Source organism: Corallincola platygyrae (assembly GCF_039544265.1).
Classification (GTDB): domain Bacteria; phylum Pseudomonadota; class Gammaproteobacteria; order Enterobacterales; family Neiellaceae; genus Corallincola; species Corallincola platygyrae.
On record NZ_BAABLI010000005.1, the window covers coordinates 172,119 to 229,789 of the forward strand.

Genomic DNA, 57,671 nt, shown 5'->3' on the forward strand with positions numbered 1-57,671 from the left:
TATTGGCCTTAGCTCCGGCTACTCAGGCGGCACCAAAAATCTACGGCAAACTCAATCTGGCTTTACAGCAAAGTGATGATGGCACCACAGCCCGTGGCAGTTATTCAGAGGTTGCGAGTTATGCCTCCCGCTTTGGCATTAAGGGCGACAGCGACCTGGGTGAAGGTTGGGGCGTGTTTTACAAGCTTGAGTTCCAGGTCAATATTGATGACGACGAAGCGGATGCGCTGGATAGTCGGGATCAGTATCTGGGAGTTAGCAGCCCTGCGGGTGATTTTATGATTGGCCGCCGCAATACCGTATTCAAAGAGGCGAATAACAGCGCCGACCTTTTTGGCGACGTTGAAGGCGATATCAAGTTCTTGTTTGCGGGTGATAACCGACTGGGTGACAACGTGACCTGGAAATCACCCAAGTGGGATCAATGGCAGCTAGGCGCCACGATCATTACCGGTGACAACAGTAAACAAAAGGATCTCGAAGACGGTGACGAAGGTTACAACCTGGCACTGTTTTATGGCGATAAGTCGCTGAAGAAACAACCTGTTTGGGGCTCGGTTGCCTATGAGAGTGGCGTCACTGGTTATGACAACATGGTGGCTGTCGGCCGTGTAGCTTGGGGTGACTGGAAATTTGGTGCCATGTGGCAGAATACAGAGTCAACAACGTCTGGTGATGATGAATCCGGGTATATGGCCAATGTTGCCTACCTGATGGGGCCTTGGACCTTGAAAGCGCAGTACATGGCAAGCGATTTGTACAAGCTGGGCTACACCAAACGTAAAGATGACGATGGCAACAAGTTAGGCTTCCAAAACAGTACCAGTCTGGGCGTCGACTATACTTTTAATAAGACGACATCGGCATATTTATGGCTGACTTTGGCTGAAAAGCCAGAAGCTGAATATCGCGATATCGACGTTCAGAATGATGATGCCAGTTACTTAGCTTTGGGTATGATTCATAAATTCTGATCTACCTCGAAGTTGGTAGATAATAAAACCGATACAGTGCCGATGAATCGAATTGCAAGAGTGAGGACATCATGGACCCACTGGCCCGAGCCATCGGCACCGTTATCAACAAATATCCACAACGGGGCTTTACCGTTGCGGATCTGAAGCAGGTGTCTGGATTGCCTGCTGCGGCGCTGGTCGGGATTCTGGATAATCTGGTCAAAGATCACCTCGTTCGTCGTGAAGTTACTGAAACCGGCACCACCTATTGGGCAATCGCTTCTGATCCCAACCATACACCTCTGAAAAAAGACAGTACCGAGCCTCCAGAAGAGAAAGGCAGTACCTTGGCCGCTGGCGCAACCGCGGGGCTGGTCACTGCTGCACTGGCCGCTCTGATAGCCGAATTAGGCAGTTAAATTGATAAATTGGGCTCCATAGCCAATTTTAATGACCATAATTTAACAATTGTCATAAAAGTGAAATCTGGTAATCCGATAATTCCGCACCATAGCTGCACCCTCATTTGTTGAAGATGGTGCGAGATGGATTGGACGCCGCGATAAAGGACTTTACGTGAGCGAACTAGGAGAGGAGAGGTAACTCAATGGCAAGGCGAATTCTGGTCGTAGAAGATGAAGCGCCCATTCGTGAGATGCTGTCTTTTGTATTGGATCAGCATGGTTATCAAGTGGTAGAGGCGGAAGATTTCGATACGGCACTGTCTAAAGTTGTCGAGCCTTTTCCTGACCTGATTTTATTGGATTGGATGTTGCCTGGTGGCAGCGGAATTCAACTGGCGAAGCAAATTAAGCGTGAAGATATCACCCGTCAGATCCCTATCATCATGTTAACCGCACGCGGTGAAGAGGAAGATAAGGTTCGTGGCCTGGAAGTGGGTGCCGATGACTATGTCACCAAGCCATTTTCACCCAAAGAGTTGATGGCGCGTATTAAGGCGGTTATCCGCCGGGTTAACCCAACCAGTCTGGATGACATCATTGAAGTGCAGGGCCTGCGTCTTGATCCTGTCAGTCACCGAGTGACAGTTGACGAAGATAGCCTGGATATGGGGCCCACCGAATTCAAACTGCTGCACTTCTTTATGACTCACCCTGAGCGTGTCTACAGCCGTGAGCAGCTGCTGGACAATGTCTGGGGCACAAACATCTATGTGGAAGATCGCACCGTAGATGTGCATATTCGTCGACTAAGAAAGGCGATTGAAACGACAGGACATGATAAGCTAATACAAACTGTCCGTGGGGCTGGCTACCGCTTCTCCACCCGTATTTAGTATTATCATCTGAATGGATAATCGCTATAAAGCGTCCAAGCTTATCAGCACCTTAGCCTTCTTTTACGGAAGTGTGGTGCTGTTAGGTTTGTTGACAGACCTACTGGTAGAACTACTTCTCCTCGCCTCCCTTGGCCTGTTGGCCTGGCACTATGTAAACCTAAACCGTCTTCGTCATTATCTTTGGCACAGCCGACGTTTTGCTCCACCGCAAGGCGTAGGTAGCTGGCGACCGGTATTTGATGGCATCTTCAAGCTTCAGATGCGTAATCAGCAGCGCCGAGGACAGCTTGGTGAACTAGTGCGGCGATTCAGAGAAGGCGCCGAGGCCCTGCCTGATGCAGTGATGCTGATCGGGCAGCACCACGTGATCCTCTGGTCAAATACTCAGGCCCAAGAGCTACTTGGCTTGCGTTGGCCGGAAGACCGAGGTCAACGGATTGATAACTTGGTGCGCTCACCAGAATTTGGCAGTTTTATTCGTCAACGTGGCGAGCCAAGCGAACCTCTGATCCTGGAATCCCCCATTGATGTCGAACGCAAACTGGAAGTTCGCTTGATGCCCTACGGCGATCATCAACGTCTTCTGGTGATCAGGGATATAACGGTGTTGGTGCGTTTGGAAAATATGCGTCGTGACTTCGTTGCTAACGTGACCCATGAGCTAAGAACGCCGCTTACTGTAGTTAAAGGTTACCTGGAGATGATTACGGATCCAGACCAGATAGATCCTGCCATGTGGCAGCAGGTGCATAAGATGCTGGTATCACAGACAGACCGCATGGATAGTCTGGTGTCTCAGTTGACCGAGTTATCTAACCTGGAGTCTGGACGTGTCAGTCAGGGGAGCCTGCGCATCGATGTCGCTAACATGTTGGCGCTGATTGAACAGGAAGTGGCCGCCATCCACAAAGACAAGCAACTAAAGGTTACGTTCAAGCTGACCGAAAACCTGGATATGTTTGGCGAACCCAGACAGATGCGCAGCGCGTTCTCCAACCTGATCTTCAATGCGGTGAAGTACACGCCTGCGGGCGGTGAGATCATCGTGGGTTGGAAACCAACAGAGCAGGGCGCTGAGTTCTACGTCAAAGATGATGGTGATGGTATAGAGCCCGAACACTTACTCCGCCTGACCGAGCGTTTCTATCGTATTGATAAGGCTCGCTCCCGAGATACGGGCGGTTCAGGGTTGGGATTATCCATTGTTAAACATGCCCTTAGTAACCATCAGAGCCAACTGGAAATCAAATCTAAAGTGGGCAAAGGAAGCCGTTTCAGTTTTGAAATTCCCGCACATTTGCTTGATACACGCCGTGTTCAGGAGTCCGTGGGCTGATTGTTTTTTCAGCCCTCGTCACACTATTCTGCAATCTACCCCTCATATATTAGCTTGTAATAAAAGCGTCACATTCAGTTCATAGAGTTGTCATTAAAGCGCCAGATACTTGAGCGCGATTAATGCTTGGGAAGACCCCTAAAACGGAGTAAACAATGAAACTGAAACATCTGGTTGGCGCTATCGGCCTGACGGTAGCCACCGCATTTTCTGCCAACGTGGCTGCACTTGACGCCGAACTGCCTAAGTACGAGAAGACCTCTGGTATCTCTGGCAACCTGTCAACTGTCGGTTCAGACACTCTGGCCAACATGATGACCTTCTGGGCTGAAGAGTTTAAGCGCGCTTACCCTAACGTAAACATTCAGATCCAGGCTGCAGGTTCTTCTACTGCTCCACCAGCACTGACTGAAGGTACTTCACAGTTCGGTCCTATGAGCCGTCAGATGAAGGACAAAGAGGTTGCTGCTTTCGAAAAGCGTCACGGTTACAAGCCTACTGCTGTTCGTGTTGCGATCGATGCTCTGGCTGTTTTTGTACACAAAGACAACCCAATCAAAGGCCTGACTATCCAGCAGGTTGACGCTATCTTCTCTAGCACTCGTAAGTGTGGCTCAGTTTCTGATGTAGGTTCTTGGGGCGACATCGGTCTGTCTGGCGACTGGGGTAAGAAAGATATCCAACTGTACGGTCGTAACTCAGTATCTGGTACTTACGGTTACTTCAAGAAGAAAGCTCTGTGTAAGGGTGACTTCCGTAACTCTGTAAACGAACAGCCTGGTTCTGCTTCTGTTGTTCAGTCTGTATCTGCTTCTCTGAACGCTATCGGCTACTCAGGTATCGGTTACATGACTTCTGGTGTTCGCGCTGTACCTCTGTCAAAAGACGGCGTTAACTTCATCCCAGCTGACATTGAGCACGCTGCTAACGGCAAGTACCCTCTGTCTCGCTACCTGTACGTTTACGTGAACAAGCACCCTAACCAGCCTCTGGCACCAATGGAGCGTGAGTTCCTGAAGATGGTTCTGTCTCAGACTGGTCAGAAGATCGTAGAAAAAGACGGTTACATCCCACTGCCTAACAAGGTTGTGATGGCTGACCTGAAAAAGCTGGGTATCGAGCTGTAATTACCCACTGCTAAGTGATTCAGTTGAAAGCCCCGGCACATGCCGGGGCTTTTGCTTTATGTTCAGCTAAAATTAAAATCATCAGGGTCTGTTGACCTTTCGTGTTTGGATTTTGTTGTAGCTTAGCGATCTAAGTAAGTAGCGAATGACGCAGGTCAGAACGTGTTTCAACGAACCCCATTTACCTCAAATGAAGGGGCAGCATTTGTTGGCGATTTATGCTTCGTTATCGGCTATTCATTGAGGGCCACTCAACTTCACAGCCTCTGCCTCGTCTAAATCACCAACAAATTGCCGCAAAAACAAACAGCAAAGGTCAAAAGACCCTAATAATTGCAACCATTTAACAGTTCTGTGGTCAGTAAGGCACACTATAAAAATAGACCGCCTCTAAAGGCGTTTTCCGCATCGTTTTTTAGTTTACCCCTCAACTATTTTCCGATTCAGCGTATTTTTAGAGGAGGAAGCATGACAGATAAAGTAACCAGAGAAGCCCGTATTGCCAGAGATTTCAGCCTTGTTGAAGCAGGCTTAGATAGCGGCTCCCTGAGTAACGTGCGCTATCTGCTTAATTACAGTCTTCCTCCTGCTGATATTGCCGACCTTATTGAATCCAGTACGCCGCCTGAACGTCAGGTGATTTGGAAGCTGCTAAAGGAAAAGTACCGAGGCGAAGTGTTGTCTGAGCTGGCGGAAGATGTGGCTGCCGAGTTCTTGGAACGGATGGCGCCTCAGGAGCTTGCTGATGCCACTGCTGAACTGGACACCGATGATATTGCAGATATTCTGCAGCAACTTCCTGCCACCCTCACAGCGCAGGTATTGCACTCTATGGGCGCTCAGGACCGATTGCGGGTAGAGCGAGTGCTTGGTTACAGCGACGATATCGCTGGCGGTTTGATGAACACTGATACCGTGACCGTCCGTCCGCATATCACAGTAAAAACGGCGCTGCGCTATTTTCGTCAACTGCCCAAGCTACCTCAGATATTCGACACCCTGCTGGTGGTTAATACCGAGGATAAGCTTTTAGGTACCGTGCCAGTTAACGAACTGCTGACCTCAGATCCCGCAACCCAGATACGCAGCCTGATGAACGAGGAACCACTTAGCATTGCTGTCGATACCGACAGTAAAAAAGTGGCAAGTTTGTTCGAAAAACGCGACCTAGTGTCAGCCCCTGTCGTAGACAGTGATGGTTATCTTCTGGGGCGAATTACCGTAGATGATATCGTTGACCTGTACCGTGATGAAGCAGAAAACCACATCATGGAGCGGGCAGGTATGGACGCTGAGCAGGATACCTTTGCTCCCGTGCTCAAAACCCAGCGTCGTCGTGCCGTGTGGTTGTCGATTAACCTTGTAGCTGCTTTTATGGCGGCAGCTGTCATTGGCCTGTTTGAGGCGACCATTGAACAGTTCGTTGCACTTGCAGTACTGCAACCTATTGTGGCCAGTATGGGCGGGATCGCGGGAAACCAATCACTGACCATTATGATCCGGGCCCAGGTGCTGGGTCAGATCAACCGAGGTAATATCGGCTGGTTGTTTAGTCGCGAGGTAAGGGCGGGGCTTTTAAATGGCCTGCTGTTTTCTGTGCTCGTTGGCCTGGTCGCTTACCTATGGTTTGAGCACCTGCTACTCAGCGTAGTGATAGCGATGGCGCTGGTGGTAAACCTGTTTATTGCTTCGATTGCCGGTGTGCTCACGCCTATGTTCCTTCAGAAAATGAAGATAGACCCAGCACTCGCTGGTGGTGTATTGGTGACCACACTGACAGATGTCGGCGGTTTCTTTACCTTCCTTGGATTAGCAACTCTGATCCTGATTGGTTGAGTTTACTAACCTGCTAGGCTAGCTGAGGCGAACTGCTATGCGGCGCGCCTCAGTGGCTTAACTTCCGCTAACATTTCTGCCAATACACTCTTGAGTGACGAACAGCTGAGCATCCTCATCGCTTTGGCGATTGAGACAACTTTGCGTCGGCGCTGGTGCATTTCAGGCCACTTGGGCAGTAGGTAAGTCACTTCCATTGGATAAAAGGTGTGAAGTCTCAGTCTGCCATGGCAACGCCGTAAACAGGTGACGGTATAACGCTTGGGTCCAATGCTTCCCAGTAAGCCTGCTTCTTCGTACGCCTCGGTACGAGCCACGCCCTTGCGGGTCATGTGTAGCTCATCGTGTCCTTTGGGAAATAGCCACTGTCGCCCACTGCGGCTAGTGACAAGAACGACTTTGAGTTGATTGTTTTCGATAAGAAAGGGCACCGCACCAATTTGAACTTCTCGGTGGGCTGATGACTTTTTGTCTTTCAGTTGGGCTTGCAGTTTTAATGGCTTCATAGGCTCTGCTCGCTGTCGCTGACCGGCATCCCCAATTGCTTGGGTTTTATTGATGTTCGGTCAGCGCAGGCAGAATGGCAAGCCTTAATTAGCGTTTGCTTTGTTTTGTTCGATCTCTTTCAAATAATCGTAAATTGCGATTTGCGAGCGGATCTTACGTCTGTTACCGCGAGGTTTGTATTTATTGGACTGCTCTTTATCTATGATCCGAGCCTTGGTGGTGTCAGACCACTGTATCTCCATAATATCTATGATCTGCTGTTTCAGCTTGTCATCATAAATGGGAGTGCCTACCTCGACCCGTTTGTCGATATTACGTGTCATCCAGTCAGCAGACGATATCCAGACATCCTGCTCGCCTGAGTTATGGAACACGGCAACACGCGGATGCTCCAGGAATCGGTCAACAATAGAGAGCACTTCGATATTTGAGCTGATACCTGGAATGCCAGGCACAAGGGCACACATGCCACGAATAATCATTCGTACTTTTACGCCGGCGCAACTGGCTTCGTAAAGCTTGTCGATAATACCTTTGTCATCCAGGTTGTTTATCTTCAAAAATATCCGCGCTGGCAGGTTGCGCTGTGCATTTGATATTTCACGGTCAATCGCTCGGTAGATGCGTGTACGGCTATCGGTAGGTGAAACAATGAGGTGCTTGAAGTGGAAACGTTTGTAGCTGTGGACGATAAACTCGAACACATTTTCCACTTCCTGCGTTATCTCGCTGTTACGGGTAAACAGGCTGAAGTCAGTGTAGATTTTTGCTGTTTTTTCGTGGAAGTTACCCGTACCTATATGGGCGTAGCGTACTAATTCATCACCCTCTTTGCGTGTTACCAGGCAAAGCTTGGAGTGACATTTCAGGCTGGGAACGCCAAATTCGACTTTGATGCCCGCTTCGGTGAGTACTTTCGCCCATTCAATGTTAGCTTCTTCATCAAATCGCGCGCGCAGCTCTACAACTACAGTCACTTTCTTGCCGTTTTCGGCGGCGTCGATCAGCGACTTAATAATACGGCTGCGTTTGGCCAATCGGTAAATGCTCAGCTTGATATCTTTCACAGCGGGATCAAACGCGGCTTGGCGCAGAAACTCTGTGACATAGCGGAACTTGTGATAGGGGTAATAGAGCAGGATATCTTTCGCTGAGATGGCTTCAAATACCGTAATGTGAGAAGCGAAGTCATGGCTGTTTACCGCAGGTACTTTAGGGTGCTCCAAATAAGCTCGGCCAATATTTGGAAAGCCGATAAAGTCGCGGAAGTTGTGATAGCGACCGCCAGGTACAATAGAATCGAAATTGGTGATGCCCAGCTTGAACTTAATCAGTTCAATCATCGACTCTGGCATTTCGCGGTCATGTACAAAGCGAACAGGCTCAGCTGTGAGACGCTGCTTCAGGCCTTCTGACATCTGTTCAACCAGAGACTGGTCAATGTCATCAGATAGACCATATTCGGCATCCCGGGTCATCTTCATTGAGTAAGCGCTACAGCTTTCATACTCAAAGAAGGGGCTGAAAATATCATCCAGGCAGTGGCGGATAATGTTATCCAGCAAGATCATATTCTTGCGCTTTTTACCCTTTTCTCTGGGCAGTTCGATAAAGCGCGGCGCATCATCGGTAGGGATTTCGATGGCGGCATATTTAACCTGTTCTTTACTGCGCATCTCGCATATCAGATAGGTCAGGTCATCTTGAAGGATGCGCGCAAGATCGGTGTCACGTTCAATGATGGTTGGTGCTATGTAGCGTAGCAGCTTGTCGCGGAAATACTTTTTCAGCCATTCGCCTTGTTGTTCACTGAGCTGCTCTTCATTCACCAGGAAAATATTGTGGCGGGCTAATCCTTTCAGAACTTCGGTATAGATAAGATCGAAGTCTTCCTGCAGCTTCAATACTTTTGTTTGGATTTTACTGAGGAGATGTTGGGTATGGCTAACTTCTTTACCAGCAGCGCGGCGAATCAACAAACGACGTTTTACGTCGGCCACGCGGACCCTGAAAAATTCGTCGAGGTTATTGGAAAAAATACCCAGGAACCGGACTCTTTCGACAATGGGAACCGATTTATCTGCAGCCTCCTGAAGAACTCGTTCATTAAATGACAGCCAGCTGAGTTCCTTTTCGACATACAGATTGTCGACGCTCATAAATTCTCCTACTTGTCGGTGTTCTCGAGGCATGGATTCGCGGTCCTATCATCCAAAGGGTGTGTGACACTTTTATTACGGTACGACGAATTCCTCTTTTAATTGTTCACAGCTTGATTTAGCCCAATCAAGCTGATTCCACATCCACCATCAAGTCGTCAGCGATCGCCTCTAAACCCTCTGTGATCTGATATAGCTCAATCGTGTTTGGCAGGCTAACCAGAACATCGGCTTTAAAAAGTGGTTGTCCCCAGTTTGGCGCACTTTCATAGCGAGTTTCCAGTGTAAGCACATTGGCACCCAGCCCATTTAAAGTGCTGGAGACCTCCTGAACGATACCATGGCGATCGTTTGCGGTTACGGAAAGGGTGACACGTTGGGCTTGTTTCTCTGCGCTGATACCTTCCTGAACCGTGAGTTGCAGACCGGGCAGTGTTGCCAACTGATGTTTCAGTGCTTCTGCCTGGTCATCTGCAACGGAGATTTCGAGGATACCAGCAAATAATCCCGCCAGGTGCCGCATGCTACTTGCCTGCCAGTTACCCTGATGCGCCAACACGGTTTCGGAAATTGAATCGACAATGCCTGGGCGGTCTTCACCCAGCAGCGTTATAACCAACTGTTTCATGCTGTAATCCTTTGTACATATTAAGTATTCATTATTAAAGTCGTTAGGCTCGTTGTCCAGTGACTTCATATTCACTGAGTTGTTCTAACTCAATAAAAACCAAGCAGAATTTCGCAGTAACAATTTTGTAATATAAACGTCATATACTCTGCGCCATCAAACTATGGGTGAGGTTTTCCATGGCTGCCAACTCGGTGCCGATTTTTCGGAGCAGTCGAGGTCGACTGTTTAAAGACAATTTAGCGCGCTATGGCGTGACTGGCGGTGGTTTAATGGTGCTAGTCGCGTTATTGCTTATCTTCTTTTATCTGCTTTACGTGGTATTGCCGATTTTCAAATCGGTAGATATGGAAGAGCAGTTCAAGTACGCAGTTAATGCTGATTCGCCAGTGGTTGCTCTCGGTATCGAAGAGCAGACTGAAATCGGTTATCGCTTTGCTGAAAACGGCGATGTTCGTTTTTTCTCTGCCCAAGATGTTGGTGAGAACAAAGCCGGTGATGAGCTGTTTGTAGAGCGGTTGAGCTTACCTGCGCCGATAACTGCTGCGGCAAGTGTATCGACTGGTGAGGAGATGGTCGCCTATGCTGACGAAAGCGGCATGGGTGTGATTGTTAAGCCTCAGTTCCGTACCACATTCCCGAATGATGTTCGTGTACTGACTCCTGAGTTGGCATACCCACTGGGCAGTGAGCCACTGACGTTTGACCCTCAGGGACAAGCAATCAAACAGTTGGCAATGGCGTTGGATGAAGAGTCGGCCAGTGTGGTTTCACTCACTGAAGACAACCGCTTGGTATTAGCCGCGTTCAGTGCAGAAGAGGACTTCCTCTCGGGTGATATTGTCTGGACCCCCAGCCACACAACTATCGAGACGCACTTAGCGGGTATCGATCAGATGTTATTGACGCCGGACCAGAACCACCTGTTTGTCCGTGGCGGCAACAAGATTGAAGTGTGGAACCTGCGCGATCTCTACAACCCTGTTGTTAAGCAGGTGATAGACCTGACGCAGAAGCCTTCTGGTGTCTCAACCATTGGCCTGTTGACTGGTGCTTCATCTTTGATGATTGGTTACCAAAACGGCGATATCAGCCAGTGGTTTGAAGTCAGTGATGAAAATGGTCGTAAGTTCCAGCGCATTCGAGGTTTTAAGTCTGAAGGTGCGGTAACTCAGTTCGTTTCTGAGAAAGGCCGTAAAGGATTTATGACCACTACTGAAAATGGCCGTGTTGGTATTTACCACGCTACGGGTGATACCAAGCTGTTTGGAGAAAAATTTGTTGATAGTGCTGGAGATGCCTTGGCGCTGTCACCACGTCACAATGCGTCTCTGATGGAGCACGATGGCAACGTCTATTTCTATAAAGTAGAAAACGAATACCCGGAAGTGACTATCAGCGCACTGTGGACCAAGGTTTGGTACGAAGGCTACCCAGATCCTCAGTTCGTTTGGCAGTCCACATCAGGTAGTGACGAGTTCGAGCCTAAGCTGTCTTTGATGCCTCTGACCTTCGGTACGATTAAGGCTGCGTTCTACGCCATGTTGATTGCGGTGCCAATTGCTTTGGCGGGTGCGATTTACACAGCGTATTTCATGACGCCTAAGATGCGTACCTGGGTGAAGCCTACCGTTGAGATTATGGAAGCGCTGCCGACGGTAATTCTGGGCTTCTTGGCGGGTCTTTGGCTTGCGCCGCTGATTGAGGAAAATCTGCCGGGTGTACTCGCGGTTCTGTTCCTGGTTCCGTTCGGCATCTTGCTCTCGGCTTACCTGTTTAATCTATTGCCAAAAGATTTCGCTAACCGTCTGCCAGAGGGCTGGCAAGCGGCGATGTTGGTACCCGTGGTGCTGTTCTTTGGCTGGCTCTCATTTGCTTTGAGCCCGGCGCTGGAAGAACTGCTGTTTGATGGCAATGCTCGTGTTTACATTACCAATGAACTGGGTATCTCGTTTGACCAACGTAACTCTCTGGTTGTTGGTCTGGCGATGGGCTTTGCGGTTATTCCAACCATCTTCTCTATCGCTGAAGATGCGGTATTCAGTGTGCCTGGACACCTTTCCAATGGCTCACTGGCATTGGGTGCCACGCGCTGGCAGACCCTGACACGTGTTGTATTGCTGACCGCATCACCGGGTATCTTCTCTGCTGTGATGATGGGCCTCGGCCGTGCCGTAGGCGAAACCATGATTGTACTGATGGCGACGGGTAATACGCCGCTGATGGATTGGAGCATCTTCCAGGGCATGCGTACCTTGTCGGCCAACATTGCAGTTGAGATGCCGGAAGCCGAAGTGGGCAGTTCCCATTATCGCATCCTGTTCCTGTCAGCCTTTGTTCTGTTCGTGTTGACCTTCATCTTCAACACAGTTTCTGAGTTCGTGCGCCAACGTCTGCGCGAACGTTATAGCTCGATGTAAGGGGAATGACTCAGATGAAGAATTGGATTAAGTCAGGTTCCCCGTGGATCTGGATGACGGGTGGCGCGGTAAGTGCGTCACTGGTCGCAGTTATCGGATTGTTGCTGCTAATTGCTTGGCGCGGTCTGACCTATTTCTGGCCAGCAACCATCTATGAATTTGATGTGCGTCAGCCGAACGGTGAAATCGTACAGGTGATTGGTGAGATCCATGATAGCGAAGAGGTCCCAGCTGACCGTCTGCGTCAAGCGGGTGTCAACCTTGATGGCTACGAAGAGGAATTCGTAAAGCGTTATCTGGTTAAAACCGGTAACCGTGAATTCGTAGAGCTGGATTTCCGCTGGATCCTGGAAACCAGTATCGTAGACCGCCGTATTCCTGAAAATATTGCTGTATTTGAACGTTCAAAGAACGGTAACTTCTACGGCTACCCTCAGCAGGTACTGGAAAATGGTCAGCCAGTTGCCACCAAAGATGTGGTTGCTGAACTGGAACTGCGCATTGACCGCTCTGTTGAGCTCAACGATAAAGCGTTGGACTTGCAAAACGGTGCCATTGGTAAGATCAACTATGAACTGGAGCGCATGCGTCTGCAGGAGCGTGGTCTGGTACTCGAAGATAATCTGACTCAGGATGATATCGACCGCTTTACCATGCGTCGTGCGGAGTTGGCCGTGGAGTATCAGGGACACGAAACCAATCTGTTTTCGTATCGAGATCAGATGCGTCGCGATGCGGTTATCGTCAAGGATATGCGTGGCGAGCAGGTAAACATCAACATGCAGTATGTACTGGATGTAAGCTACCCGAACGCAATGAACTGGCCTCAAAAAGTTTGGCGCTGGGTTGTTCAAGTCGGCAAGTTCATCTCGGATGACCCCCGTGAAGCTAACACCGAAGGTGGTGTGTTCCCAGCGATTTTCGGTACCGTATTCATGGTAATGCTGATGGCTATCATCGTAACGCCATTTGGTGTGATTGCAGCCATCTACCTGCATGAGTATGCCGGCAAAAACTCTGTAACTAAGCTGATCCGTATCGCGGTAATTAACCTGGCGGGTGTTCCCTCGATTGTATACGGCGTATTTGGTCTTGGTTTCTTCGTTTACATGTTGGGTGGCTCCCTGGATAAACTGTTCTATCCTGAAGCACTGCCTTCACCGACCTTTGGTACGCCTGGAGTTATCTGGTCGGCACTGACATTGGCAATCCTGACTTTGCCGGTAGTGATTGTTTCCACGGAAGAGGGTTTATCTCGAATTCCGAAAGCGATCCGCGAAGGTAGCTTGGCGTTGGGTGCGACTAAAGCTGAAACCCTGTGGCGCATCATTATCCCAATGGCCAGCCCGGCAATTATGACTGGACTTATTCTGGCGGTAGCTCGTGCAGCGGGTGAGGTTGCGCCACTGATGTTGGTGGGTGTAGTGAAAATGGCGCCAAGTTTACCAGTCGATGGCAACTTCCCGTTTGTCCATCTGGACCGTAAATTTATGCACCTTGGCTTCCACATCTATGATGTTGGATTCCAGAGCCCTAACGTGGAAGCAGCGCGTCCGTTGGTGTACGCCACCTCCTTCCTGTTGGTAACCGTTATTGTGACATTGAACCTGACGGCGATTTCGATCCGAAATCACCTGCGGGAGAAGTTCCGGTCGCTTGAACACTAATCCGGACTGATTAAGAGAATTTTGAGGTAAGAAAATGATTGATGTAAAAACCACCTTGAAAGAGGGTTCAAGCGCGAAGCTGGACTTGGAGAACATGACGCCGGAGCAGAAGGCTCTGGAGATTCGTAATCTGGATCTTTATTACGGTGATAAGCAGGCGCTGCACAATGTCAGCATGAACATTCCTAAGAACCAGGTCACGGCTTTCATCGGCCCATCTGGTTGCGGTAAGTCAACGCTGTTACGCTGTCTGAACCGTATGAATGACCTGGTTGATATCTGTCGTATTGAAGGTGAGATCCTGTTACACGGCCAGAATATCTACGACCGTAACGTCGATGTTGCTGCACTGCGCAGTAACGTAGGCATGGTGTTCCAGCGTCCTAACCCGTTCCCAAAAACCATTTATGAGAACGTGGTATACGGCCTGCGCCTTAAAGGTGTTAATGACCGTCGCGAATTGGACGAAGCGGTTGAGCGCTCACTTCGTGGTGCTGCATTGTGGGATGAAGTAAAAGATCGTCTGCACGATAACGCATTTGGCCTTTCTGGTGGTCAGCAGCAGCGTCTGGTGATTGCCCGTGCTATTGCTATTTCGCCTGAGGTACTGCTGTTGGATGAACCAACCTCTGCATTGGACCCGATCTCAACACTCACCATTGAAGAGTTGATTAACGATCTGAAAGAGCAGTTCACCGTGGTAATCGTGACTCACAACATGCAACAGGCGGCGCGAGTTTCTGATCAGACCGCATTCATGTATATGGGTGAGTTGATTGAGTACGCCGATACCAACACCCTGTTTACCACGCCGGCGAAGAAGAAGACCGAAGACTACATCACAGGTCGTTACGGCTAAACTTAATTTGAAGGATTGCTTGGAGCTATCCCATGGAAACTATGAACACGACGAAACACATCTCTGGTCAGTTTGATACTGAACTTGAGAACATTCGCAACCAGGTACTCACCATGGGTGGTCTGGTTGAGAAGCAACTGCGTGACGCGCTGAAAGCCATTGAAGAGAACGACATCGATCTGGCTAAAGAAGTGCGTAAGAAGGATAAGCAGGTCAATCAGCTTGACCTGGATATTGATCAAAAATGTATCCAGATTATTGCTAAGCGTCAGCCAGCCGCTTCTGACCTGCGCCTGATGGTAGCCATTAATAAGAGCACTGCAGACCTTGAGCGTATTGGTGATACCGCCAAGAAGATCGCCAAGGTGGCGATGGAAGGCGAGTACGACAAGAAGCAGCTTCAGTTGATTGCCAGCCTTGATAGCATGGGTCGTCATGTAAGTGACATGCTTAATGAAGTACTCGATGCATTTGCTCGCATGGATGTTGATGCTGCATTGAAAGTGCACAAGGAAGACAAAAAGGTAGACCGTGAATACGAGGGTATCCTGCGTGAAATGGTCACATACATGATGGAAGATAGCCGCGCCATTCCTAAAGTATTGGAAGTGATGTGGGCGGTGCGTTCACTGGAGCGCATTGGTGACCGCTGTCAGAACATCGCTGAGTACATCGTTTACTGTGTTAAAGGTAAAGATATCCGCCACGCACCCAGTGCTGAGATTGATGACCTGCTGAAGTAATCTGCTTCGAAGCTTCTGATTGATAAGCCCTCCAACATGTGGAGGGCTTTTTGTTATCTGAGCCACAACTTAAGCGCGCAGGCCTTATTCTTCTTGCTATCTGCTCGTCTCTACGGTTCACTAATTGGCTGTTTCTACTCAAGATAAAAGGATTTTTGTGAGTACATTACTCGCGTTACCCGGGGACATATCCCATTACACTGAATTGCGCCATCACGAACTGAGGAAGAGTTTCATGATGATGGTGGATGGCAGTTTGACTGATAACGCCGCCAGTCACTCGGTGGGTACTTCTGCCCGCGTGTGCCGAGACGGGTATTGGGGCTTCGCCTCTGAAAGTAGTGGTGTTGAGGCTAACTCCCAAAAACTTCTTTCAAAAGCAAATCGTAATGCCCAGGCGATGTCGGCGTTCGGTAGCAAACAACCACTGAATTTACCCACATCTCATTACCGCGGTGAACATATTTTCCAAGGTAAAACACCTTTTACCAAGCAGGAGTGTATCGACTGGCTGCAAACTCTGGATGGTTTATGCCGTGACAAGTATCCCAAGCTATCGTCGATGCAGTTTTTTTTGAGCTCCGAGCAGCATAACAAGCACTTGCTGACCAGCACAGATAGTGATGTTTATTCGTCTGTTCTGCGCTCAGAGTGCATGTGTATATTTTCCATTGAAGGTAAGGATGGCCAGCCAGTTGAACTATACGACTGGATCTCTGGCAAAGGTGGTATCGCTGATCTGGATCTAAATTTATCAGTGATGGAGCAGCGTCTCGACGAGCTTTATCAACATCTGATGGCGAAGAGAGAGGCTGTTCCTGCAGTAGGCGGGAATCATACGCTGATATTTGCGCCAACGCTTACCGGCATGCTGGCCCATGAAGCGATGGGGCACCCCTGTGAAGCGGATATTGTTCAGGGTGGGGCTGCAACTTGCGAGCTATTGGGTGAACAGGTGGCGAGTGACCTGATCACCATGGTGGATTTCGCTCATCACTACGATGGGCTGGAAACTCAGATCCCTGTGTATGCTGACGATGAAGGTACACCCGCCAATGACGTTGTAATGATTGATAAAGGCGTGCTTAACGGCTTTATGCACAGCCGGGAGACCTCGGCAGAGATGGAGATGCCCCTAACAGGAAATGCGCGAGCCTATGATATCAACGACGAACCTTTAATTCGTATGCGTAACACCGCTATTTTACCCGGTACAGATAGCTACAACGACATGATTGAAGGCGTAGAACAAGGATACTTGCTGCTGAGCTCCAGCAACGGACAAGCCGATTCGACTACGGAGTTTATGTTTGGTGTTGATTTGGGATATGAGATTAAAAACGGCAAGTTAGGTCGTGCCATCAAAGACACCACGGTATCAGGCAAAGCCATGGACGTTTTGAGAAGTGTGGATGCGGTGGCTGATGATATGCAGTGGGAGTGCGGTGGCTACTGTGGAAAGAAACAGATGATGCTGGTGTCGGTAGGCGGCCCCTCATTGCGGGCGACAGCACATCTGGGGGGAGAGTAAGGCATGGACGCAGAAGTATTCGCAAATAAGCTGCTCGCCAAGTTGTTAGAGGCGGGGTTCGAGCAAGCGGCGGTCACTATAGGCACCGATTCGCTGGATGAACTTAACATTAATCAGAATCAGGCCAGCCTGTTTCGCAGCAGCGAAAAACGCAAGTTCACCTTGATCGGCATCTATCAGCAGCGATTGATTACTGAAACCTCCAGCGTGATTGAGCAGGACGCCATTGACGCATTGATAAAACAAATGTTTGTAGACGTGCAGACGGCACCACCAGATCCTGCAAACGCTATCTCTTCAAGGCAGCAACTAAAGGTTGAGAAAGGGCCACAGAAACCGAGTCTGGCTGTGCTGACAGATAAAACCCGTGAACTGATTCAACACCGAGCTCAGAAGGTACCCTGTTTCAATATCAAAGAGGGCTACGTACGCTTCAAGCACAGCGTGACAGAAATGCTGACATCGGAAGGCAGTCATCTTCATTCGAGTGTCGGTAGTTATGGCGTCGCTATATTTGGCTGTGCCAAACAAGGCGAAAAAAATAGTTCATCGACCTATAACTCTGGCGAGTGTGACGACCTGGCCGATAAACCTGCTCAGGAGCGCTTCGGGTTATCTGAGTTAATGCATGAGGCGCAAAACCAGATAATCACCCAGCCTATCGGTGACAAATTTGTTGGCGAGGTGATTTTGTCGCCAAGCGCGGCGGCTGACCTGCTCGATTGGTTTTTATTTCAGTTATCTGGTCATTGCTTAATGACCGGAGATTCCGTGTATAAAGACAGTGTCGGTGAATTAATCGCGTCGCCTCTGTTGACTATTTCCAGCTATTTGGAAGGGGCGGGCGTCGAACCAATCACCCATGATGGATTTCCCGCTGCCGATATCGAACTGGTATCTCAGGGACGTTTGAACTACCTGCTTCCCGATCTGTATAGCAGCAGAAAATTGGGCATTGAACATCTGCCGAGTGGAGACGCCTGGTGTATCGCTCCCGGAGAAACAGCCAGGAGTGAAATGGTTGGATCAGTGAAGCGCGGTGCCATTGTTAATCGTCTGTCGATGGGAGACCCTGCCAAGAATGGTGATTTTTCTGGTGTGATTAAAAACAGCTTTTACATCGAAGATGGCCAGCAAAAACATGCACTGTCTGAGACCATGATTTCAGGCAACGTAGGCAAGATGCTGAAAAACATTGTTGCTGTCAGTAAGGAGTTTCGTGATACAGGCAGTTTCTCTTCGCCCTGGCTGCAGATCTCCGGCCTTCATTTTTCATAGTCGTGGTTGCCGTTCCACACGCTGTTTAGGAGTAACGTGATGGCAAAGATTATCTATGGTGTATCAGGTGAGGGCTCTGGCCACTCTTCGCGTGCAAAACTAATTGCGAGTCATCTGGAGCGGCAGGGGCATGAGCTGAAACTGGTCTCCTACGATCGTGGTTATCGCAACCTTCACCAGCAGTTTGATGTGTTGGAGATCCTGGGACTGACCATTGCCAGTGTCGACAACAAGGTCTCCAAGCTGAAAACCTTGACCGAGAACCTGGCTAATTTGCCCGAGGGTACACGCGCTTTTAATAAGCTGCGGGAGCTGTTTAAGTCGTTCCAACCCGACTGCGTTATTACTGACTTCGAGCCTTGTACTGCGTACCTGGCCAGTCACTATGACCTGCCCTTGATTAGCTTGGATAACCAGCATCGCATGCGTTACATGGAGTACGACTGTCCGGCATCGCTTCGCAAAGATGCGCTGCTGACTGAAACCATTATCCGCGCCATGGTGCCCAAACCCTGGTATTCGCTGATCACCTCTTTTCATACTGGCCCATTAAAGAATGAGCATTGCCAGGTGTTTCCACCTCTTATTCGTCCTGCCGCTTATGGGCTCACACCTTCTGAGGGCGAACATATTCTGGTTTACGCCACGTCTGGTTTTGATTCGCTGTTGGACACCTTGGCTAAGTTCTCGCGAGAGCGCTTTTATGTCTATGGCTACAACAAGGATGAAGTGGTGGGCAACCTGCATTTCAGGCCGTTCAGTGAAGATGGCTTTTTGCAGGACCTGGCAAGTTGCAAAGCGGTGATGGCAACAGCAGGTTTTACTTTGATCAGCGAAGCGCTGCATCTTAAAAAACCGTATCTGGCGTTTCCTATGCAGGGACAGTTTGAGCAACACCTGAACTCGCATATGCTGGACAAGCAGGGGCTGGGCAAAGAGTGCCTTGAACCCAACATAGACTCAATTGCCGCCTTTTTGTATCAGTTACCTGATTACCAACAGACACTGGAAAAGTACGAAGGCTGTGATAATCAGGGCATGCGAGACAAACTGGATCAATTGCTTGCCGATGATATGGCGTTGCTGAAATCGTTTGCGCGCTAAGGGCAGGGCACAGAACGTGACAGTAAAAACTTCAAAGACGAAAAAGTTGCTCGGCGGATTAATGGCTTTTTTGGCCAGCTTGCCTGCGGTGGCTGAACCGCCCATGAAGAGGGCGACGGAAGTGGGCCCCGAGCTAGTGTCCGATATCAAAAGCGATGAACACGTCGTGTTTTTCAATACGTCGGGCTACTTCAATCAAGACAGCCAGCGCTGGCATCTGCCTATTCATGGTTGGATCTATGAACCTGAAACCAGTTGGTTTCGGGCGGGTGCGATCGCTGCCGCACTAAAGAAAAAGTACGGACTAACGACCAGTGAGTCGACACAAGACAACTTTGATGAGCGGGTAAACCTTCTTATCTCTGACAATGAACGTGGTAAGCGGATTGTTATCGCGCTGGCAGGCCACCATTACCTGCTTCCGGCATCACAGAAAAACGGTCATTTTAAGGCGGAAGTGGTGTTACCGCTGGCGGAGGATATTGCCAAAGGTCATGAGTTAATACGCTATCACGCAGTGACTAACGTTACAGACCCACGAAATTTTACTGGCGAAGTGATGCTGCTTTCTCCCAATGGGCGTTCAATCATCAGTGACATAGATGACACGGTGAAACTCAGTTTTGTGACCGATAAAAAGCGGCTAATGGACCAAACGCTGCTGCAGGATTTTGAGGCTGTCAAAGGCATGGCGGATGTCTATCAACAATGGCAAGCCGGTGGCGGTAGTGTGCACTTTGTATCCTCCAGCCCTTGGTATCTGTATTCACCGCTAACTGAATTTTTGCAGAGTAGCAATTTCCCCTGGGCAACCCTGTCGCTAAAAGCATTGCGGTTTCGGGATCGGACCCTGTTTAAGTTGTTTCAGCCTGGGACCGTCACCAAGCCAGCAGCAATTGAGGAAATCCTTCATGCCTACCCTGAACGCACCTTTGTCTTAGTCGGAGATAGCGGTGAGCAGGATCCTGAAGTCTACGCCGACATCTCAAGACGATACCCCGAACAGATTGAGAAGATCTATATTCGTTGGATCTCAGAGCCGCCGATTGATACTGCTCGATTTGATCGGGATTTCGCTGGGCTGGATAAAGCGAAGTGGCAGGTGTTCACCTCGCCCAATGAAATCAGCCTGTAGGGGTTATTTGAGATTCCTGGCTTCTTGAGCCCCTTAAGCCTCTTAAGCCCCTTAAGCCCCTTAAGCCCCTTAAGCCCCTTAGGCCTCCCAAACCTCTGACTTTCACTTTCTTACATTTACTGAACACTTTCTACACAGAGTTAATAGCCCCTTTGTGATGTTCTATCTAAGACCCGGAGCGGTTTGATTTTGCTGTGTTCAGCTTGCGGTGATGACTCGTGTGCTGTCGCTAGCTGAATGCGCTCCCTTGATAGTGCAAAGGATGCTCAGATGATAAAAACAAAGAATCTTCCTCGATTTTCCAGTCAATTGGCCAAGGCCTTCCTACTTTGTGGCTCGCTGCTTTCAGTGAGTAGTTCCGTCATCGCTGACACAAATAATTCTGCTGGTCGCGGACTTTTTAAAGCGCCAGAAGAAATCAAGGAGCCAAAAGCTTCTGCACAACCATTGCAGCGGGAGTTTCACGGCAAGTTGCTGGTGGATGAATTTGACTGGTTGATTGATAGAGATTTTCCGGTGGTGGATGATCCGGAAGTGCTCTCCTACGTCGCAGCAGAGAACAGCTACTACGATGCGGTGATGAAACCATTTAAACCCCTGACTGACAAGCTGGTGGAAGAGGCGAATCAGCGGCAGGTGGTCAAAGACAGCACGGGCTCGCTGCTAGAGCAGGTGGATTATCGAAGAGTCGGGCAGTTTCACTATGTCGCATTTGCCAAGCCGGACAGTTCGTTGAAGTTGTGGAAACGTGCACCTGTCGGCAAGGGGAATGCCACCGCTGGTTTGGTTCACGTTCTGGATGAAGCGGAGTTGCTGGCGGATCTGTCCGAGCCCAAACTTAAAGCCACATCTATCCACAAACTGTTCTTTAGCCCCGATGGTCGTTATGTGGCTTTGGGGACATATAGCCACAATATCCATGAGTCAGAACTCAAAATATACGACCTCGAAGCCAAGCTGTTTCTAGACAGTAAATTTGGCCCAGGATTACCTGTTTACGTCTGGATGCAAGACAGCCAATCACTGTTTTATCCGACCATGAATGTTGATGGACTTCATCAAGTTCGTTTGCATCGGCTGGGAACCGATCCTACTAAGGACAAATTGCTTTATCAGGAGAAGCGCGGAGCATTCCGTAATGAGATGTATCTGAGTACGTCTGGTGATTATGCGTTTCTCTATCGTGGCGCGCAGCGCAGCCTTCAGGTGCTGGCGTTTTCAACCAAGTCGCCAGAGCTTCCTCCGATAGAAACTTCGCCCATCAAACACAATGTGATGAACTTTGTTGATCACGCCAACGGCAAGTTTTACATGCGTAGTAACGATACCCATCGTGGTTATCGGATCGCCGTCGCTGACGATACCGGCAATGGTCCGGGCAAATGGAAAACGTTGCTGGAAGGCAGTGATGAGGTGCAACTTAAGCGAATGATGCCGTTCAATGGCTTTGTTGCCGTTGAGGCCAACAGGGCAGGGCAGAGTGATATCGTGGTACTAAGAGAGGACAGCAAACCACAATGGCTGTCATTCCCAGATAAGGCTTACACTGCGATCCTGCAACGCAATCAGGATCCGAGTCAGGACAAGATCCGCTTCAGTTATTTCTCACTTACCACGCCTTATTCTCACGCCGTTTATGACTTGGCAACGGACAAGATCTCTGGCTTAAGCCGCCTTGATATGGATATGTCGCTGTACGCCACCGAGAGGTTGCTGGTAAAAGTCAGGGACGGCGTTCTAGTGCCTGTCACATTGTTCTATCGCAAGGACCTACGCAAGCCGGGGCAACCATTGCATCTGACTGGGTTCGGTGCTTTTGGTCAAACCGGTGAGGGCTGGCCCCGAGGCTTTAAGTTTGCCAATGAACGCTTCAGCTTGCTGGACCGCGGCGTGTTATATGCCATGGCCCATGTTCGTGGCGGTGGCGAGTTGGGGCCCAAGTGGCAGCAAGGGGGCGAGCGAATGAACCGCAAAAACAGCTTCAACGACTTAGTTGATGTCGCCAACTACCTCATCGAGAAAAACTACACCCAAAAAGGTGATATCAGTCTCTATGGTGATAGCGCTGGCGGCACTTTGGTCGGCGCGGCGATCAACCAATCCCCAGACCTTTGGGCTGGGGCGCTTTTGATTGTGCCTTATGTTGACCCCTTGTCAGAGATGTTGGATAGCGAAAATCCTGCGGCCAGTTCGTTGTGGCAGATGTACGGGAATCCCGTGCGCTCTGAGGAGGCATTTGATTATGTACTGAGTTACAACCCCTATGACCAGATAGCAGAAACCGCTTATCCACCGCAGTTTATTATGACTCGCTGGACTGACGCCGATGTACCTTATTGGCAGGGCGCGCGCTGGGTTGCGCGTATGCGAGAGCGGAAAACAGATGACCACCTGATACTGCTTCGCACCCATCAGGATGGCAATCACTTTGGTGGCGCGACGCCATCCAAGGACAGATATGAACAAGCGGAAGCTATGACCTTTGTATTGATGGTGCATGGTCTGGCCGATTCAACCCCTGCACCTTTGCCCACCAATAAACCTACAAAGCTGGCAATGGAGGATTAGACAATGGAAAGAGTTGAGAATAGAAACGCTGGGCTCGCAACGTCTTATCTTGTCGCCTTGTTTGGTTTGTTGCTTTCTGCCTGTAGCACAACCCCCGAACACGCAACATTGGCAGACGCTGAATACCATCCCTATGGGAGTTTTGTAGGAAAACAAGGCGACCGGGAGTTACATCATAAGTGGAACATGGTTGATCCTATGCTGCACTACATCTGGTTGGCAGAAAAAACATCTAAGTTGCCAGCGGACATAGACAAGCGAGATTACCAATACACATCAAAGGCATTAGCGCTTTCTGTTGCTGATAACCAGTTCACCATCGACAGCAATGAGCCCTGGCTGGTTGCTGAGTACGGCAAATGGGATGACAGGTTTATGCAGAACTTCTTCCGCAGACATAATCGCATGCTGTCCGGCGTTGCGATTCTGGGGTGGCGGGATACCACTGCGTCTAATTCAGGAGATCCGCAAGTCATGGTGGTTCATGGATTTGAGAAAGCCCTTTCTCGAACCGAGCGGTTAATCAACGAACTAGGCATGAACTGTCATATCCAGGGGTACGCCGAGGAGACTCAGTATGATCAGGCTAAGCCCTACGTAGAGCATTATTTGGGAGTGCATCGCTGGCGGAACTACCGTTGTGGCAAAGTGTTTGTCAATGTCATGACCAGTGCCAGGCCAGATCTGGCAGCAACCTACTCAATGATCCGAGTACGTAGCGATGACGAAAAAGGCTCCCACTTCCCCGAGATTGCACTGGCGTATGACCAATTCAAACAATGGAATATCGCGGATGCCAGTGCCGGTAAAAGCTACGCCACAGAGGAGTATGTAGAATTGGTCGATACCTGGGTTAACGGCAAAGAGCGAACCTTCCCGGTCCTGCGTCGGCACTGCCCCTGTAGCTATCCTGTGAATTAGCGTTGCTGCTGATTCTGAAGGGAGACAAAAGCTCACCCCAGCCTTATTCCTGAGAATAAGGCTGAGGTGTAGGGGGCTTTCAGAATGTGTGCTCCAAGGTAGCCGGTTACCCAGGCCGGCCATCTGCTCTCGGCGTAGACAACACCTTGGTGTAGTGCAGCAGGAACAGGCCATACCCCAATATCCAGGTCAACGCACTGCCACCGATACTCCACATTAGCCATTGCGGCATTACTGCCGGCAGCAAACTGCGAAGCACTGCAGCCGCCAATAGCAAAACAAAGGCAAATGACATCTGAGGGTGAGGCTGCAGCGGGCGACCGGTGTGGCCCAAAGAGACTCGTGCCAGCATGGCGAGTATCAACGAACCCATACCGCCCACGGTGAGTGCGTGAATCGCCGGGCTCATGCTATACACCTGCCCCAGATAATAGGCTGCCGCCAGCAGCGCACCGACAGGGATAAACAGGTAGCTCAAGTGCAACGACCACAACAGCGGCACTTTTAAAGTGACATGGGGGCGCCAGCGTGCCATCCGGATTAACTGGCTAACGCCAAACACAGTCCACAACGTGGCGATGACCGTGCGTTCTGGCGACCACCAGTTCGAAGCCAATAGCAAAACAACAATGGCAAGTAACGATAAAGCGCCCAGAGCTTCCAGCCAAAACAGTGGTTGGGGCTTTTCGAATTGGCAGGCACGAGAGGTAAAAAATGGGATCACTCGACCACCCACAACAAAGACCACCAGGGTGATGAGCAGCACAGCAAGATGACTGCCAATCATCATGCCGTTTGCCATATGGCCGGTAATAGCCAGGTGCATCAATAGATTCGCCAGGGTTAATCCCAATAGTAGTGGCGTGAAAACCAGGTTTCGCCATTGTTTCACCCGGTAAACGAAATTGGCCATCACTAAGGCGACCGTCGGAAGAAACAGAAGATCGATCGCCATGGCTAGCCAGCGTAACTCACCTAAATCAACAACCATTAAGATACGAGCAACCAGCCAGAGTAAGAATAGCGCCAGCAGTTTATTGCCATGCAAACCACGAAGCCCGGTCCAGGTTTGCACTGCCGTCAGCAGGAAGCCAGCAATAATGGCGGCGACAAAACCAAACAGCATTTCGTGCATATGCCACCACAACCCGCCGCCGTAGGGCATAAACTGGATCTTGCCCGCAAAGCTCAACCACCAAACTAAGATGGCAATTACGCTGAAGGCAGAGCCTGCCAGAAAGAAGGGGCGAAAGGCCAGGCGAAGTAGGGGGGGGAGTTTTTCCTCTACGCTGGCATCAGTTATCTGCATCATGGGTGAACCTCACACTAAAGATGTATATATAATACATCTTTAGTGTTTGCCGCTGCGAACGCTTTTTGTTCTAGTTTGGTGAATAATCATCAATCCATTGATCTGACGCTACTTTTTCTTCTCAGATTTTTTCTTGTCGTCTTTGTGTTTGTCGTGATGTTTATGTTCTGGTGGAAAGATTTCGGGCACAAAGGTTTGTTCATGCATGGGAGGACGCACATAACCTTTGGTGTTTATCTCCGGCAGTTCGATGTGGTCATAAGTGAGCTCTTTATAGGGCACTTTGCTTAGCAGATGACTGATACAGCTGATACGAGCCTGCCGCTTGTCATCACCGTTGACGACATACCAGGGTGAGCGGCGGGTATCGGTATGGGAAAACATGGCGTCTTTGGCCTGCGAGTATTCCACCCATTTGCTTCTTGAAAGCAGGTCCATATCACTGAACTTCCAGCGCTTAATCGGGTTGGTTACCCGTTCACTGAAACGTTTTTCCTGCTCTTCATCAGAGACCGAAAACCAATACTTAATCAGGATGATGCCGGAACGCAGCAGCGCTTCTTCAAAGGCTGGGCAGAAACGCAGAAACTCCTCGTACTCGTCATCAGAGCAGAAGCCCATCACGCGTTCAACGCCCGCGCGGTTGTACCAGGAGCGGTCAAACATGACGACTTCGCCTGCCGCAGGCAGATGAGCAATGTATCGCTGGAAATACCACTGCGTCCGCTCTCGGTCACTGGGCTTTGCCAGCGCCACGACGCGAACTACGCGTGGATTGAGCTTTTCAAGAATACGTTTGATGACACCGCCTTTACCTGCTGCATCGCGCCCTTCAAAAACGACTGCGACACGCAGCCCTTTCTCTTTAACCCACTCCTGCATCTTTACCAGTTCGGTTTGCAGGCGCTCTAGTTCCTGCTCATAAAACTCTTTATTCAGGCGTTTGCTGCGTTTGGCGGCCATTATTTGCTCCCCGGTATTTAACAGCTCAGTAACATTAGTGTAGCGGCAGTGTCATAACTCAACACTAGGCTTCCTGCGAACCTTTCTAAATATAGTCAATAAGTTAGAGGAAACTAAAGATGCAGGGGCAGAAACGGGGAGTCTGGTTACCCTTGGTCATTGGCTTAGCAGCCAGTGCGGTGATCACGGGATGCAGTGATGATGACGATGATGAGGTAGAACTTGCTACCTTAGCACCGATGGAGTTCAGCCTCTCGATGCCGCTGGGAACCGTGCAAGCAGAAGGCGGGACGCCGGTGGTATTGGATACAGGGTTCGGCAGTGGTGCCTTCCACCATGTAGCCGATCCGGACCAACAGTTTTATCTCGTGACGGATCGTGGGCCTAATGTAGCGTGTGATGATTCCGAAGAGATCCTGGGTGTTGCAGGTATCTGTGGTGATGATGAAGATGGAAAAATCTTCCCAATGCCTGATTACACGCCGTCCATCTTTGAAGTGTTGTTGACCGTTGACGGCCCGCAATTGACTCAAATTCCTCTATTGGATAGCGATGGTAATCCAATCACGGGTGTGGTTAACCCGCTGGAAAGCACTGAAAATGGCTATGCACTTGACGGCACCCAGCTGGCATTCGATCCCAATGGTGTCGACACCGAAGCCCTGGTTAAGCTGGCCGATGGTAGCTTCTGGCTGACCGAAGAATATGGACCGAGTTTGTTGCATGTTGCCGCCGATGGCACTGTGCTGGAGCGTGTGGTTCCTATGGGCGTAGCAGCACAACTTGCTGGTGCAACTTATCCTGTCACTGACGGTCTGCCGGCGATCTTGGCCAAGCGTAAGCTGAATCGTGGTATCGAGTCGTTGGCCATAAGCCCTAATGAAGATGCACTTTATTTCATCATGCAATCGCCGCTGGCGAACCCTGATAACAGTGCTTACAGCACGTCTAAGAATGTACGCCTGTTCAAAATGGCGCTGAATGCTGATGGCACCTTAGGCGCGGTTCAAGGTGAGTACCTTTACACGCTGGATTCTCCGCAATCGTTCGCTGACCGTGCTAATGGCGTGGGCGACTTGAAGAACGATGATTACCGCAAGCAGAGCGATGTGAAAGTCAGCGAAATGATTGCGGTGGGTGCTGACCAACTGGTCGTACTGGAACGCATCAGCAAGGTGACTCATCTTTATCGCGTTGATTTAGCCGGTGCTACCAACCTGTTGGGCAGTGATTGGGATGCCGAAGCGACCTCTCCAAGCCTGGAACAGATTGTTGATTTGGAAGGCGAGGGCATTGTGCCTTTGGCCAAGACTCAGGCTTTTACCAACCTGGGTTCTGAGCTGGAACTTCCGAAGAAAGAGGAAGGTCTGGCGTTGCTGGACGACACCTATGCCATGTTGGTGAACGACAATGATTTCGGCATCGAAGGTAACAGTACGGATGTGATTATTACCGCACTGAATGCCGGCATTGCTGGCGCAACTGCCCCAGCGCACCCTGTGCTGACCCATGAGTCGCGATACAGCTCTGGCCTGTTTGATGAAGGTGCGGCTGAGATTGTTCAGTACCATGCTGGCAGTCAGCGTGCATTTGTCGTGAACGCGGCAGATCGCAGTGTAGACGTGTTGAGCGTGGGTGATGACTTGGCGCTGACCAAAGCCTTTGGCCTGACACTGCCGGAAGAAACTGCTGATAGCCGCGAACTGGGCGATGCGAATAGTGTTGCTGTTGCAGGAGACTGGCTGGCGGTAGCCATTGAGGCCGATGATGGTCTGGGTAATGGCAAACAGGGTAAAGGTGTGGTTGTTCTGTATGACCTGTCTCTCGAGGGTGAGAACGCGCTAGCGATGGATAGCGCCCCAGCAGCGATGTTTGAAGCGGGATACCTGCCTGACATGGTGACCTTCAACAAGGCCGCCACCATGATCCTGGTAGCAAACGAAGGTGAGCCGAATGATGACTACGAAGTTGACCCTGAGGGGTCAGTGACACTGATTGACCTGACTGCAGGCGTCAATAGTGCGGTGATTACCGATCTGGGTTTCACTGACTTTAATGCCGGTGGTAGCCGAGCTGGCGAGCTGCCAGCTGATGTGCGTGTGTTCGGTCCTGGCGCGACGGTCGCCCAAGATCTTGAGCCTGAGTACATCGCAGTATCAGCGGATGACACCATGGCGTTTGTTGCGCTACAGGAGAATAACGCGGTGGCGAACATCGACCTGGTTAACAAGCAGGTAAGTGCTATTTGGGCTCTGGGCTTTAAAGACCACAGCAAAGCCTGGAACGCTATCGATATTAATGACAAAGATGATGCTATCGACATCACCACACGTGACAACGTGGTGGGTATGTACCAGCCGGATTCTATCGCCAGCTATAGCGTAGATGGCATGGCGTACCTGGTTACTGCCAATGAAGGTGACTCCCGAGACTACGATGGTTTCAGCGAAGAGGCCCGCGGAGAAGACCTGACGCTTGCAGATCACTTTGATGTTGATGAAGTAGGTCGTATCGGTACCACAACTACCTTGGGTGATGCTGACGAAGACGGTGTTGTCGAAACACTTTATATCTACGGTGCACGTAGCTTCAGTATCTGGAATAGCGCTGGCGAGCGTGTGTTCGACAGCGGCAGCGAGTTTGAACAGATTACTGCAGCCCGCTTCCCGGACAACTTTAATGCCAGTGACGACAAGCACAGCTTTGAAAACCGCAGTGACAACAAAGGCCCTGAGCCGGAAGGTGTGGTTGTCGGTATGGTGGGTGAGCGCTACTACGCATTTGTTGGCTTGGAGCGTATGGGTGGCGTGATGGTCTATGACGTTACTGTGCCTGCGTCTGCGCGCTTCGTGCAGTACATTAACCCGCGTGACTTCGAGCAGGACCCATCGTTGGAAACAGACGATGGTGAAGTGACCAACCCTGACGTGGGCGATTTGGCGCCGGAAGGTATGGCATTTGTGCCCGCTGCTGATAGCCCAACCGGTGCAGCGATGCTGATTGTCGGCAATGAGATCAGCGGTACTACCTCGGTATACAGCTTCGACTAATCTTTTAGTGCGTATTAATGGCACTGGTTAAAGCTAAAAAGCCCTGTTCCGTTGAACGGGGCTTTTTTAATGGGCTGGTATTAACCGCTGGGCCGATTTAGAACTGCGGCATTAATACGCTATCAATCAGGTACACAGTGCCATTGCTGGTTTTCACAGGTTGGCATTCAACATTAGAGTTGTTCACTCGTGGTGTTGAGCCGCTTCTGTTCAGGAACACAGTCTGGCCAAACAGGGTGGATACTTTCTTGGGAATAAAGGCACGACGTGGGTCTTTTTTACCTTCGGCAACATGATAGAGCAGCACAGCAGTTAACAGATCTTTGTCTGCAAGAACCGCATTGAGAATCTCCGGTGGCAGCGCGCCAAACGCCTCGTTGACCGGAGCATAAACCGTGAAATTGCCGCCGCCATTCAGCGCATCGACCAGTCCAGCTTCCTGTAATGCAAACACCAGGGTGCTCAAAGAATCAGTGGCAATGGCCGCTTCTGCAATTGTACCGTCAAACTTTACAGGTTTGGTTTTCAGGCACTTGTAGTAGCTGCTAGCGAAGCTAGCTCCTGATACAGCGAGCATGATTAGGCCGATGGTGGCAGTCACTAACTTTTTCATGGTTATTTCCTCTATCTTTCAGATTCGTATCGCTTTTATTTTTAGGTAGCGGTCCTCACCAGAGACAACCAGACAGAGGTGAACTTCATTGGGCCTGCAAACGCTTGAACGAAGTTGTTCAGAAAAGGATCAGTTTTTGTGTGGTTTTAGGGATGGCTGTTTTAGCTGTTAATGGATTTTTGCTGGGTAAGAGTAAAAAGACTCATCATGAACAAACCGGCAGGATAGGTAACAAGACAATCCGAAAACATAGGTACAGATAAACTGCATGATTATCGCCGCTCCTGCGCATTAGCATGCCCCACGAAGTGTTTTGGGTACCATGCGCTCGCGGCATACCGTTCTTCCTGAACATCGCCGCTCCAGCGCATTAGCATGCCCCACGAAGTGTTTTGGGTACCATGTACCCGCGCTAGGCATACGACCGCCATGGATGGCGGAAATATCGAAAATGCATGGAGCATTTTTCGACCGCACGTCCTGTGCATCGCCGCTCCTGCGCGTCCATGCGCTCGCGGCATACCGCAAATCCTGTGCATTGCCGCTCCTGTACATCCATGTACCCGCGGCATACCGTTCGTCCTGAACATAAAAAAGCCCGACGCGGGGTCGGGCGAACAAGGGAGAGACAACAGAGTTTACTAAACAGGTTATGAATCAGCTTGCAGCAACCACTTCATGGCGGTTGGAAAACGGGCGGACCAGGAACGTTCGTTATGCCCACCGCGTGGGTCTTCCACAATTTTAAGGTGTTGTTTGGGATACGCCTGCCGATTCAGTAAGCGTTTCATCATGCGCATTTCATCTATGGCTGGTGGTTCTTCTGCGCCCGCATCCATGTACAGACGCAATCGTTCAGGCAGCGCTTTCTGAGTGATTAGCTCTTTAACACCGGGATAGCCAGGCTCTCCCATATTGACCCAGATTGATGGTGAAAATGCACCGACCATGCCGAAGGTTTGCGGATGGGTAATTCCAGCATAAAGGGCAAACAATCCGCCAAATGAACTGCCGGCAATACCTGTGAACCTTGCGTTAGGCAGTGTTCGGTAAGTCGAATCGATGTAGGGTTTTAAGTCGTAGCGGATAAATGCCAGAAACTTGTCTGCCTGTGAGGATTCCAACTGACCGGTAAAATTAAAATCCCAAGGAATATATTCATTGGCGCGATTGGGGCCATTATAAATACCAACGACGATAACGGGGGGGAGCCTGCCCGCCATAATCTCTTCATCGAGGATCTCATCGATGCGCCATTCACCAGCGAATGAGGTGAACTCATCAAACAGGTTCTGGCCATCCGTCATGTAAATCACCGGGAAATGTTCTTGTTGGGCCGCGTGATAACCGGGTGGCAGGTAAATCATCAGATCTGTAGAGCGCCCTAGCTGCGGCATTTCAAAGTCAACAATATGCGTGACGTTGCGGCTGACGGTATCACCCGGCTTCAGCTCGGAAGGGAAATCCTCCCAGCTCTCGATATCAATCTCGACAACTTCGTCTCTGCCTTTGTACCGGTAAAATCGGTCTGGTCGCATTTTTCCTGAGGCAGCAAACTCTCTGATTCGCTCATTGCCCTTAGTCTTGTCATTGTCGCGGGCAAACAGAAAGAAAAAGTGATCCAGTTCCGCCTTGGGTACATTCAGGTAGTAGTAACCGTCTGGGTTCCGTTTGGCTGTGTACTGCGCAATGACATCTGGGTGAAAGAAGTCATCGAAGTCAGAGATCATAAAGATCTTGTCTTCTTTCGGTGTTAAGTCCGGCACATTGATTTTAAAGGTGACCGTTGGGTTCGCTTTCGCCTGAGCTGTAGGTTGCGTGGTTTTGCAACCGGTAATGACACAGCTGATACACAGGCCGCAGGTTAATGCGAATCGAATCCAGGCTGGACTCCTGTTTTTCATTTCAGATCCCTCTTGATTTGCCGTTTAGCAAACATGCCAGTTGGTTGACTGGCGACTTATCTATTTCTGATTTGACCAGTTCGGGTGGCTGAGATCTGTTTAATAAATGGAGGGAAAATGTAAGAAAGTGAAAGTGCTTAGAGATCCCCATCTCAGGGAGTAATCTAATTTTTTACTTGGCATAAAAGCTTAGCAGAGGTGCTTGGAATGCATAATCAACTAAGCTTAACTCTTTGTGGTAAATGACAAAAATGGATAAAGGCAAAGGAGACCGCTGTCCATGATGTGCTTTCTGTTGTTTGATTTGTCTAAGCAGCAAACAGTGAAAGAAGAATTGCTGCCGCTGTTTAGTGAGCAGGAACTAACCCCCGTTGCATTTGAATCGCGTTGTTTACCTAAATGGCCAGAGCAGGCCAGAGTATTTTTGTTTCTCAATGACGAACAATTGGCTGACGTGCTGCCATTCGCAGTGGAGAGCCAATGGCAGGTTGTTGTGCTTCCTCACCCAGAGGCCAGCAACGCCATGCGCGGCATTGGCATAAGCGGCAAACTCAGTTCTGTGGTGGAGGATGGGCTGGTTCTTGAGCCAAATGCAGTCGATTTAATGTTTTGTAATGGACGGCCAGTGCTCAATGCTGTGGTGGTGGGTGATGTCTTTAGTCTGAAGCCCGGTGGCGCAGTAGAAGGGTTTGGGGCCCGTATTAAACACCTTTGGCTATCTTGGCGACGTCTTGGGCACCTGCTTCCCAAACGTTATGAACTGGTGACAGGAAATGGCGACAAAATAAATACCGCCGCCATGGGTATCACGCTGGTAGAACATGGCAAAAATTCGGTGATGGGCAGGCGGTTATTGCCTGATTCCCAAGTGAATGATGGTATGTTCCATGCCATTCTTCTTGCGCCTCGCAGCCTGATGGAGATGTTCAGGTTTCTGATCGGCAGCATGTTTCATCGCAGTGGCAAATCTATTCCCAAAAGTATTGGACTGATTAAAACATCGCGGCTTGAGATTAAATCGGATGTGGGCCTAGAGTTCCGCCATGACGGCAAGGAGCTTTGCAGTAAAACGTTGGAGATAGAAGCTCAGTCCCGGGTATTGCAACTGGTCCCCAGCCGTGACGTGACCGTTGAGGTCGCCAAAGGCGACAGTAAGGAACAGCGAAAGGTACAGCACCTGCCGACAGGGGGCGCCATTGCCGAGCTGACCAAACGTCCACTGCAGTGGATTGCCCATGCTGCCACCGATGAGTTTAAAGATCTGTACCAGGCGCTGAGAGAGAATGCATCGCCCTCCAGTGTTTTTCTGACTTTGATGATTCTCTCAACGTTGTTGGCGACGGTTGGACTGTTTGCAAACTCTCCGCCGGTGATTATAGGTGCGATGATCCTTGCTCCTCTGATGGGGCCAATTATCTCGTTATCTATGGCGCTGGCACGGCAAGATGAGATGCTGTTAAGGGGCAGTATCTACACTCTGTTTGCAGGTCTGGCATTGGCGCTATTGTTTGCGGTGGCGTCTACCTGGCTGATCCCGCTAGAGCTTTCCACGGCTGAGATCCGAGCTCGGATGCGACCGAATCTGTTAGATCTGGCTGTGGCTGTTATCTCTGGTATCGCTGGCGCCTACGCGACGGCTCGCGCATCTGTAGCCAAAAGCATGGCGGGTGTGGCGATTGCTGTTGCTTTGGTTCCGCCACTTGCTGTGACGGGCATAGGTATTGGTTGGGCTCATCCACAAATGATGTGGGGCGCATTTCTGCTGTTTTTGACCAACCTTTCGGGCATTGTGCTTGCCGCTGCGATTACCTTTCTGGTGCTTGGTTTTGCGCCGTTTCAGCGGGCAAAACGTGGCTTGCTGTTTTCGCTGCTGGCGGTGTTGGCAGTGAGTGTGCCATTGGCATTTAGTTTTTCTCAGATGGTTGAGCAGAAACGGTTGTTGCAACAGCTTGAGGGGCATCAGGTGCAGGATATTAAGATGACGCAGGTGAGAGTGCGTTTAACCAGTCCCGTGACTGTGTCGGTGTTATTGGTATCCAAGCGGCCATTAACCCAGGAAGACTTCGTACTGAGTAAAAGTGAGATAGAGCGGGTGCTGGTTCAGCCTGTTGTGCTTGAAGCAACAAGCTCGCTGCGGTTGGAGTAGGGCGAGTTTGTCGGTCTTCGTGTCTCTTATAGAGCCTTTGATAGGGGTCACTTGTTTATATGTTGGGGGATGTAAGCAAAGCCGACGTCGATTGAATTTAGAAGCGCTAACTTGCTTAGCTGCGCCAAATATTAAATTGTGATCCTGTTCAAACTTTGATTAATTAGTTCTGCGTTTAAAACTGCAATTTTTACCTATTTAGGTAACCCAAATGGTGCCATCCAAACCTCAGGTGGTGACTAAACAACAATGACCTGTCATCACCACACTCGTGGTAGTGGTTACAGTTGTTAGCTCAACTGCTTATCGCTGTTTAAATCCTGTTTAGTCTTGTTAGCTCTGCACCTTGATTTGTTGTTGAAAAACTATCCTGCATCGCCCGCCACAAAAGGTCGGACCACTTTCTGATGGTGTTTAAAAAACGCCCGAAACGACAGGGGCTTGCCGTTTGATTTCAGCGCTTTAGCAGTGCCGCTTCTTGATAATAAATGTAACTAAATTACGTAATTAGATAAATTTTCAAACACCTGTTTGCATTTTGATTTAGGTCAATCTATAAATTGGTACAAGCCTAGAGCAAACACTCTAAACGTTTGTTTGACCTTTAATTAGATAGGCTTTCTGGTAAAGGCAGGTGGTGCGCTGAGCGCCATATCGAAGACACGTTAGCGTATTTGAAACACCCGCCTATTAGACCATGGTCGTATATCGCCAAAGGAAATGTCAGACAATAATTTCCGTGGTGATTAAGTAACAAATGAATGCTTAATGAGGGTGACACTATGGAGACAATCACTGCACCGCCAGCGAACCGCGAACTGCATATCCAGGGTAAAGTAACCAACGCCTATCGTGAGGTGTTGACCATGGACGCGCTGTCGTTGGTGGTCGATCTGGTGAAGCAGTTTGCTCCCGAGCGCCGCGAGTTGCTGGCCAACCGTCAGCGTCGCCAACAAGCCTTCGATGAAGGCGCGTTACCTGACTTCCTTCCCGAAACCAAAGATATCCGTGAATCTGACTGGCAGATCCGCGGTATTCCTGAAGACCTGCTCGATCGTCGTGTTGAGATCACCGGTCCGGTCGATCGCAAAATGGTGATTAACGCGCTGAACGCCGACGTTAGAGTGTTTATGGCCGACTTTGAGGACTCGCTGTCTCCTACGTGGGATGCGGTGGTGCAGGGCCAGATTAACCTGCGTGACGCGGTAAATCGCAGCATCGATTACATCGACCCAAATTCCGGTAAACACTACCAGCTGAAAGATGACCCTGCAGTGCTGATCTGCCGCGTACGTGGCCTGCATCTGGACGAAAAGCACGTACTCTTTGCGGGTGAGCCTATCCCGGGTGCACTGTTTGATTTTGCCCTCTATTTTCTGAACAACTACCGCCAGTTGTTGCTCAATGGCAGTGGCCCCTATTTCTATATTCCCAAGCTGCAGAGCCATAAAGAAGCGGCTTGGTGGAGCAAGATCTTCAGCTACGTTGAAGACAGATACTGCCTGGAACGCGGCACCATCAAGGCAACGCTTCTGATTGAAACACTGCCTGCCGTGTTCGAGATGCACGAGATCCTTCACGCCATGAAGGACCACATCGTAGCCCTTAACTGTGGTCGCTGGGATTACATCTTCAGCTACATCAAAACCCTGAAGAACCATAGCGACCGCGTATTACCAGACCGCCAGCAGGTGGGGATGGGCCAACCATTCCTAGATGCCTATTCCCGCCTGCTCGTTCGCACATGCCACCGTCGGGGGGCGATGGCCATGGGTGGCATGGCGGCATTCATTCCTAGTAAAGATCCTGCCGAGAATGAAGCCGTGTTGGAGAAAGTGCTGCAAGACAAAGAGCGTGAAGCCAACAACGGCCACGATGGCACCTGGATCGCGCACCCCGGTTTGGCACACGTGGCCATGGGCGTTTTTGATAAGACGCTGGCTGAGCGCAAAAACCAGCTGGATATCACTCGCGAAGGTGATGAAGAGATCACTGCCGAACAACTGCTGGCGCCATGCCAGGGCACACGTACCGAAAGCGGTATGCGCCTAAACCTGAGAGTGGCGGTTCAGTACATCGAGGCATGGATCTCCGGCAATGGCTGCGTACCTATCTATGGCTTGATGGAAGACGCGGCGACAGCCGAGATCTCCCGCACCTCAATCTGGCAATGGATCAAACACGGCAAGGATCTGGATAACGGCCAGATCGTTACGCCTGAGCTGTTTACTCAGATGCTCAGCGAAGAGATGCAGGTGCTGGAACAGGAGTTAGGCGAACTCAAGTATAAAAACGGCCGTTACGCCGAAGCTGCCGAGCTGATGAAACAGATCACGCTGGATGAACAGCTAGTTGAATTCTTAACACTGCCGGGTTACCGGCGATTGGATTGAGCGTCCGTTAGAGACGCCTTTACGTACCCTACGAGCGCAACCAACAGGTCTGCAAGAGGAAGTCGATATGACACAGACACGTCAACAACAGATAGAGGCCCTGGAGAAAGACTGGGCAGAGAATCCACGCTGGAAAGGGGTGACCCGCGGCTATACCGCTGAGGAAGTGGTTAACTTGCGCGGCTCACGCACTGTTGAGCATACCGTGGCCCGTGCAGGCGCTGAAAAGCTGTGGAAGCTGATTAATGGTGAGGCCCGCAATGGCTATGTTAACACCATGGGCGCATTGACCGGTGGTCAGGCTGTACAACAGGTTAAAGCTGGCCTTCAGGCGATTTATCTGTCTGGTTGGCAGGTCGCAGCGGACAACAACCTGTCCGGCACCATGTACCCGGACCAGTCGCTTTACCCCGCCAACTCTGTGCCAGAAGTAGTAAGCCGCATCAACAACGCGTTTACCCGCGCCGACCAGATCCAGTGGAGCAAGGGTGTTAACCCAGGTGATGAAGGTTATATCGACTATTTTGCGCCGATTGTGGCTGACGCTGAAGCCGGTTTCGGTGGCGTATTGAACGCATTCGAACTGATGAAAGGCATGATCACCGCCGGTGCAGCGGGTGTGCATTTTGAAGACCAGCTGGCGTCTGTGAAGAAGTGCGGCCACATGGGCGGTAAGGTACTGGTTCCCACTCAGGAAGCGGTGCAAAAGCTGATTGCTGCCCGTCTGGCAACTGACGTGCTGGATGTGCCTACGCTGGTTGTTGCGCGTACCGACGCTGATGCGGCCGACCTGCTGACTTCAGATTGCGACCCTTATGATCGCGAGTTTGTGGTGGGTCAACGTACCGCAGAAGGTTTCTACCGCACCCGTGCTGGCATCGACCAGGCTATCGCTCGCGGTCTGGCTTATTCGCCATACGCCGATATGGTGTGGTGTGAAACCGCCAAGCCAGATCTGGACCAGGCGAAGAAGTTTGCTGAAGCGATCCATGACAAGTACCCAGATCAGCTGTTGGCCTATAACTGCTCCCCTTCATTCAACTGGAAGAAGAATCTGGACGATGTCACCATCGCTCGCTTCCAGCGTGAACTGGGCGCCATGGGCTACAAGTTCCAATTCATTACCCTCGCTGGTGTGCACAACATGTGGTACCACATGTTCGAAATGGCACGCGGCTACCGCGACCGCGGCATGTCAGCTTACGTGGAATTGCAAGAGCAGGAGTTCGAGGCAGCCGACAAGGGTTATACCTTCGTGTCTCACCAGCAAGAAGTGGGCACCGGGTATTTTGACCAGGTCACCAATACCATCCAGGGTGGTGAATCTTCAGTAACTGCACTGACCGGCTCTACCGAGGAAGCGCAGTTTTAACTGAAAAACGAATTCCGCTGAAAAGCGGATGTTCTAAGAAGTGTTGCTCCAACCTTTCCTTTGATTTTGCCCGGCCATGATGGCCGGGCTTTTTTATGTACAGGATGTACGGTATGCCGCGGATACATGGATGTATAGGAGCGGCGATGTCAGGATGTACGGTACACCCACTACGCTTCGCGGGGTGAGCTTTGCCGCGGGCAGCGTTTTTAACCCTCTCCTTGGTGAGGGGGGGCAGTGAGGGGGGGATTGTGTATGGTTTCGGGCGCTTGAGGTTCTATTTATCTATATCGAGCTGAACAATCGCGCCCAAGGCTGGGAGGCACTGCGCGTAGCCTCCCTACCGACCTCTCTCTATCTGAAAAAGAGTGCGCCCCTACTATGTGCTATTCCTGCGCTATCACCTGCGCCTCAGCTAACGGCTCGACAAACTTCCCTGTTTGGCGAGCCTATATCGGGCATCCTTGCCCGACATCACGCAGATGCTTGGCTTCGCTTAGGGCACATAGATGGGAAATCTTATCCAACAGAAATACTTGGCAACAATAAACCTTCCAAACAAAATTTTTTCGAATGGAGTTTTAGAAAAAAGATGATTGACTTTTTTAGAGCTGCCCGGTAGTTCTGAGCACAGACTTGTATATAGAGCTTACTAACTCTGCTCTCTAGCCTCTTGAGCAAGTTTTTTAGCTTTGAATGGAAAAGTGAAAATTATTGCAAATAAAACAAAAAATATAATGGCTACCGCCGAATTTATTAGCAGGAATATGTAGATGACTATAAACGGTGTTTCTTCTAGACCAAATTTAAAAAAATCAGAGATATTAATGCTGTTCAATAAAATCTTAGCGTGAACCCATTTCCCTATCATAAAAAATAGCAAGCTGATGGAAAGTAACGTAGTTGAAACCAAGCCAGATTTAACAAAATTTATTCTTCTGCCTAGCTCTTTTACAGCAATAGAAGTACCAATGACGAAGGCGAGACTGCCTGAAAAAAACAGTGAGCCCAGCCCTGTTGTGAACACCATAGCTAGAAACCACACTTGTTTGGCCATAGCTTCCCATGATTCGCCAAGTATCTCCCCTTTGTAGCCAAGAAGGTAGTACTGCGTCCCGAAGTAAATAAGAAAGATAATAATTGCGAATGGCATAGCAAGAAGCTCACTTTTCCTCTCTTTCCAAACAAGCTTCTTGTGAGCTTCATTTTTTTCCTGAAGCTTTTTAAGTACAGGATCCATTCCTAAACACCTTACAACAGACTTAATTTGGTTTTTGTATGCCTTCAAAAAATATTTAAATACTAAAAGCTATCTGGCTGATACTTAACTATCTATTAAATACTGAATTCGCTAAACCTTCTTCTCCTCCACCACTTCGCCATTTGCTTCTTTCCACATTCTTGATAATTCACCAAATACCTGGGCATCACTGCCTGGGATTTCCATCATTTCAAGCCGGGAAATTGTGCTGTTGGCGAGGTCGAGTTGGTCTTGATTATGTTGGTCCTGGCGACGGATTTTGATAAGCACTTTCAGCAGGCTGATTGCCAGTTTGTAGTTTTTAGGAGAGAGTTGCAGCGCTTGTTCCAGCACCTTGGCGGCTGGACCCATGCGGTTACGCTTATAAAACTCCACCGCCATGCTGTTCAGCTGTTTTGGCGTAAAGTGGATCTCATCGCGTTCGGTGGTTTCCCGTTCGACGTATTTGCCTACCACCTGGCTGGTCAGAGAGTCTCCGGCGATTTGGCGTTGAACGGCGGTTAGCAGCTTCATCGCTTCTTCGCGCATACCGAGTTCGTGGAATACCTTTACCTTGTCCAGGTTGTCTTCAATGGATACTGAAGACTTAAGCGATACCTGGTTCTCCACTATGCGTTTAGCCTTTTCGGCTTCGTTTTTGGCGTTGTGCAGGCGGGCACGTGAGATGACGATCTGCTCTTTGAAGTACTGGGCATCTTCATAATCGGTCTCTATCGCGGTGAGTCGTCGCTCGGTTTCCGCCAGAATTTTGCCTGCGGTTCCATCAGTCAGGGTATTGGCGTAGTCGATACCGGTTCGGATCACATTGAGCGCCAGTTCTGGCGAATCATGTATCGAATTTCTCGCATACTGCGCCATATTCTTGGTGGCGATGTACTGGCCTTCATGGTCGTGAGTCAGGCGGGCCAAATCCCATGATTTCTTATTGCGTTCGATATTGCGTGGCGCTAGCGCGGTCGCTTTTTTTATCTCGTCATACGCTTGTTCGTATTCTTCGCGGTCGATGTAGTATTCGGCCAGCATCTCATAGGTAGCGAAGCGTGTTTCCGGCTGAGAGGTCAACTCCCCCAGAAGTGTTTCGATCTCGTCTAATTTGTCCTGCTTTAGCAGCGACTTAACAAATCCAATATGTGTCCATGGATACTTAAAAGAGCAAAGTAGATCGCGATAAAACAGTTCGGCAGCGGCAAACTCGCGCAGGTCCAGCAGCGCTTCTGCCTTCATTCTCAACAGATTGGCCTGGTACTTTTGCAGCTTGGGATTAAGCAGATGGCGCTCGGCGTAATAGATGACCTTGGAGTAGTTGCCCGCGTCGATCGCCTGATAGATGTTAAACAGCTTCTGTTTGATCTGAAGTGTGTGCTCCAGCCTGGCTTCAATGTTTTTGGCGTTAAGGGGTTTGACCCAGAAGTCGTCCGGTTGCAGTTCGATAATACTATTCACCAGCGCTTCGCTGGTTTCTGAACTGAGGAAGATAAGTACGGTGCGTTTGTTAACGTAGCCCTTGAACTTCAACTCTTCCAGCAGGTGGAAGCCGTCTTTGTCGCTCTTCACGTTAAACGCGCAGATAACAATATGGAAATGGTGTTCTTCGCAGAGGCGTAGGCCATGAAATGCGTTTTGCGCGCTTTTGATGTTTCGAATGCCCATGTTCTCAAACGCCGCCTTCAGCGTGTCATGGACAATCGGGTTGTCATCAATGATTAAAACGTTTAGCGCGGGTAAGTGGTCTAGTTCACTTGAATCAACCGAATTCATCAATAAGGCACTTTACTTTGGTTGTTAACACGGGTTACACAATTGTTAAGTATACAAGGCTGAAGTAAGCATTCACCCCTTGTGCTTAATTTATGTGGACTGAAATCGATTTGATCCGGAAGTGGGAGGCTATGCACTGCGCCTCCCTGACTTGGGGGCGTTAGCTTTAGTTTGTTTGAAAAATTAACGCTGTACGCGCCCGAAACCTAGTAAACAGGCTAAATAGTGAACTAGCTAGCAGCGATTAGCCCTTGTTTACTTTCATCTATACATATCTTTTTTTACATTCGGATGCGTCGTCAAATACCTAGGGTGTTCCTGTCAGTTGGTGGAGCCATCCATGGCCGCCACATGGTTTTTCAACCACCGAGGGAAATTAGTGGATTGCTTAACTTTTCTTACTCGATGTTAGATAAGAGATCGGGATTAACCACTAGATTTCTTACGCCATGGGCATGATCTTCGTTAAACACATTGCCTTTGCACCAATTTCCCACGGTGTTGATGTCAACTTTTACCACCTGTGGACGTACGCTCCAGCTGACCTGAAATGGAGAGCCTTGTTCATTGTAACCAGGGCCAGTGGTTGAGCCGGCGTACTGAATGGGAGATCCGGTATTGTTTGGAATGTTTAAAGCCTGATGCAGTGCACCTTGTTTGGCGTGTTGGGTCAACGTTTCAAAGCTTGCCGCTTTTTTATCATTCACCAACACATACACCTGAGTTTCAACTCGAAGCTGCGGATTGTTAATTGACTCATTCAAGCACGCACCTAACGTTGGCCCCGGTGACACCTGGGCCGTTGAGTGAACGTAGTGCACTTCAATGGTATCACCCGGATATAAGCTACCGTGTTTGCTCGGACAAACGGGTTGTTGTACAGGCGTAAGCTCTGACGAACTCAATGTGCCTGAATATTCATAACCACTCAGGTAGCCGTGACCATCGCCATTGCCTGCATACTTGGTAAATTCACCTCCTTTGTGCTCTGCATTTTTATGAAAGTGGATGTTACACAGGTTCATTTGCGTGTAGGGCGGTGCTTCACTGAAAGAGATAGCGTTTCGACCTGTAGCAGCGTCGATATCTCTTGGTGATTGTGGGCCATAACCCTTGCCTTGCGTTTGTTTTGCAAGTGCTGCTCGCTGTTTGGCGATGATGTTGTCAGACACTTGCGGGTGATCATTATGGTGCTCCGCGTCTTTGGCTAATGCGTTTAGAGGAATTGCTGTTACGAATGTGAGAGCTAGAATGCGACGAAAGATCATTTGGTATCCTTGTTAAATTGGAAAGTAACCAAGGTGTTCGAGAACAAGGCGTTCCAGAAAAAGAATAGCTTAGGTTTGATATCTGGAGCGCGACGGAACTTATTAGTTTATGTAGTCTTTTCGGCGTTTGATTGATAACAAGGTTTTGCAGCAATAGCTGCTTATTGAAGCAATCCAAGCAAAAACGCCTGTAGCACGCTTCAAGCTTTGCAGGTCATTTGGCCGCCCGAAATACTCGTGGCATTTAAAAACCAGCTAACCTGTAACCATCAATTGCAAATACCCGATATGCCATGATTATCAGTGAAACCACATCCTTTGGTGGTCGTTATCTGCGGGTTTCTCACGCCTCCAGTACGCTCAACTGTGAGATGACCTATGGTTTGTTTCTGCCGCCAGAGGCAAGCGAGGACAACCCGGCCCCAGTGCTGTATTGGTTATCCGGGCTTACCTGCACCGACGAAAACTTTATGCAGAAGGCGGGTGCGCACCGGTTGGCCGCCGAGTTAGGCATTGCCATTCTGGCTCCAGACACCAGTCCGCGTGGGGAAGGGGTGCCTGATGACCCTGATGGAAGTTACGATTTGGGATTGGGTGCAGGGTTCTACCTCAACGCGACAAAGCCGCCCTGGAGTAGCCATTACCATATGTTTGACTATGTGTTAGATGAGTTACCAGCGGTAGTTAAAGCCCAGTTTCCAATATCAGATGTCTGGTCGATTGCCGGTCACTCTATGGGGGGCCATGGGGCATTGGTGTTGGGATTACGTCATCCTTATCGGTTCCGCTCTATTTCCGCATTTGCACCCATAGTTAATCCATCCGCCTGTCCGTGGGGGCATAAGGCGTTTCAAAACTATTTGGGAGATGATGAAGCGCGCTGGCATGACTACGATGCCTGTCATCTGTTGTCCCATCTGATGGAAGAGGATGAGGTATTGCCGCTGCTGATTGATCAGGGGGATGCTGACCAGTTTCTAGAACAGCAACTGTTATTGCCGAATTTAGACCCGCAGCTGGACCGCCTGCAGTGTTCGGCAGAGATCCGCATACAACCTGGCTATGACCATAGCTACTACTTTATCGCCAGCTTTATCGATGACCACCTCAGGTTTCATGCTGACTATCTTTTTGCGCAGAATAACGGGGCCGAGTAACGCGGGCGATATGTCGCATTACTCGGCGCTGACTTGTTAGTGTCTCTTCAAATACAACTTGTTAGAAGTTGCCTCGTCCATGTGCTGTGGTGTAGTCAACATCTGGCCCCAGCGGTACAACACGAGTGGGGTTAATGGTGTCGTGGCTAAAATAGTAGTGCTGTTTGATATGCTCCATATTGACCGTTTCCGCTACACCCGGTTGCTGATATAGCTCACGCAGGTAGCCGGGAATGTGCTTAAACTCGTCAATCTTGCGCTTGTTGGTTTTGAAATGCCCAACATAGACAGAGTCGAAACGAATCAAAGTGGTAAATAGTCGCCAGTCAGCCTCGGTAATCTGATCGCCTGAACCTTCGCTACTAACCAGATAACGCTGCTTGCCGAGTATCTCATCTACCATATCCAATGCATCAAACAGATCGGCAAACGCTTCTTCATAGGCGGCCTGTGTTGTGGCGAATCCAGTTTTGTATACGCCGTTGTTGATACGGTCATACACCCATGCGTTTGTTTCATCGATCTTGTTGCGCAGAGGTTCAGGATAGAAGTCCAGTGTGTTGCCGGTGATCTCGTCAAAGGCGCTGTTCAGCATCCGGATAATTTCGGAAGACTCATTGCTGACGATGGTTTCGGTCTGTTTGTCCCAAAGCACAGGTACGGTGACGCGACCATGGGCCTGCGGGTCTGATTTGAGATAAAGCTGATAGAGATAATGCAAACCATAGCCCGGCTCTCTATCAGCCCCGGCAATATGGTGACCGCCAAAGTCTGGTGCACCTGCAAACTCCCACCCATTGGACAACATATGTGGCTCAACCACGACCACATCAATGTGTTCAGTCAGCCCTTTAAGCTGTCTGTATAACAGTGTTCGATGGGCCCACGGGCAGGCAAGTGATACATAAAGGCGATAGCGGCCACTTTCAGCTCTAAAACCTGAATCTCCACTTGGCCCAGCCGAGCCATCCTTTGTTACCCAATTGCGAAACCTGGATGTATCGCGAACAAACTTTCCGTTGCTGGCTTTAGTGTCATACCACTTGTTGTGCCATTGACCGTCGCTTAAGAATCCCATGGTGAGCCTCCAGTGCATTTGTCATCAGTAGTGAGAAAGGAAAGGCGACTCGCGCCTTACGCCAGCTTTTTCGCAATAAGGTGGTCGAGTGATGCTTTACCTCCACCCGCAAAAATCACGGACACAGAGATAGCAAACAGCGCTAAACCAAATTCATAACCGTTGTTGCTCATAAACAATCCATTCTGGAAGTGCACTGCGAAGATCGCCACCAGCATGGTGAAGGCTAGAGCAACACCTGTCAGGCGGGTAAAAAGGCCAAGTAGCAGAGCGATACCCCCAAAGAACTCCGCGCTACCCGCAAGCAGTGCCATCAGAGCGCCAGGTGTCAAGCCGATCGATGCCATCCATTGACCCGTGCCCTCGATGCCGTAACCGCCAAACCATCCAAACAGTTTTTGCGCGCCGTGAGCTGCGAAGATAATGCCTGCGGGTATGCGTAGCGCCAATGAGGCGAAAGTGTTTTGGTTGGTATCAGCCGAAGCAAAAATTAACTGTTTCATCATGTTCTCCTGGCAATCAATTAAGTTTGTTGCGTTAGTTTCATAAAGCTCATCAGCAAGCTTGATGTGAACAATGATAGGTCGTCAGATTAGAATTAAAATCACAATAAAACGGCTTAAACGTTCTATTTAATAGAATTAAACCTGGATTGTGTTGTGCTGTTGAACTCGAACCTGTTGCTGCAGAGATGGCAGTTGACCGATCAGGTCCCGGTAGAACTGGTGGAATAGGGTTTCAAAGTCGGCGGATTGACCTTGCCACTCCTGATAGGTGTGTTGAAACGGCTGGTTTGCCTGGGCTTGGGCACGAGTCATACGGCGGGCAATATTGTTCAGCGCAGCATCTATTGTCTGTTGCTCTGCGTAACTTAGTAGCCAGTCATACTCAGTCATGCGTTGGCTGACCGTACGCATTTTTACTGGCCAGTGTGGGCGATGTGCTGATAGCGCGCGGTAGCAACGTTGACTGAACTGGTGAAGCGCCTGCTGTTCATAAACGCCCCAGTGTTTAGCCAGGAGATGGTCAAAGATCATATCAACGGCTATCCCAGAATACCTGAACCGGGTTTTTGTCAGTTTACGTCTTGCTTCCAGTACACACGCATGTTGATCGGTAAAGGTATCAACTTGTCGATGCAGCAATACGCCGACTTGCTCATCATGGGGCAGCGCTTGCCACTGGCGCCCTTTGACAAAATCTCCCAGCATAGCTCCTGCCAATGAGGTATTGGTGAGATGAGCGATATGGAAATGGGCAAGAAAATTCAATGGCGATGCCTGTTGTTGCTACAGCTTTTTAGTATGGAAGGGTTGCTCTTACTAAGCTACTGGAATTAGGGACCAGTGGAGAGGTTTAGTCGCATTTCCGGCACACAGGCCCCGCGAAGCGTAGTGGGTATCGCCGCTCCTGTACATCCATGTACCCGCAGCATACCGTACTTCCTGTACACAGCGTGCCCCGCGAAGCGTAGTGGGTATAAAAAAAACCCGGTTCAATGAACCGGGCTCCAAAAACACAAAGGAAAAGCTAATAAACAAAGGACTTGGCTAACAAAAAAACTGTTTCAGTGACAGCCCGTCAAGGCTGTCGGATTTAACGACTCCAGGCGAAGTTGTAACGCTTAGTTACTGGTGCTTGTACCTGTTTCTTGGTTCCTCGACCGCTGAGGAGAGTCTTCAGCGCAACGAGATCATACAAATTCAACATAATCGATCTCCTGTTTAAGTGGCTGTTGAAAGTAATCTGTTTCGATGGTTTGAATTCTAGTGTGATCTAAATCACATTGCAACCCCGTAATGAAATAAAATTACGAAAAATGATTACATAAAACATTTTTGGTGTCGTAAAAAGTGATCTGGATCAACTATGGTGGGTGGCAAACACAGATTTATGTTTGTTTTATTACATAAATGAAATTCTTGACAGGTTTCTGACTTCTCATCGAAATGATCGGGTAAAAGTTGATGTTCGTAGGGATTATGGAGCGCAATGTTTCTCTACTTGAACCGGTCTGCTTTAATGATCGATAACAATGTTTTGGAATTTTTAAATATGAGCCAAGTTCGTAAAGGGTTCTTTCGCCCCCTTGCAATAAGCTCTCTGTGCTGTCTTCCTTTGCTGGCCAATGCAGACTCGTTACCGCAAGCCAGAATTATTGGCGGGTCTCCATCGCCAACAGGTATCACTGAATGGATGGCCAGTGTGCAGTATTTGCCACAAGGGGCCAGCAACATCTTCATACCTGCTCATACCTGCGGTGGAACGCTGATCGCGCCAGATTGGTTGCTGACGGCGGCGCATTGCGTCGACACCAGCTTTATCCATGAAGTGGTTGTTGTGATTGGTATAGAAGAGCTGGATGGGCAAAGGGTCAGTGACCAGTTCATGGTTGACCAGGTCATCATTAACGAAGCCTATAATGATACCTCACTAGATAGCGACATCGCTCTTCTTCATCTTACCAGTGACTCGAGTAACCCAAACATTACTCTGGCGACTCAAGCGGAAACAAACAGCCTGACCAATCGACTTCCTCTGACACTGGTCGGCTACGGCGCGACCAACACCGATGGTTCTGAAGCCAGCAGCCGATTGCTGACTGCTACTTTGCCATACATGTCACAAGCACTATGTGAAGATGAGTTCCCTAGCGGTTGGGTAACAGAAAATATGATCTGTGCAGGCGGCGAACCTGGTATCGACTCCTGCAGTGGGGACAGTGGCGGCCCGTTGTTTGAAGGCAGTGGAGACTCAGCGGTGCAGTATGGCATCGTCAGCTGGGGTCTGGGATGTGATGAAGGGACGCCGGGTGTATACACCCGAGTATCAAATTTTACATCTTGGATAGATGACATGATCGGGGGGCTTTCGCTTACCAACCCCGTGCGTTTCCCGTTCGTTGCTCAGGGAATTACCGCTACCTTGAATACGCCAGTGATCAATAACAGTGATGTAACCGCTATATCGATCGATAGCATTGGGTTAGATAGCAACGTTGACGTCACCCTTGGCAACGATTGTGGTGCTTCGATAGGTGCGAACGAAACATGCGCTTTGCAGCTGCTGGCAACAGCAGATGTGGCAGGAACCAGAACGACCACGTTGAGCATTAATACCAGTAGTGGCACGGTACGAAGCGAAGTGTCAGTTCAGGTTCTGCCGGAAGACACATTTGCGGCGGGTTTTAGCCCGGGAGAATTACGTTGGTTTAATGGCGGCAACCGCAGTTGGCGTGACTCTGATGTGCAGGGTCCTTCGGGCGGCAGTGCCGTAGACGTGACATTCAATAGTATTGCCTCTGGACGCAGTGCATTGATGGTATCAGCGGCAGAAGCTGGACAGCTTAGATTTAGCTGGCGTTTGGAAGGCGATGATCAAAATCTGCAGATGTTGAACATCTATAAGCAGCAAGGCGCACTCGAACAGGCACTTATCTCGCTTAACTCGTGGCGTACAGTGACAACAGATTTGACCGCAGGAGTGCCCGCGACAATCGAGTTTGTCTCTTCTGGTGATGGTACAGCCATTGTTGCAGATGTCTCTTTTACGCCACAGGGCTCTACCCCAGATCCAGACCCTGTAGATCCTGATGTTGATTCGGGCGGTGGGGGAGGCGGTGGCGCCTTCGGTACCTGGTCGCTATTGTTACTTGCTGTTGCAGGGCTGCGTAGACACAAGTTTCATTCCTAAGCTGACTTGATCCCAAGCCTCTGGCTCCCTAGACTAGCGCCACTTTTTGAGTAAGTGCTAGGGGGCCTGATGCAGGTATCTGACTTTCATTTTGATTTACCAGACGAGCTGATTGCTCGTTATCCCACCCCAGATCGTACCGCCAGTCGCTTACTCTGCCTTAGTGGCGAAACTGGAGAGGTCACTCATCGACAGTTCACGGACATTGAACAGTTACTCGAACCCGGAGATCTGATCGTATTTAACAATACCCGTGTAATACCTGCGCGTATGCATGGTCAGAAATCTTCCGGTGGCAAAGTTGAAGTGCTGGTTGAGCGAATACTCGATGATCATCGAGTATTGGCCCATGTTCGCAGCTCCAAGTCGCCAAAAGCGGGTGCCAAGCTCCTGATGGAAGGTGCGGTTGAAGTGGAAATGCTTGGCAGAGACGATGCCCTGTTTGAGCTGGCATTTGATCCTTCTAAGACGGTACTTGAATGGCTGGAAGAGTTTGGCCATATGCCGCTGCCTCCATACATCGATCGGCCGGATGAAGGCACCGATCGTGAGCGCTATCAAACGGTATATAACGAAAAGCCAGGTGCCGTTGCGGCACCTACTGCGGGCCTGCACTTTGATGAAAGCATGCTTAAGCGTTTGGCTGAAAAAGGGATACAGCAGGCGTTTGTGACCTTGCATGTAGGAGCTGGGACGTTCCAGCCTGTGCGCGTTGATAACGTCAACGACCACAAGATGCATAGCGAATATGCGGAAGTATCTGCAGATGTGGTTGAAAAGATTTTGGCTACCAAAGCAGCCGGCAAACGTGTCATAGCCGTCGGTACGACATCGGTGCGCTCTCTGGAAAGTGCTGCACAGGCTGCGATTGCCGCAGGCGCTGAGCAGCTTGAACCGTTCGCCGGTGAAACGGAAATCTTTATCTATCCCGGCTATCAGTGGCAGGTCATTGATGCCATGGTGACCAACTTTCATTTGCCTGAATCGACCTTGATCATGCTGGTCAGTTCGTTTGCCGGGTATGATGCGGTAATGAACGCTTATCAACAGGCGGTGTCTGAGCGTTATCGCTTCTTCAGTTATGGCGATGCAATGTTTGTAACGCGTCAGCCCTAATCGATTAGTTTTATCTGAAAATATGCGCCGGACTGTTTTTCCGGTGGCGGAGCCTTTATGAAAATGCAATATGAGCTTTTGGGCACGGATGGTCGTGCTCGCCGTGGTCGCCTCACCTTTGAGCGTGGCACAGTCGAAACCCCCGCATTTATGCCAGTTGGTACTTACGGGACCGTAAAAGGCATGACCCCTGAAGAGGTTGCTGAAAGTGGCGCAGAGATCCTGTTGGGCAACACCTTCCACCTTTGGTTACGCCCCGGTATGGAGATTATGGAAGCCCACGGTGACTTGCATGACTTCATGCAGTGGCAGGGCCCAATTCTGACGGATTCCGGTGGTTTTCAGGTGTTTAGCCTGGGAGATATCCGTAAGATCACCGAAGAAGGCGTGCACTTCCGTCACCCAATTAATGGTGACAAGATCTTTCTTGATCCTGAAACATCTATGGATGTGCAGTATTCGTTGGGCTCGGATATCGTAATGATCTTCGACGAATGCACCCCTTATCCTGCCACTCATGAGCAGGCTAAAACGTCGATGGAGCTTTCACTGCGTTGGGCGGCGCGCAGCCGTAAGCGATTTGACGAAAAGCAGAATCCGAATGCGCTTTTTGGCATTATTCAGGGCGGCATCTACGAAGATCTCCGTGACCAATCGCTGGAAGGTTTGCTGGAAGTGGGTTTTGACGGTTATGCCGTGGGTGGCCTGGCTGTGGGTGAACCTAAAGAAGAGATGCACAAAGTACTTGAGTACATTGTACCTAAGATTCCAGAAGATAAACCGCGTTACTTGATGGGCGTGGGTAAACCTGAGGATCTCGTTGAGGGTGTTCGCCGCGGCATTGATATGTTTGATTGTGTGATGCCGACCAGAAATGCGCGTAATGGTCATCTGTTTGTCAGCGATGGTGTGGTAAAAATCCGCAACGCTGTACACAAGACAGATACTGGCCCGCTCGACCCTGAGTGTGATTGCTATACCTGCAAGAACTACAGCCGCGCTTACCTGCACCATTTGGACCGCTGTAACGAGATCCTGGGGGCGCGCCTCAACACCATTCACAACCTGCGTTTTTACCAACGTGTGATGCAAGGTTTACGTGATGCAATTGAGCAAGGTAAATTGGACGACTTTGTGACGGAGTTCTATGCCCGTCGCGGGATGCCGGTACCCGAGTTGAAAGACTGATTATCGGCCCCATATAAGAGAAAGTTTTAAATTAGAGAAAACCTAAGGAAATTCCACGATGTTTATCGCAAACGCATACGCTGCTCCTGCTCAGCCACAAGCCGGTGGTTGGGACATGATTATCATGCTGGTGATCTTCGCCGCTATCTTCTATTTCATGATCTATCGTCCGCAGGCTAAGCGTGTGAAAGAGCACAAAAACCTGATGTCAGCATTGAGCAAGGGTGATGAAGTACTGACTCAGGGTGGCTTGGTAGGTAAGGTTGCCAAGGTTTCTGACGAGAAAGACTACATCGTTGTTTCTCTGGCTGACAACGTGGACGTGACAGTCCAGAAAGCGTCTGTTTCTGCGATCCTGCCAAAAGGCACGCTGAAGTCTCTGTAAACTCAACGCAAGGAAACGTTGCGTGTTAAACCGTTACCCCCTGTGGAAATACCTGATGGTGAGCTTGGTGCTCGCCATCGGCGCACTCTACGCTGTGGCTAACCTGTATGGTGAGGACTTTGCCATTCAGGTTTCTGCACAGCGGGGTGCAGAAGTAAACGAACAGGTGCTGTTGAAAGTAAAACAGACCCTGGAAAACAAAGATATCGCCTACAAATCACTTGCTAACGAAGAAGGTCGTCTTCTGGTTCGTTTGACCAAAGAAGAAGACCAGCGCCCAGCACAGGATGCTGTTAGTGAAGCGCTTGGCAGTAAGTTTGTTGTGGCACTCAACCTCGCCTCTGCCCAACCAGAATGGTTGAAGGGCATAGGTGGCAATCCGATGAAGCTGGGTCTCGACCTGCGCGGTGGTGTGCACTTCCTGATGGAAGTAGACATGAAGTCGGTGGTTGCCAAAGCGGAAGAGGGCATGGTTTCTGATTTCCGTGCTTTGCTGCGAGAAGAGAAAGTATACGGCGCCAGTGTTCGTCAGGTGCCTGGCCAGGGCGTGGTGGTTCGCTTCCGTAAAGCGGAAGATGTTGAGCGTGCAGAAGATCTGCTCTCTGCTCAATTCCGAGATTTAACCTTTTTTGAAGGTAACGATGGCATGTCTCTGCGCACCACTATGAGTGAGCAGATGTTGAAAGAGCAGCGGGAATACGCTGTGCAACAGAACATCGTTATTCTGCGTAACCGTGTGAACGCACTGGGTGTTGCTGAGCCTTTGGTTCAGCGCCAGGGTGCGGACCGTATCGTAGTTGAGTTACCCGGTGTTCAGGATACCGCGCAGGCCAAAGATATTTTGGGTAAAACCGCGACTCTTGAGTTCCGCAAAGTCGATGACCGACACGATGTGCGCGACGCTCTTGAGGGGCGAGTGCCTGCAGGGAGTCAAATCCTCAAAGATCGTAGTGATCGCCCATATCTTCTTGAGAAGCGCATTATCCTTGATGGCGCTCATATTACCGATGCCAACTCTGGCTCTGATGAATATGGCCGTCCTCAGGTAAACATCAGCTTGGATTCAGCTGGTGGTAATAAGATGTCCAAGTTCACCAAAGATAACGTCGGTAAGCTTATGGCTACTGTCTTTATCGAGTATCAGCCGTCTGGTCGTGTTGATGCTGACGGAAAGCAGATCCTGGTGAAAAACGAGGAAGTGATTAATGCGGCAACAATTCAGACTCGCTTGGGTCGTAACTTCCGCATCACTGGTTTGGATACACCACAGGAAGCCCATAACTTGGCGCTGCTGCTGCGTGCAGGTGCTTTGATTGCTCCTATCTCTATCGTGGAAGAACGCACCATTGGTCCAAGCCTTGGTAAACAGAATATTGACTCTGGTACTCAGGCGATCATGTGGGGCTTTATTGCGGTTGTCGTGTTTATGTTGGCGTATTACCGTAAGTTCGGTTTGGTGGCTAACACCGCGCTGGTTGCTAACTTGGTATTGATTGTTGCTGTGATGTCCGTGTTGGGTGCCACTCTGACCTTGCCGGGGATGGCTGGTATCGTTTTGACGGTAGGTATGGCAGTAGATGCCAACGTGCTTATTTTTGAGCGTATCCGAGAGGAGCTTAAAGAGGGCCGATCTCCCCAACAGGCGATCCATTACGGTTATGACAACGCCTTCTCTACCATTGCTGATGCCAACATCACCACCTTTATCACCGCCTTGATTCTGATGGCGATTGGTACTGGACCAGTACAAGGCTTTGCTGTGACGCTGGCGGTAGGTATTGCTACGTCGATGTTTACAGCCATTGTTGGAACTCGTGCCATCGTGAATTTGGCATGGGGCGGCAAGCGCATTACTAAGTTGCCGATCTAGGAGCGGATATCATGTTTCAGTTATTGAATTTCAAAAATACCGTTCCGTTCATGGCCTACCGTGGCGTGTTCCGCTGGTTGTCGCTGGCTTTGGTTCTGGGAGCTATTGCTGTTTTATCGGTGAACCGCCTCAACTGGGGCCTGGACTTTACCGGCGGTACGCTGGTTGAGTTAGGCTTTGAGCAGCCTGCTGACATTGGCGCCATCCGTTCATCTCTGGAGACTCAGGGATACGGTGATGCCGTCGTTCAGAACTTCGGTTCCAGCCGCGATGTTGTTATTCGTTTGCGTCCCTCTGCTGATGTTGATGCAGCGAAAATGGCTGATGATATGGTTTCAGGCTTGCGCTCGGCTCAGCTGGGTAGTTTTGAACTGCACCGTATCGACTTTATCGGTCCGACCATTGGTGAAGAGTTGCGCGAAACCGGTGGCCTGGCCTGTTTGGTAGCATTGCTGTGTATTCTGGCTTACGTCACCATGCGTTTTGAATGGCGCTTGGCATTGGGTGCTGTAGCGGCTTTGGCGCACGACGTTATCCTGACCCTGGGTGTTTTCTCGCTGTTCAAGCTCGAGTTCGATACCACGGTATTGGCAGCGATTCTGGCGGTGATTGGTTACTCATTGAACGATACTATTGTTGTGATGGACCGTATCCGTGAGAACTTCCGTAAAGTACGTAAAGGTGAAGTGGAAGAGATTATCAACATCTCTCTGACGCAGACCATGTCTCGTACCGTGATCACGTCATTGACCACCTTGTTGGTACTTATCGCCTTGTTCTATCTGGGCGGCGCATCTATCCATGGCTTCGCGACAGCATTGCTGTGCGGTGTCTTGGTAGGTACTTACAGTTCGGTCTATGTCGCCAGCTCAATCGCCATGAGCTTAGGTATCAGCCGCGAAGACCTGATGCCTACAGAAGTAGAAAAAGAGGGTGCTGACCAAGAGCCTATGATGTAAGACTCTGGTTTAAGAAACCGAAGCAAAAAAAGGGGGCCTCTGGCCCCCTTTGTCGTCACTAACGATTTGTTTCGTCTGTCTTGGCTGACTGCATGGCGGTGATATCTTCCGGGTGCTGCTCCAGAGACTCTGCCAATAGATACGGCTGCAGTCCGGCATCTACAGACATCTCACTCAGTGCATTACTGGATTGCTGAATAACGTCACGTTCCAGTTGATAATCCATCTCCAAAAACGCCTGCTCGGTCTGGACCTGTACTAAATCTCGTACTTCGCCTTGGTGATAGATAACTTCATATCGTTGCACAGCCGGCTCTGCGTGGGCTAGGGCAGTACCTAATGCCATAGTCGCTAATACCAGCGGGATCCTTGTGTACTTGTTCATTGTCATCTCCTTACGCCCCTTTAATCTCGGGCGTACATCAATAGTGACCGGAAAACTGTTACAACGCTTCACCCTGAATGTAAATTTGTATGAACCTATATGCTCGATAACTTCTAAGTTATGGGTTTTTCTTCGTTTATCGCATTCTTGTGGGTGAAAAATAGCCAATCTCTTGTTTGAAAACAGCAGCTTAATGGCTATTTAAAAACTGTTACGAGAAACCTATGCCGATTGTTCATTAACCTCAATACAAGTGTGGTTAAGCTCGTGGTCAGACCTGTCAAGTAAACGGGACAGTTTTGGAATGCGGGCATGACAAATGCGGTTTTTTGGTGGAATGTCAGAAGTTGGCTTGGTTTATGCGTTGACCTGATGCAGTGAAACGCATCATGACCAATAGCCACCAAGGGGGCGGAAATGTCGAAAATGCATGGAGCATTTTTTCGACCTTACATCCTGTACACCGCCTGCCCTTTGGGCATCGCCGCTCCTGCACATTAGCATGCCCCACGAAATGTTTTGGGTACCATGTGCCCGCGGCAAAGCTCACCCCGCGCAGCGCAGTGGGTGTACCGTACATCCTGTACACAGCGTGCCCTTTGGGTATCGCCGCTCTTGTGCATCCATGCACCCGCGGCATACAGTACATCCTGTACATAAAAAAGCCCGCGAGAGCGCGGGCTAAAAACACAAAGGTAATAAAAGTTGTGTTAGCGGCTTAAAGCTGGCGTCAGATGTGGACGCATGGTCGTTAGCATTGCCTTAACCACTTTCGGGTTGCCGGCTACGACATTGCCACTCTCCGTGTGATTGTGGCCACCTGTGAAGTCAGAGACCAAACCGCCAGCTTCTTTCAGAAGCAGTTCACCTGCTGCTGTGTCCCATGGTTTCAGGCCAATTTCCCAGAAACCGTCAATGCGCCCTGCTGCCACATAGGCGAGGTCCAGTGCTGCTGATCCTGCGCGACGGACATCCGCGGCTTGATTAAACATAGCACTGAAGATATTCAGGTAATTTTCAAGGTAATGCTTCTGCTTGAATGGAAAACCCGTTGCCAGCACTGTGCCATTAAGGTCTTTTGCTGCGGAGCAGCGAATGCGGTAGCCATTCAGCTGGGCGCCACCGCCTCGGCTGGCAGTGAATAGTTCGTTGCGAATTGGGTCGAAGACCAGGGCCTGGTCGAGACTGCCTTTTACTTTAAGTGCAATAGACACGGCAAAATGTGGGATGCCGCGCATAAAGTTTGTGGTGCCATCGAGAGGGTCGATGATCCACTGGTAATCCGATTTATCGCTTCCCTGAATACCATGTTCTTCACCTACCACCTGATGATCAGGGTAGGCTTTCAGAATGGCGCTAACAATCGCGGCTTCCGCTTCGCGATCGACGTTAGTGACGAAGTCATTGCTACTTTTTTGTTCAGCTTCAACTAGGTCAAGCTGCTCATAAGCACGACAAATAATATTTCCTGCACTGCGCGCAGCGCGCACAGCGATATTCAGCATGGGTTGCATAGCCGGTTACCATTTATGTAAAAGAACGAATCAAAGCGGGGCGGATTATAGCAGAGGCTCATGAATCAGCAATCACTCCTGCCATCATGGAACGTCTGTGTTACACTTTCGCTCCTTTTTTTCACCAAGTTTGAGAATAGTTAGATGCTGGACAATATCCGCATCGTGCTGGTTGGCACATCGCACACAGGTAATATGGGCTCGGCTGCGCGAGCCATGAAGACTATGGGACTAAGTGAGCTCTATCTGGTAACCCCTGAAGCTGAGCCTGATGGCAAGGCGACAGCTTTGGCTGCAGGTGCCAGTGATATCGTTCACTCCGCGAAAATCGTTGACTCGCTGGAAGAAGCGATTGCTGACTGCGGCATCGTCGTGGGTGCCAGTGCACGCTCGCGTACCCACAGTTGGCCAATGATGTCGCCAAAAGAGTGTGGTGAAAAAGTATTCCAGGAATCAGCTAAATACCCTGTCGCCTTGGTATTTGGTCGTGAAAGTAGCGGCCTTACCAACGAAGAGCTTCAGCAGTGCAACTTCCATGTCCATATTCCGGCGAATCCAGACTACAGCGCACTGAACCTAGCAATGGCTGTTCAGGTGATCTGCTATGAAGTACGCCTGGCTATGTTGGCGGCAGAGAACGCGGCCTATGCTGACAACGAAACACCGGAATACCCGCTGAGCAATGAGATGGAAGGTTTCTATCAACACTTGGAGCAGGCGCTGAAGGATACCGGCTTTATCGTGCCACAACATCCCGGTGCGGTAATGACGAAACTGCGTCGCCTGTTTAACCGTGCACGCCCAGAAGCTCAGGAACTGAATATGCTGCGGGGTGTATTGTCATCAGTACAAAAAGCGGCGCGCAAGTAAGAGCCTTGTTGCCTGGTCAGCTGTGAGTCAAAGAGAGAATTTTCGAGGACGCTAGCTTTATGTTTCAAAGGATGAGAGAAGATATCAATTGTGTTTTTGAACGCGATCCTGCTGCCAGAAATGCGTTTGAAGTGTTAACCAACTATCCGGGGTTGCACGCCATCTGGCTACATCGATTGGCACATTGGTTCTGGACCCACAAATTGTTTTGGTTAGGACGGATTGTTTCCTCTTTCAGTCGTTTCATTACCGGCATCGAGATCCATCCGGGCGCAACCATCGGCCGACGCTTTTTTATTGACCACGGTATGGGCATTGTGATCGGCGAGACAGCTGAGATCGCCGATGATTGTACTCTCTACCACGGTGTGACCCTTGGTGGAACCAGCTGGAACGCTGGCAAACGCCACCCGACTTTGGAAAACAACGTCGTTGTCGGTGCTGGTGCCAAAGTTCTGGGTCCAATTACGGTAGGAGCTGGGGCACGAGTTGGCTCCAATGCTGTAGTAGTGAAAGCGGTTAACCCAGAGGCAACGGTAGTGGGTATTCCGGGGCGTGAAGTCGTGCCAGCGAAGTGCAAAGAAGCGTTGAAAGAGAAGCATGCAAAACGCAGTGAGCTTGCACAGCAGTATGGTTTTGACGCTTACGCGGTTTCTCCTGATAACCCTGACCCTGTCGCCAATGCTATTGGCCAGATGCTCGACCATATGCACTTGATGGACAAGCGTATGGGTGAAATGAATAAAGCTTTGGCCAGTATGAACTGTGACATTCAGGTAAAAGAACTGCCTGAGTTAGAAGTTGAAGAATTTGCTGAAGCAGAGCAGCTTGCCAAACAAGCGAGAAAGCAAGAAAAAGAGTCGTTTGATCCAGGGATTTAATACTTGAGTATAAAAGTCAGGTAAATACTTGACCGTTATAGTCAGGTATGTGATGATCTAAACCACATTGTAACACGAATGGTAACTGAATCATGCGACTGACCTCGAAAGGGCGCTACGCCGTTACTGCCATGCTGGATGTGGCGCTGCATACCCAACATGGCCCAGTGCCGTTGGCCGATATTTCAGAGAGGCAGGGGATATCGCTGTCATATCTCGAGCAGCTGTTCTCTAAACTGCGCAAGCACGGCCTCGTGAATAGCGTAAGAGGCCCAGGAGGCGGTTACCTGCTCGGTCAAAATGCGGACGATATCGCTGTTGGAATGGTAATCAATGCCGTCGATGAGTCAGTTGATGCGACACGCTGCCAACGTAAAGGCGATTGTCAGGAAGGCCAGCAGTGCCTGACTCACTCTCTTTGGTGCGAGTTGAGTGATAGAATCAGCGGCTTTCTTAACGG

Annotated in this window: 45 protein-coding genes (2 of these 45 cut by a window edge); 30 read left to right on the plus strand and 15 right to left on the minus strand. The window is 49.9% G+C overall.

The window, feature by feature from the left end; genetic code table 11:
- The 6 genes from ABEA14_RS03410 to mgtE all read left to right on the plus strand — a co-directional run.
- Window positions 1-974: the 3' portion of a porin gene (locus ABEA14_RS03410; protein WP_345338443.1), read on the plus strand. It extends 31 nt beyond the left edge of the window; only the last 974 of its 1,005 coding nucleotides appear in the window; its start codon lies off the left edge, out of view; its stop codon occupies window positions 972-974.
- A gap of 71 nt (window positions 975-1,045) precedes the next feature.
- Window positions 1,046-1,375, plus strand: a complete 330-nt coding sequence (locus tag ABEA14_RS03415; protein WP_345338444.1) for a hypothetical protein — start codon at window positions 1,046-1,048, stop codon at window positions 1,373-1,375.
- 188 nt (window positions 1,376-1,563) lie between these two features.
- Window positions 1,564-2,253: a phosphate regulon transcriptional regulator PhoB gene (gene phoB / locus ABEA14_RS03420; protein WP_345338445.1), complete on the plus strand. Its 690-nt coding sequence runs from the start codon at window positions 1,564-1,566 to the stop codon at window positions 2,251-2,253.
- 13 nt (window positions 2,254-2,266) lie between these two features.
- The gene (phoR, locus tag ABEA14_RS03425) at window positions 2,267-3,592 is read left to right on the plus strand and encodes a phosphate regulon sensor histidine kinase PhoR (RefSeq protein ID WP_345338446.1); all 1,326 of its coding nucleotides are present in this window, start codon (window positions 2,267-2,269) and stop codon (window positions 3,590-3,592) included.
- Window positions 3,593-3,747: 155 nt separating this feature from the next.
- Window positions 3,748-4,719, plus strand: coding sequence for a PstS family phosphate ABC transporter substrate-binding protein (locus ABEA14_RS03430; protein ID WP_345338447.1), 972 nt, complete (start codon window positions 3,748-3,750; stop codon window positions 4,717-4,719).
- Window positions 4,720-5,187: 468 nt separating this feature from the next.
- Entirely contained in the window at window positions 5,188-6,555 is a 1,368-nt protein-coding gene (gene mgtE / locus ABEA14_RS03435) for a magnesium transporter (protein ID WP_345338448.1), read from the plus strand.
- A gap of 35 nt (window positions 6,556-6,590) precedes the next feature.
- Here the strand turns inward: mgtE and ABEA14_RS03440 are convergent, their stop codons facing one another.
- From ABEA14_RS03440 to ABEA14_RS03450, 3 genes are all read right to left on the minus strand, one after another.
- Complete coding sequence (locus ABEA14_RS03440) at window positions 6,591-7,061, minus strand: NUDIX hydrolase (RefSeq protein ID WP_345338449.1); 471 nt, start codon at window positions 7,059-7,061, stop codon at window positions 6,591-6,593.
- A gap of 84 nt (window positions 7,062-7,145) precedes the next feature.
- Window positions 7,146-9,221 (minus strand): polyphosphate kinase 1, encoded by a 2,076-nt coding sequence (ppk1, locus tag ABEA14_RS03445; protein WP_345338450.1) that lies wholly within the window; start codon window positions 9,219-9,221, stop codon window positions 7,146-7,148.
- Window positions 9,222-9,348: 127 nt separating this feature from the next.
- Window positions 9,349-9,849 (minus strand): glycine cleavage system transcriptional repressor, encoded by a 501-nt coding sequence (locus ABEA14_RS03450; RefSeq protein ID WP_345338451.1) that lies wholly within the window; start codon window positions 9,847-9,849, stop codon window positions 9,349-9,351.
- 179 nt (window positions 9,850-10,028) lie between these two features.
- Here ABEA14_RS03450 and ABEA14_RS03455 point away from each other — a divergent pair, with 179 nt between their 5' ends.
- The 10 genes from ABEA14_RS03455 to ABEA14_RS03500 all read left to right on the plus strand — a co-directional run bounded on the left by ABEA14_RS03455 (window position 10,029) and on the right by ABEA14_RS03500 (window position 24,075).
- Window positions 10,029-12,269, plus strand: coding sequence for an ABC transporter permease subunit (locus ABEA14_RS03455; protein ID WP_345338452.1), 2,241 nt, complete (start codon window positions 10,029-10,031; stop codon window positions 12,267-12,269).
- Window positions 12,270-12,283: 14 nt separating this feature from the next.
- Window positions 12,284-13,936, plus strand: coding sequence for a phosphate ABC transporter permease PstA (gene pstA, locus ABEA14_RS03460; protein ID WP_345338453.1), 1,653 nt, complete (start codon window positions 12,284-12,286; stop codon window positions 13,934-13,936).
- Window positions 13,937-13,970: 34 nt separating this feature from the next.
- Window positions 13,971-14,795: a phosphate ABC transporter ATP-binding protein PstB gene (gene pstB / locus ABEA14_RS03465; protein ID WP_345338454.1), complete on the plus strand. Its 825-nt coding sequence runs from the start codon at window positions 13,971-13,973 to the stop codon at window positions 14,793-14,795.
- A gap of 32 nt (window positions 14,796-14,827) precedes the next feature.
- Window positions 14,828-15,538 (plus strand): phosphate signaling complex protein PhoU, encoded by a 711-nt coding sequence (gene phoU / locus ABEA14_RS03470; RefSeq protein WP_345338455.1) that lies wholly within the window; start codon window positions 14,828-14,830, stop codon window positions 15,536-15,538.
- A gap of 157 nt (window positions 15,539-15,695) precedes the next feature.
- Complete coding sequence (locus ABEA14_RS03475) at window positions 15,696-17,069, plus strand: TldD/PmbA family protein (RefSeq protein ID WP_345338456.1); 1,374 nt, start codon at window positions 15,696-15,698, stop codon at window positions 17,067-17,069.
- A gap of 3 nt (window positions 17,070-17,072) precedes the next feature.
- Entirely contained in the window at window positions 17,073-18,347 is a 1,275-nt protein-coding gene (locus ABEA14_RS03480; protein ID WP_345338457.1) for a metallopeptidase TldD-related protein, read from the plus strand.
- A gap of 39 nt (window positions 18,348-18,386) precedes the next feature.
- On the plus strand, window positions 18,387-19,451 hold the full coding sequence (locus ABEA14_RS03485) for a glycosyltransferase family protein (RefSeq protein ID WP_345338458.1): 1,065 nt from the start codon (window positions 18,387-18,389) through the stop codon (window positions 19,449-19,451).
- Window positions 19,452-19,467: 16 nt separating this feature from the next.
- Window positions 19,468-20,586: a phosphatidate phosphatase App1 family protein gene (locus tag ABEA14_RS03490; RefSeq protein ID WP_345338459.1), complete on the plus strand. Its 1,119-nt coding sequence runs from the start codon at window positions 19,468-19,470 to the stop codon at window positions 20,584-20,586.
- A 270-nt stretch (window positions 20,587-20,856) separates the two neighbouring features.
- On the plus strand, window positions 20,857-23,154 hold the full coding sequence (locus ABEA14_RS03495; RefSeq protein WP_345338460.1) for a prolyl oligopeptidase family serine peptidase: 2,298 nt from the start codon (window positions 20,857-20,859) through the stop codon (window positions 23,152-23,154).
- Window positions 23,155-23,157: 3 nt separating this feature from the next.
- A complete protein-coding gene (locus tag ABEA14_RS03500) occupies window positions 23,158-24,075 on the plus strand; it encodes a hypothetical protein (protein WP_345338461.1) in 918 nt (305 codons plus the stop codon).
- Window positions 24,076-24,181: 106 nt separating this feature from the next.
- Here the strand turns inward: ABEA14_RS03500 and ABEA14_RS03505 are convergent, their stop codons facing one another.
- On the minus strand, window positions 24,182-25,387 hold the full coding sequence (locus ABEA14_RS03505; RefSeq protein WP_345338462.1) for an NnrS family protein: 1,206 nt from the start codon (window positions 25,385-25,387) through the stop codon (window positions 24,182-24,184).
- A gap of 108 nt (window positions 25,388-25,495) precedes the next feature.
- The gene (gene ppk2 / locus ABEA14_RS03510; protein WP_345338463.1) at window positions 25,496-26,350 is read right to left on the minus strand and encodes a polyphosphate kinase 2; all 855 of its coding nucleotides are present in this window, start codon (window positions 26,348-26,350) and stop codon (window positions 25,496-25,498) included.
- Between the two features lie 119 nt (window positions 26,351-26,469).
- Between ppk2 and ABEA14_RS03515 the strand changes: the two genes are divergently transcribed.
- Window positions 26,470-29,400, plus strand: a complete 2,931-nt coding sequence (locus tag ABEA14_RS03515; RefSeq protein ID WP_345338464.1) for a choice-of-anchor I family protein — start codon at window positions 26,470-26,472, stop codon at window positions 29,398-29,400.
- A gap of 97 nt (window positions 29,401-29,497) precedes the next feature.
- Here the strand turns inward: ABEA14_RS03515 and ABEA14_RS03520 are convergent, their stop codons facing one another.
- The gene (locus ABEA14_RS03520) at window positions 29,498-30,013 is read right to left on the minus strand and encodes a fasciclin domain-containing protein (RefSeq protein ID WP_345338465.1); all 516 of its coding nucleotides are present in this window, start codon (window positions 30,011-30,013) and stop codon (window positions 29,498-29,500) included.
- A 650-nt stretch (window positions 30,014-30,663) separates the two neighbouring features.
- Entirely contained in the window at window positions 30,664-31,917 is a 1,254-nt protein-coding gene (locus tag ABEA14_RS03525; RefSeq protein ID WP_345338466.1) for an alpha/beta hydrolase, read from the minus strand.
- A 280-nt stretch (window positions 31,918-32,197) separates the two neighbouring features.
- On the opposite strand from ABEA14_RS03525, the gene ABEA14_RS03530 reads away from it, so the two are divergent.
- From ABEA14_RS03530 to aceA, 3 genes are all read left to right on the plus strand, one after another.
- Window positions 32,198-34,063 carry a TIGR00341 family protein gene (locus ABEA14_RS03530; RefSeq protein ID WP_345338467.1) on the plus strand — a complete coding sequence of 622 codons (1,866 nt, stop codon included), beginning with the start codon at window positions 32,198-32,200 and terminating at the stop codon, window positions 34,061-34,063.
- 782 nt (window positions 34,064-34,845) lie between these two features.
- Window positions 34,846-36,456 (plus strand): malate synthase A, encoded by a 1,611-nt coding sequence (gene aceB / locus ABEA14_RS03535; RefSeq protein ID WP_345338468.1) that lies wholly within the window; start codon window positions 34,846-34,848, stop codon window positions 36,454-36,456.
- 67 nt (window positions 36,457-36,523) lie between these two features.
- Complete coding sequence (gene aceA, locus ABEA14_RS03540) at window positions 36,524-37,828, plus strand: isocitrate lyase (protein WP_345338469.1); 1,305 nt, start codon at window positions 36,524-36,526, stop codon at window positions 37,826-37,828.
- A 652-nt stretch (window positions 37,829-38,480) separates the two neighbouring features.
- Here the strand turns inward: aceA and ABEA14_RS03545 are convergent.
- The 3 genes from ABEA14_RS03545 to ABEA14_RS03555 all read right to left on the minus strand — a co-directional run bounded on the left by ABEA14_RS03545 (window position 38,481) and on the right by ABEA14_RS03555 (window position 42,115).
- Entirely contained in the window at window positions 38,481-39,068 is a 588-nt protein-coding gene (locus ABEA14_RS03545; RefSeq protein WP_345338470.1) for a hypothetical protein, read from the minus strand.
- 111 nt (window positions 39,069-39,179) lie between these two features.
- A complete protein-coding gene (locus ABEA14_RS03550) occupies window positions 39,180-40,847 on the minus strand; it encodes a response regulator (protein WP_345338471.1) in 1,668 nt (555 codons plus the stop codon).
- Between the two features lie 398 nt (window positions 40,848-41,245).
- Entirely contained in the window at window positions 41,246-42,115 is an 870-nt protein-coding gene (locus ABEA14_RS03555; protein WP_345338472.1) for a delta-class carbonic anhydrase, read from the minus strand.
- A 293-nt stretch (window positions 42,116-42,408) separates the two neighbouring features.
- Here ABEA14_RS03555 and fghA point away from each other — a divergent pair, with 293 nt between their 5' ends.
- Window positions 42,409-43,272 carry an S-formylglutathione hydrolase gene (gene fghA / locus ABEA14_RS03560; RefSeq protein WP_345338473.1) on the plus strand — a complete coding sequence of 288 codons (864 nt, stop codon included), beginning with the start codon at window positions 42,409-42,411 and terminating at the stop codon, window positions 43,270-43,272.
- Window positions 43,273-43,333: 61 nt separating this feature from the next.
- On the opposite strand, the gene ABEA14_RS03565 is transcribed toward fghA, so the two are convergent.
- The 3 genes from ABEA14_RS03565 to ABEA14_RS03575 all read right to left on the minus strand — a co-directional run bounded on the left by ABEA14_RS03565 (window position 43,334) and on the right by ABEA14_RS03575 (window position 45,621).
- Entirely contained in the window at window positions 43,334-44,350 is a 1,017-nt protein-coding gene (locus ABEA14_RS03565; RefSeq protein ID WP_345338474.1) for a glutathione S-transferase family protein, read from the minus strand.
- A gap of 56 nt (window positions 44,351-44,406) precedes the next feature.
- On the minus strand, window positions 44,407-44,853 hold the full coding sequence (locus ABEA14_RS03570) for a DoxX family protein (protein WP_345338475.1): 447 nt from the start codon (window positions 44,851-44,853) through the stop codon (window positions 44,407-44,409).
- Between the two features lie 138 nt (window positions 44,854-44,991).
- Window positions 44,992-45,621, minus strand: a complete 630-nt coding sequence (locus ABEA14_RS03575; protein WP_345338476.1) for an acyl carrier protein phosphodiesterase — start codon at window positions 45,619-45,621, stop codon at window positions 44,992-44,994.
- Between the two features lie 784 nt (window positions 45,622-46,405).
- On the opposite strand from ABEA14_RS03575, the gene ABEA14_RS03580 reads away from it, so the two are divergent.
- The 6 genes from ABEA14_RS03580 to secF all read left to right on the plus strand — a co-directional run bounded on the left by ABEA14_RS03580 (window position 46,406) and on the right by secF (window position 53,561).
- Window positions 46,406-48,043, plus strand: a complete 1,638-nt coding sequence (locus ABEA14_RS03580) for a S1 family peptidase (RefSeq protein WP_345338477.1) — start codon at window positions 46,406-46,408, stop codon at window positions 48,041-48,043.
- A 69-nt stretch (window positions 48,044-48,112) separates the two neighbouring features.
- The gene (gene queA, locus ABEA14_RS03585) at window positions 48,113-49,159 is read left to right on the plus strand and encodes a tRNA preQ1(34) S-adenosylmethionine ribosyltransferase-isomerase QueA (RefSeq protein WP_345338478.1); all 1,047 of its coding nucleotides are present in this window, start codon (window positions 48,113-48,115) and stop codon (window positions 49,157-49,159) included.
- 63 nt (window positions 49,160-49,222) lie between these two features.
- A complete protein-coding gene (tgt, locus tag ABEA14_RS03590; RefSeq protein ID WP_345338516.1) occupies window positions 49,223-50,347 on the plus strand; it encodes a tRNA guanosine(34) transglycosylase Tgt in 1,125 nt (374 codons plus the stop codon).
- A 58-nt stretch (window positions 50,348-50,405) separates the two neighbouring features.
- Window positions 50,406-50,732 (plus strand): preprotein translocase subunit YajC, encoded by a 327-nt coding sequence (yajC, locus tag ABEA14_RS03595; RefSeq protein ID WP_345338479.1) that lies wholly within the window; start codon window positions 50,406-50,408, stop codon window positions 50,730-50,732.
- Window positions 50,733-50,754: 22 nt separating this feature from the next.
- Window positions 50,755-52,602, plus strand: coding sequence for a protein translocase subunit SecD (gene secD, locus ABEA14_RS03600; protein WP_345338480.1), 1,848 nt, complete (start codon window positions 50,755-50,757; stop codon window positions 52,600-52,602).
- Window positions 52,603-52,613: 11 nt separating this feature from the next.
- Entirely contained in the window at window positions 52,614-53,561 is a 948-nt protein-coding gene (gene secF, locus ABEA14_RS03605; protein ID WP_377776186.1) for a protein translocase subunit SecF, read from the plus strand.
- Between the two features lie 58 nt (window positions 53,562-53,619).
- Here the strand turns inward: secF and ABEA14_RS03610 are convergent, their stop codons facing one another.
- On the minus strand, window positions 53,620-53,946 hold the full coding sequence (locus tag ABEA14_RS03610; protein WP_345338481.1) for a hypothetical protein: 327 nt from the start codon (window positions 53,944-53,946) through the stop codon (window positions 53,620-53,622).
- A 710-nt stretch (window positions 53,947-54,656) separates the two neighbouring features.
- Window positions 54,657-55,460, minus strand: a complete 804-nt coding sequence (suhB, locus tag ABEA14_RS03615; RefSeq protein ID WP_345338482.1) for an inositol-1-monophosphatase — start codon at window positions 55,458-55,460, stop codon at window positions 54,657-54,659.
- A gap of 144 nt (window positions 55,461-55,604) precedes the next feature.
- Between suhB and trmJ the strand changes: the two genes are divergently transcribed.
- The 3 genes from trmJ to iscR all read left to right on the plus strand — a co-directional run.
- Window positions 55,605-56,330 (plus strand): tRNA (cytosine(32)/uridine(32)-2'-O)-methyltransferase TrmJ, encoded by a 726-nt coding sequence (gene trmJ, locus ABEA14_RS03620; protein WP_345338483.1) that lies wholly within the window; start codon window positions 55,605-55,607, stop codon window positions 56,328-56,330.
- Between the two features lie 38 nt (window positions 56,331-56,368).
- Window positions 56,369-57,211: a serine O-acetyltransferase gene (gene cysE / locus ABEA14_RS03625; RefSeq protein WP_345338518.1), complete on the plus strand. Its 843-nt coding sequence runs from the start codon at window positions 56,369-56,371 to the stop codon at window positions 57,209-57,211.
- 92 nt (window positions 57,212-57,303) lie between these two features.
- Window positions 57,304-57,671, plus strand: partial view of a Fe-S cluster assembly transcriptional regulator IscR gene (gene iscR, locus ABEA14_RS03630; RefSeq protein WP_345338484.1) — the 5' portion only. It continues 106 nt past the right edge of the window; the window shows 368 of its 474 coding nt (coding positions 1-368); the start codon lies at window positions 57,304-57,306; its stop codon lies beyond the right edge, outside the window.

Coding starts and splice junctions, on each gene's coding strand:
- aceA (WP_345338469.1), top strand. CDS start 36,524: ATGACACAGACACGTCAACAACAGATAGAGGCCCTGGAGAAAGACTGG.
- ABEA14_RS03450 (WP_345338451.1), bottom strand. CDS start 9,849: ATGAAACAGTTGGTTATAACGCTGCTGGGTGAAGACCGCCCAGGCATT.
- ABEA14_RS03580 (WP_345338477.1), top strand. CDS start 46,406: ATGAGCCAAGTTCGTAAAGGGTTCTTTCGCCCCCTTGCAATAAGCTCT.
- pstB (WP_345338454.1), top strand. CDS start 13,971: ATGATTGATGTAAAAACCACCTTGAAAGAGGGTTCAAGCGCGAAGCTG.
- ABEA14_RS03550 (WP_345338471.1), bottom strand. CDS start 40,847: ATGAATTCGGTTGATTCAAGTGAACTAGACCACTTACCCGCGCTAAAC.
- trmJ (WP_345338483.1), top strand. CDS start 55,605: ATGCTGGACAATATCCGCATCGTGCTGGTTGGCACATCGCACACAGGT.
- ABEA14_RS03570 (WP_345338475.1), bottom strand. CDS start 44,853: ATGAAACAGTTAATTTTTGCTTCGGCTGATACCAACCAAAACACTTTC.
- ABEA14_RS03430 (WP_345338447.1), top strand. CDS start 3,748: ATGAAACTGAAACATCTGGTTGGCGCTATCGGCCTGACGGTAGCCACC.
- ABEA14_RS03525 (WP_345338466.1), bottom strand. CDS start 31,917: ATGAAAAACAGGAGTCCAGCCTGGATTCGATTCGCATTAACCTGCGGC.
- ABEA14_RS03415 (WP_345338444.1), top strand. CDS start 1,046: ATGGACCCACTGGCCCGAGCCATCGGCACCGTTATCAACAAATATCCA.
- aceB (WP_345338468.1), top strand. CDS start 34,846: ATGGAGACAATCACTGCACCGCCAGCGAACCGCGAACTGCATATCCAG.
- ABEA14_RS03480 (WP_345338457.1), top strand. CDS start 17,073: ATGGACGCAGAAGTATTCGCAAATAAGCTGCTCGCCAAGTTGTTAGAG.
- suhB (WP_345338482.1), bottom strand. CDS start 55,460: ATGCAACCCATGCTGAATATCGCTGTGCGCGCTGCGCGCAGTGCAGGA.
- ABEA14_RS03520 (WP_345338465.1), bottom strand. CDS start 30,013: ATGAAAAAGTTAGTGACTGCCACCATCGGCCTAATCATGCTCGCTGTA.
- ABEA14_RS03565 (WP_345338474.1), bottom strand. CDS start 44,350: ATGGGATTCTTAAGCGACGGTCAATGGCACAACAAGTGGTATGACACT.
- phoR (WP_345338446.1), top strand. CDS start 2,267: ATGGATAATCGCTATAAAGCGTCCAAGCTTATCAGCACCTTAGCCTTC.
- queA (WP_345338478.1), top strand. CDS start 48,113: ATGCAGGTATCTGACTTTCATTTTGATTTACCAGACGAGCTGATTGCT.
- ABEA14_RS03455 (WP_345338452.1), top strand. CDS start 10,029: ATGGCTGCCAACTCGGTGCCGATTTTTCGGAGCAGTCGAGGTCGACTG.
- yajC (WP_345338479.1), top strand. CDS start 50,406: ATGTTTATCGCAAACGCATACGCTGCTCCTGCTCAGCCACAAGCCGGT.
- mgtE (WP_345338448.1), top strand. CDS start 5,188: ATGACAGATAAAGTAACCAGAGAAGCCCGTATTGCCAGAGATTTCAGC.
- ABEA14_RS03515 (WP_345338464.1), top strand. CDS start 26,470: ATGCAGGGGCAGAAACGGGGAGTCTGGTTACCCTTGGTCATTGGCTTA.
- ABEA14_RS03530 (WP_345338467.1), top strand. CDS start 32,198: ATGATGTGCTTTCTGTTGTTTGATTTGTCTAAGCAGCAAACAGTGAAA.
- secF (WP_377776186.1), top strand. CDS start 52,614: ATGTTTCAGTTATTGAATTTCAAAAATACCGTTCCGTTCATGGCCTAC.
- tgt (WP_345338516.1), top strand. CDS start 49,223: ATGCAATATGAGCTTTTGGGCACGGATGGTCGTGCTCGCCGTGGTCGC.
- phoU (WP_345338455.1), top strand. CDS start 14,828: ATGGAAACTATGAACACGACGAAACACATCTCTGGTCAGTTTGATACT.
- phoB (WP_345338445.1), top strand. CDS start 1,564: ATGGCAAGGCGAATTCTGGTCGTAGAAGATGAAGCGCCCATTCGTGAG.
- pstA (WP_345338453.1), top strand. CDS start 12,284: ATGAAGAATTGGATTAAGTCAGGTTCCCCGTGGATCTGGATGACGGGT.
- ABEA14_RS03505 (WP_345338462.1), bottom strand. CDS start 25,387: ATGATGCAGATAACTGATGCCAGCGTAGAGGAAAAACTCCCCCCCCTA.
- ABEA14_RS03485 (WP_345338458.1), top strand. CDS start 18,387: ATGGCAAAGATTATCTATGGTGTATCAGGTGAGGGCTCTGGCCACTCT.
- ppk2 (WP_345338463.1), bottom strand. CDS start 26,350: ATGGCCGCCAAACGCAGCAAACGCCTGAATAAAGAGTTTTATGAGCAG.
- ppk1 (WP_345338450.1), bottom strand. CDS start 9,221: ATGAGCGTCGACAATCTGTATGTCGAAAAGGAACTCAGCTGGCTGTCA.
- ABEA14_RS03440 (WP_345338449.1), bottom strand. CDS start 7,061: ATGAAGCCATTAAAACTGCAAGCCCAACTGAAAGACAAAAAGTCATCA.
- ABEA14_RS03500 (WP_345338461.1), top strand. CDS start 23,158: ATGGAAAGAGTTGAGAATAGAAACGCTGGGCTCGCAACGTCTTATCTT.
- ABEA14_RS03555 (WP_345338472.1), bottom strand. CDS start 42,115: ATGATCTTTCGTCGCATTCTAGCTCTCACATTCGTAACAGCAATTCCT.
- ABEA14_RS03495 (WP_345338460.1), top strand. CDS start 20,857: ATGATAAAAACAAAGAATCTTCCTCGATTTTCCAGTCAATTGGCCAAG.
- ABEA14_RS03545 (WP_345338470.1), bottom strand. CDS start 39,068: ATGGATCCTGTACTTAAAAAGCTTCAGGAAAAAAATGAAGCTCACAAG.
- fghA (WP_345338473.1), top strand. CDS start 42,409: ATGATTATCAGTGAAACCACATCCTTTGGTGGTCGTTATCTGCGGGTT.
- ABEA14_RS03610 (WP_345338481.1), bottom strand. CDS start 53,946: ATGAACAAGTACACAAGGATCCCGCTGGTATTAGCGACTATGGCATTA.